Here is a 57671-nt window from a genome sequence, read left to right on the forward strand (position 1 = left end):
AGCGGATGTCGATCTTCTTGCCCGCGTAGGCGTCCAGCGGGTAGGAGAGCTTCTTGTACGCGCCGGAGACGCCGGTCAGGGCCGGCTTGTCGCTGGCGTCGCGCGGGAGGGCCTTGCCGTCGGCCGTGCCGTCGAGCGCGGTCCAGTTGGCACCGCCGTTCTCGGACACCTCGGCGTAGAGGAAGTCGTAGTCCTGCTCGATGTCCCACCAGCCCGCGAGGTCCAGCGACGCCGTGGACCTGCCGGTGAGGTCGACGGAGCGGGACAGGGTGTTGTTCAGGTTGTCACCCATGTCGCTCCACCACTGCTTGGAGCCCTCGGCGGGCTTCGTGACAGCGGTGCTGACGGCCTTGTCCGGCAGCTTGACCAGGAGGGCCTGCTTGTCCTTGGTGTTGTACTCGGACACGCCCAGCTTGTGGACGGAGTTCGTCGCGGCCTTGGCCTCGGCGTAGTCGAGCCAGCCGAGCTGGAGCTTGTCCCAGGCGGTCATGTCGCCGGGCAGGTCACCGATCTCGTTCCTGCCGGTGCCGAGCCAGGAGCCCGCCGACATCAGGGACCAGAAACCGACCGAGTTCTCGGCGGTGTTGGTGGTGTCGTACAGGTCGGGCAGGCCCAGGTCGTGGCCGTACTCGTGGGCGAAGACGCCCAGGCCGCCGTTCTCGGGCTGCGCGGTGTAGTCACCGACCCAGAGGCCGGTGTCGCCGATCTCGGTGCCGCCGGCCTTGTTGAAGGACGGGCCGGTCGCGCCGACGTCGGTGCCGTACGCGTACCAGCGGTGCGCCCAGACGGCGTCCTTGCCCTGCACGCCGCCGCCCGCGGACTCGTCCTCGCCGGCGTGGACGATCTGGAAGTGGTCGATGTAGCCGTCCGGCTCGTTGAAGTCGCCGTCGCCGTCGTAGTCGTAGCGGTCCCACTGGTCGTACTGCGCCAGGTCGGCCTTGATCTGGTCCGCGGTACGGCCCTTGGCCTTCTGGTCGGCGACCCAGGCGTTCACGCCGTCGCGGACCATGTCCCAGACGTTGGCGCAGTTGGACGCGCCGCAGTAGTTGGAACCGTAACGGGCCTCGTTGTACGGGACCTTGACCCAGTCGGAGACCTGGCCGTCGACGGAGTAGCGCCCGGAGGAGGTCTTCTCGTAGTACGTCTTCAGCGAGTTCTTGCCGGCGCCGGTGCCGAAGTACAGGTCCTGGAAGTGCCGCTGGTTGTAATCGGCCTGCCAGGCCGTGCTGTTGTCCTTCTTGCGGTCCGGCTGCGCGATGGAGTTGTGGAGCGGGCCGGGGTCGCCGCCGTACTTCTTGACGGGGGGCTTGGGGCCCTCGCCGTCCGGGTCGTACATGGTCGTGTTGTCGACCTGGTCGCCGAACTCGACGAGGACCGTGAAGATCTTGTCGGTCTTCTCGCGGCCGAGCTCGACGTACTTCTTCTTGTCGAGCTTGACGACCTTGGAGCCGTCCCGCTTCGATATCTTCTTGTCGCCCGACAGGACCTGCTCCAGGGCGGCCTGACGCTGAGCGTCCTGCTGCTCGCTGAACGGCCCCTGGAGGTCGTGTGCGTTGCCCTTCCCCGTTCCCGGGTCACGGCGGTCGACCACGGTGTTCCGGGCCCCTGACGTCTGGTCGTCGGCCTGGGCGGTGGCGAAGGCCGACGCGGTGGCGGCCGTGGCAGCCATGGCCACGACAACCGCTGCGCCGCGCAGCGCCCGTCTCTTCGTACTCACGTGATGCAGTCCTCCCCGGCGTCCGCAGCTGCGGCCTGGGAGTTGGATGAGGGCCGCGCGCGGATACGCGTCACAAGTGACGACATTCGACCGGAGCTGCAAAGAAAAAGACAGATCTTGACTTGCACAGGCCAAGTGCACTATGCAGGAGCCGCTTTCCGATATCCGGACGTTCACCCTGTCCGGAAACGAAGCGTCAGATATGCCCGTCGGGGCACGGAATGACTCCGTGCGCCCCCTGTGCACCGGCGTCGCGCTTCGGGCCGCGCTTAGTACCGGCCCCTCTCGGGCATCCGTCGTCGTAGAGTCGCCAGGGGTTGTCCGACCGTGTCGAGGACGGCCCATCCGATGCCCCGAGGACGGATACCGCCATGCCGCGTATCACTGCCGCACAGTTCTCCTACGGTTCGGTCACCGTCGTCTTCTCGACCCTCGCCATGCTGCTGCTCTCCCGTACGGAATCGGGGATCGGCATCGCCGTCATCGGCACCGCGGCGCTGGCGCTCGGTCTGCTGGTGGCCGTGACGGTAGCCCGTCCCGCCCCGGTGACGGCAGGGAGGTCCGCGCGGGCCGGGGCCGCGGCTCGTACGCACCGGGACGCGGTCTCCGCCGCCGTCGAGACCGAGGGGCTCGCCCTCGACGAACTCCGGACGCCGGCCCCGGAGCCGTCCTCGGCGCCCCACGAGAGCGGACGGGCCGTCACGGCGCGCACGGAGCCCGCGGACCACCACCGGGACGAGCGCTCCCTGCGGCGCTGACCCACCTCGCGGCACACCGGCCCCGGCGGGTCCTGCTCGGGCCCGGCCGAGTCGACCGAGGCGAGAGCCAACAGGACGGAACAGGGCGGAAGCCGGGAGGGCATGACCGCGGTCCCTCTCCCGGCTCCGGGGCGCCGGCAGGCCGAACCGGTCCTCATCGCGTTCACATCGACGTCTCCGCACCGCCTGGCGCGGCAACGACCGCCCGCCGCGACCGCCCGCGGCCCCGGGTGACGGCGAGGGCGGGAAGGAGCCGGCCGGGCGGGGCGTCAGGGACTGTCTTCGCGCACGGCCCGGGTCCCGCCCCCGGTCCGAGGTCCTCAGGTCGTCTGGACGACCACCGTCTTCGCCGCCTTGTCGTGGAGGCTCTGCCGGTACGGCTTGTCCGTGAACATGAACACGATGAGGATCAGCCACCACAGACACGGGCAGCACAGCAGCGCCGGCAACCACAGCACCACCGCGCGCAGGAACGACGTCCCGGTGTCCGGCACCCGGCCGTCGTTGAGCATCGCCACGCGCAGCTTCATCAGCCGCTTGCCGATGGTGCGGCCGTCCTTGTGCGTGAAGTACGTGTCGTAGGCGACGTAGGCCACCAGTCCGATCAGCGACCAGATCATCTGGTGACCGCTGTACGTCTGGCTGAAGAGGTCGCCGACGTCGGCGTTGCCGTTGGTGGTGTTGGCGTTGTTCCTCACCCCGACAGCTCCGCCCCACGGCAGGGAGATCAGATAGAGCGGGATCGAGATGATGAGGAAGTCGACCAGTCGGGCCAGGATCCGTTTGCCCGGTTCGGCGAGCGGCGGCATCCCCGCCAGCGGGTCCACGCCCCCATACGGCCCTCCGCCGCCGTAGGGGCCGGGACCGTACGGCGGCGGAGGGGGTGGCGGCATGCTCCCGTAGGGCGAACCCGACGACGGACCGGGGCCGGGGCCGGGGGGCGGACCGGGCGGCGGCCCCTGGGGCTCCTGCGGCCCAGGGGGCTCCTGCGGTCCGTGCGGCTCTTGCGGGCCCTGAGCCTGCCCCGGTTCGGACGACCACGACTCGGACGGCCGCGGCTCCTGCGGCTTCTTGCGGAACGGGTCGTCCTCGGGCGGCTCTCCGGACGTCGGCTGATCGTTGCTCATGGGGGCAGTGCATCCCGGCCCGGGACCGCCCGCAACGGCTCAGGTGCGTTCGGGGGAACGCCTCGGCCCCCGGCGGCTCACCCGATGGGCCGCCACCCGGAGGAGTGGCCTCCGCAGGGCGACGGCGCGCGCGGGACCCCGCCCGCCGCTCCGCCCCGTGAGACCGTCTCAGCCCGCGACGAAGGTGTGTGCCGCCTTGTCGTGCCAGCACTGGCGCCACGGACGGTCGAACAGGCACCACAGCACGTTGGCCACGCCGATCACCAGGAGTCCCAGTACCCCGTACACCAGCCAGCGGCGCAACGCGGCACCGAAGGACGGGGGCCCGTGCGACTCGATGTCCCGTACTTCGAGTCCGCAGAGCTTCTTGCCGAGCGTACGGCCCCACTTCGCGGTCGGCAGCGCCTCCAGCAGGACACCGAGGACGAGGAACGCTCCGAGCACCGCGCCGAACAGACCGGCCGTGGTGGGGTCCACCAGCCAGACGGTGACCGTCCGGCCGGACGTCCTCGCCACGTCGATCTTCGCGTCGATGTGGTCCAGCGCCCGTGAGACGAGCGGGAACCCGATCGCACCGACGAGAGCGCCCAGCACCACCGTGTCGACGAGCCGGGCGACGAACCGCTTCCCGAGTCCGGCGGGCCGGGCCGACGCCTGGGCCCGCGCCAGTTGCTGGAAGGGGTCGTCGACCGGCGGCTTCCAGGGCGTGACGGGCTGGTCCGGCTGCTGCCCGCCCGCCGCGCCGAGTTGCGGCTGGGGCTGGGGCTGCTGGGCCTGGTGCGGGAGGCGGGGCTGCTGGAGGTGCGACGGAGGCTGGAGCGGCGACTGGGGCTGCTGAGGACGCTGGGGCTGCTGCGCTTGTGGCTGCTGAGGCTGGGGCTGCTGGGGTGCCGCCGGGGCCGGCTGCGCGTTTCCGTGGGCCTGGGCCCAGGGGGTGCCCGCCCCGCCGGGACCCGGGCTCGCGGGCGCGGCGGGACTCGGGGCCGGGGCGGCGGCCGACGCCGGGCCCGGAACCGCCGGGCTCCGGACCGGGTTCGGATTCGGGTTCGCGGGCGCGGCGGGCACGGACACCGGGCCCTGGGCCGGGACGGGTCCGGGACCCGTGCTCGGCGCCGGGGCCGACGCGTCGGCCCCGGGAGAGGGCGGGCGGATCGCCATCGTCCCGTTCTCGGGCGGCTGCCCAGGAGTCCGGGAGGCGGGCGGTCGGTTGCCCTGGTCCACCGCGCGGAGGGTGACGGTGTTCTCTGGTGCCTGACCGTCCCCGCCGCGCATGCCGGGCAGCGCGCCGTCGGCCGGGGCCCGCGAGGCGGGCTGCCGCGGGTCGGCGGGAACGGGATCGACGGGCGCGCGCGAGGCGGGCACCCGGCCGTCCGGCAGCCGGTCGGCCGACGGACCGTCAGCGGGCGTGCGGTCGGCCGGTGCCGGAGCCGCGGACGTACGCGGCTCCCGACCGGCCACCGACCCCGCACCCGCACCCGCACCCGCTCCAAAACCCCCGGAATCCGCGGAAGTCCCGGAACCGGGCAGGGGCATGGGCCCCGGCGGCAGCCCCGAATCGGTCCGGCCATCCGGCTCGCCCTGGCCGGTCGGCAGCGGGGTGGCGCCGGGCTGCGGCTGGGCACCCCAGGAGACCCGTCGGTCGTGTTCGCCGCCGAAGCCGGCCTGGCGGGAGGCGTCGGCCTGCCAGGCGGTGGCCGGTTCCGTGCGGTTGCCCGCCTGCGGCTCCTCGTCGAGGAAGACCGGGCCGGTCTCCTCCATCGGCGTCTCCGCCGACACGACGGCCGGAACGGAGGGGTCCGAGGGGACCGGCGGGACGGACGAGGCGAAGAGGACCGGTGAGTCCGGCTGCTGCGGCCGGTGCTGCCGGCCGGCGGGCGACGCGGGCATCGGCTCGCCCTGCTGCGGGGCCGGGCGACTCGTACCGGGCACCCACGAAGCGCCGTTCCAGTACCGGACGTATCCAGGAATGGAGGGATCGGGGTAGTAGCCCTCACGGGGGCTTTCGTCACCGGGTGCCGGAGTTGGGGCGCTCATCACCGTGGTCCCGTATCTCTTCGAGGCCTCAAATCAACGGGTCCACATCTATCAGACACCCGCCCGCCCCCGGGCCGGTCCAGGGGTTTGGGCCACTTTCCGGCCTTCCTGAAATTTTTTTCCCGAAGTCGCGTAATAGTTGGCGTGGAGTGCGCTCTCTCCAGTGCGGGCCGGTCATGGGACCGGTTCACGGACACCGAGAGGACGCCCTCATGAACACCGTCGTGGAACGCGATCTGGAGCTCAAGCTGGTTCTGTCGCCCGAGCGCAGCATCCCCGTCCCCGCCCGGTTGACGTACCGCGCGAAGGACCCGTACGCCGTGCACATCGACTTCCACATCGGCTCCGAGTTCCCCGTCCACTGGACCTTCGCCCGCGACCTGTTGGTCGAGGGCGTCTTCCGGCCGTGCGGGCACGGGGATGTACGGATCTGGCCGACCAAGATCGAACGGCGCAACGTCGTCTTCGTGGCGCTGTCCTCCCCCGACGGCAACGCTCTTCTGGAGATGCCGTCGGCCGCCGTGGCCGCCTGGATGGAGCGGACCCTGCGCATGGTCCCGCCGGGCACGGAGACCGAGCGGCTGGGTATCGACGAGGCGCTCGCCGAGCTGCTCGCCCCGCTGCCCGCCGACGACCTGTGGGTGAGCGACCCCTGGCTCTCGGACGAGTCGCAGGACGGCGACGCATGAGCGCGCGGAACCGGGGCACGCGGGATCCGGAGCACGACGGGTCCGAGCCCGCGGCGCCCGAGTCCGCGGGGCGCGAGCCCGCGCGACCCGAGCGTGCTGCGACTGAACCGCCCGGAGCGGGCGGCCGATGTCAGAACACCTTGCCCGGGTTGAGCAGCCCCAGCGGGTCGAACGCCTGCTTGATCCCCCGGTGCAGCTCGACGCCCACCTCGCCGAGTTCCCGCGCCAGCCACTCCTTCTTCAGGACGCCGACGCCGTGTTCACCGGTGATCGTGCCGCCGAGTTCCAGGCCGAGCGCCATGATCTCGTCGAAGGACTCGCGTGCCCGTCGGCTCTCGTCGGCGTCGGTGTGGTCGAAGCAGACGACGGGATGGGTGTTGCCGTCCCCCGCGTGCGCGCAGACACCGATGGTGAGGGCGTACTTCTCGGCGATGGCGGCCGTTCCTTCGAGCATCGCGCCGAGCTTCGAACGGGGTACGCACACGTCGTCGATCATCGTGGCCGACGCGACGGTCTCCAGCGCCGTGAGCGACATCCTCCGCGCCCGCAGCAGCAGTTCGGACTCGGCGGCGTCCTCGGCGGGGACCACCTCCGTGGCACCCGCGGCGGTGCACAGCTCGCCGACGGCGGCCAGGTCGGCCGACGGGTCCGGGGTGTCGAAGGCGGCGAGCAGGAGCGCCTCGGTGCTGTCGGGCAGGCCCATGGCGGCCATCCGGTTGACGGCCCGGATGGTCGTACGGTCCATCAGTTCGAGGAGTGATGGGGTGTGACCACGCTCCATGATCCGGCAGATCGCGTCGCAGGCGGTCGCCGCGCTCGGGAACTCGGCGGCCAGCACCAGCTGCCGCGGCGGTCGCGGCTTGAGCGCCAGCACGGCCCTGACGACGATGCCGAGGCTGCCCTCCGAGCCGACGAACAGGCGGGTGAGGTCGTAACCGGCGACGCCCTTCGCGGTGCGGCGCCCGGTGGTGAGCAGGCGTCCGTCGGCCAGGACGACGTCCAGACCGAGTACGTACTCCGCCGTGACCCCGTACTTCACGCAGCACAGGCCGCCGGACGCGGTGCCGATGTTGCCGCCGATGGTGCACATCTCCCAACTGGAGGGATCCGGCGGGTAGAAGAGGCCGACTTCGTCGACCGCCCGGGACAGTACCGCGTTGACGACGCCCGGTTCGACGACGGCGATCCGGTCGACCGGATCGATCTCCAGAATCCGGTCCATCTTCACCAGGGACAGCACGATGCAGCCGTCGGAGGCGTTGGCCGCGCCCGACAGGCCGGTGCGGGCTCCCTGCGGGACGACCGGGACGCGCAACGCCGTCGCGGTGCGCATCACGTGCTGGACCTGCTCGACCGTACGCGGAAGCACGACGACGGCGGGTGTGCCCGCGTCGCAGAAGCTCGCCATGTCCCGGGCGTACGAGGCGGTGACGTCCGGATCGGTGATCAGGGCCTCGGCGGGAAGTCCCGTACGCAGTTGTTCGAGAAGTCCAGTCATGATCCAAGACTGGCACCCGGCCCCATTGGTGTGAACCCGTCGGCGGCGACCTCCGGACAGCGCAGCGTGATCATCTTACCGACGCAGAGTGATCGGCATGGATGCCACGCCGCAGCGGCCTCCGAAGCCGCAGCCACCCCCGAAACCTCAGCCGCCTCCGAAACTCCAATGGCCCCTGAAGCCCCAATGGCCGCTGAAATCCCGATGGCCGCTGAAACTCCAGCTGCCCCGGCGACCCGAGAAGTCGAAGTCGCAGAAGACTCGAAAGCCCCGTGATCCGGCCGCGTCGCTGCGGTGGGCCGCCACGGGCCTGGTGGTGGGTGCGTCGCTGATGGCGGGCGTGACGGTGGTCGCGCCGGACGACGGGGAGGAGTCCGCGCCGCCCGCCCCGGGGCCGGTCGCGCGCGCTCTGAGGGCCTCGGACCTGGGGTACCCGGTCTCGCTTCCGGATCTGGAGGCGCTGATCGAGAACTACCGGCAGCGGCTGGAACGGCATCCCTCCGACGCGCGGTCGTGGGCCGTCCTCGGCACCGCGTACGTGGAACGGGCCAGGCGCTCCGCCGACGCGTCGTACCACGTCCGGGCCGAGCAGGCGCTGAAGCGCTCGCTGCGCGCCGAGCCGGACGAGAAGAGGAACGCCGCCGCCCGGGTGGCGATGGCGCGGCTCGCCGACGCCCGGCGCGACTTCGCCGCGGCGAAGAAGTGGGGCGAGGAGGTGCGGGCGCGGCATCCGGAGGAGTGGGCGGTGTACCCGGCGCTGGCCGAGGCGTACGAAGGTCTCGGGGACCTCGCCTCCTCGCGCGCGGCGGTACGGCGGTTCGCGGAGCTGCGGCCCGGGGTCGAGGCACTGCTGCTGACCGCGCGGACGCAGCAGGGCATGGGCCGGGACGAGGACGCGGTGGCGAGCGCGCGGGACGCGGCGGACCGGGCGGACACGCCCGCGCGGAAGGTGGAGTGCCTGTATCTGCTGGGCGAACTGGCGTGGGAGCGAGGCGAGCCGCAGGAGGCGGTGGCGCAGTACGGCGCGGCGCTGACGGTCGAGCGCGATCACCGTCCGTCGCTCGCGGGCCGGGCCAGGGCGCTGGTGGCGCTCGGCCGGGCGGACGAGGCGCGGCGCGACTACGAGGCCGCGCTGGCCGATCAGCCGAATCCCGCGTTCCTGCTGGAGCTGGGCGAGTTGCACGAGTCGCTGGGCCGGAACGCGAAGGCGCGGGAGCAGTACGAGCGGCTGCGCTCGTCCCTCTCGCGGGACCAGGAGCAGGGCGTGGACAACGCGCTGCTGCGCGGCCGTTTCGAGGCGGTGCACGGGGAGCCGACGGCGGCGGTGGCGCTGCTGACCGCCGAGTGGGCGCGGTCGCACCGCAGTGCCGCGGTGGCGGACGCGCTGGGCTGGGCGCTGCATCTGTCGGGCGACTCGGCGGCGGCGCTGCCGTACGCGGAACGGGCGGTCGCCGCCGGTGCCCGGAACGCCTCGTACGTGTCCCGTCTCGGGGCGATCCAGTGGGCGTTGGAGGACTACGGACCGGCGCGGCGCCATCTGACGGAGGCCCTGCGCATCAATCCGCACTTCTCGCCGCTGGAGGCCCCGGCCGCCCGCCGGGCACTGGACGCCCTGGACGGCCTGCCGACGGTCCTGCCGCGCGGTGTGCTCCCCGCCCCGGCACCGGCGGACGAGTCGGTCCCGCCCACGCCCGCGACCCCCGGGCCGCAGCGGCAGGCCCCCGCCGGGCCCCCGGTACCGCGCGCCGCGAACGGCGGCTGACGCCCGGCGCCGGCGCCCGACGCCCGGTGACCCGAGGCCGACGGGCCGGCCCGAGGGGGCGGTCGCCGCACGCGAGGGGCGGGGCCCCGGATCGCCCGGTGGCCCCGCCCCTCGTCCGTACCGTCGGCTTCGCGACCGCGGCCCGTACGGCTTCCGGCGCAGCGGTCATGCCCTCCGGCTCAGAGGTTGCCGCGCCTCTCCTGCTCGCGCTCGATCGCCTCGAACAGGGCCTTGAAGTTGCCCTTGCCGAAGCCCATCGAGCCGTGGCGCTCGATCATCTCGAAGAAGACGGTCGGCCGGTCCTGGACCGGCTTGGTGAAGATCTGGAGCAGGTAACCGTCCTCGTCGCGGTCCACGAGGATCTTCAGCTCGCGCAGGATCTCGACCGGCACCCGGGTCTCGCCCGCCCACTCGCCGAGGGTGTCGTAGTAGGTGTCGGGGGTGTCCAGGAACTCGACTCCCGCGGCCCGCATCGCGCGCACCGAGGCGACGATGTCGCTGGTGGCCAGCGCGATGTGCTGGACGCCCGCGCCGCCGTAGAACTCCAGGTACTCGTCGATCTGGGACTTCTTCTTGGCGATGGCCGGCTCGTTGATCGGGAACTTGACCTTGAGCGTGCCGTCGGCGACGACCTTGGACATGAGCGCGGAGTACTCGGTGGCGATGTCGTCGCCCACGAACTCCTTCATGTTGGTGAAGCCCATGACCTTGTTGTAGAACCCGACCCACTCGTTCATCCGGCCGAGTTCCACGTTGCCGACGCAGTGGTCGATGGCCTGGAAGGTGCGCTTGGCGGGCGGCTCGACGATCGGGGAGGCGGCGACGTAACCGGGCAGGTACGGACCGTCGTAGCCGGACCGCTCGACGAGGGTGTGGCGGGTCTTGCCGTACGTGGCGATCGCGGCGAGCACGACCGTGCCGTGCTCGTCCTTGACCTCGTAGGGCTCGTCGATGCCGCGGGCGCCGTGCTCGACGGCGTACGCGTAGGCGGCGCGGGCGTCCGGGACCTCGATGGCCAGGTCGACGACGCCGTCGCCGTGCTCCGTCACATGGTCGGCGAGGAAGCGACCGCGGTCGGTGGACGCCTTGATGACGGAGGTGAACACGAAGCGGGCGGAGCCGTTGATCAGCACGTAACTCGCGGTCTCCCGGCTGCCGTTCTCCGGTCCGGAGTAGGCGACCAGCTTCATGCCGAAGGCCGTCGAGTAGTAGTGCGCGGCCTGCTTGGCGTTGCCGACGGCGAAGACGACCGCGTCCATTCCCTTGACCGGGAAGGGGTCGGCCTGCCGGGCAGTGTCGGGGGTGGTGTGCAGAGTCTCAGTCATGTGCGAAGGCTCTCGCCGCTCCGCAAGGTGCGCAACAGTTCGCGGAATCGCTGGGCAATCTGTACAGCGGCTGGGGATGATGGCCGGGCTATCTGTACATGATGACCATCACAGTGACCCCCGGAGGCGGACCATGGCGATCGATCATCTGGACGGCCGGCTCATCGTACTTCTGGCCCGCGAGCCCCGCATCGGCGTGCTGGAGGCGTCGCGGCGGCTGGGCGTGGCACGCGGGACGGTGCAGGCGCGTCTGGACCGGCTTCAGTCGAATGGAGTCATCCGCGGCTTCGGTCCGACCGTCGATCCGGCGGCGCTCGGCTACCCCGTCACCGCGTTCGCGACGCTGGAGATCAAACAGGGTCAAGGGGCCGACGTGCGGGCCCACTTGGCCGGTGTCCCGGAGGTTCTGGAGCTGCACACCACCACCGGGCACGGGGACATGCTCTGCCGGCTCGTCGCGCGTTCCAACGCCGATCTCCAGCGGGTGATCGACCGGGTTGTCGGTTTTGATGGCATCGTCCGGGCCTCCACGGCCATCGTCATGGAGAACCCGGTGCCGTTGCGTGTCATCCCGCTCGTCGAGCAGGCCGCGGGGGACGCCGACTGACGACCGAGCCGAGGCCGAGGAGTGGCGTGTGAGCTTCTGGGAATATCTGGGCAACCGCCACCAACAACTGCTCACGGACGCGTTCCAGCACGTCAGCGCCGTGTTCCAGTGCATGGTCATCGCCACCGTGCTCGGGGTCCTGATCGGCGTCGTCACGTATCGCAGCGGCTGGGCGGGGTCGCTGGCCATCACGTCGACGGCGACGGTGCTCACCATTCCCTCCCTCGCCGCGATCGGTCTGCTCATCCCGCTGGTCGGGCTCGGGGTGGCGCCCACGGTGATCACGCTGACGCTGTACGGACTGCTGCCCATCGTCCGCAACTCCGTCGTGGGGCTGCGCGGCGTCGATCCGGCGCTCGTCGACGCGGCGAAGGGCATCGGGATGTCGCGGCCGGCCCGGCTGCTGCGAGTGGAACTGCCGTTGGCCTGGCCGCCGATCCTCACCGGCATCCGGGTGTCCACACAGATGCTGATGGGCATCGCCGCCATCGCCGCGTACGCGTCCGGCCCCGGCCTGGGCAACGAGATCTTCCGCGGCATCGCCTCACTGGGCAGCGCCAATGCGATCAACCAGGTGCTCGCCGGAACGATCGGCATCGTCGTCCTCGCCCTGCTCTTCGACGCCGCGTACGTCCTGCTCGGGCGGCTCACCATTCCCGGGGGGATCCGTGCCTGAGACCTCCGACGCCCACTCCGCCGGTTCCGGTGGCAACGCCGGCTCCGGTGGCAACGCCGGCTCCGGTGGCAACGCCGGTTCCGGTGGTTCCATCGGTCCCGGTGGTGATGTCCCCACGACCACGGGCTCCGGCAGTACGGCCGCCGACAGCGTCGAACCCCCGAAGCGGGCAGGGGCGGGGACGGCACAAGCCGCTTCGGGTGCCACCATCCACCTGGACAACCTGACCAAGCGGTACCCGGGCAATCCGAACCCGGCCGTGGACAACGTCACGCTGGACATCAGGGCCGGGGAGACGGTGATCTTCGTCGGCCCCTCCGGCTGCGGCAAGTCCACCACCCTGAAGATGATCAACCGGCTGATCGAGCCGACGTCCGGGCGGATCCTGATCGGTGGCGAGGACGTCACGGACATCGATCCGGTACGGCTGCGCCGCAAGATCGGGTACGCGATCCAGTCGTCCGGCCTTTTCCCGCACATGACGGTCGCGGAGAACATCGCCCTCGTACCGAGGATGGTCGGCTGGTCGAAGGCGCGGGTGAGGGACCGGGTCGAGGAGATGCTCGACCTCGTGGGGCTCGACCCCAGGGAGTTCCACGGCCGCTATCCCCGTGCGCTCTCCGGTGGTCAGCAGCAACGGGTGGGCGTGGCAAGGGCGTTGGCGGCCGATCCACCGGTGCTGCTGATGGACGAGCCGTTCGGAGCGGTCGACCCGATCACCCGGGACCACCTCCAGGACGAGCTGATCCGGCTCCAGCACGAACTGCACAAGACGATCGTCTTCGTCACCCACGACTTCGACGAGGCGATCAAGCTGGGCGACCGGATCGCCGTCCTGCGGGAGCGCTCGCACATCGCCCAGTTCGACACCCCGGAGGCGATCCTCACCAACCCGACGGACGACTTCGTCTCCGGGTTCGTCGGTGCCGGGGCCGCGCTGAAGCGGCTCAACCTGACCCGCGTACGCGATGTGGAGGTGGCCCAGTTCCCGACGGTGACGGTCGACGACCCGCTCCAGTCGATCTTCAACAAGCTCCGCATCGGCCCGCACAACGAGATCCTGATGCTGGACCGCAGGAACCGCCCGTACAAGTGGCTGCGGCGCGGCGACCTGATGCGGGCGCGCGGTTCGCTGGCCCGGGCCGGGCAGTTGGTGCACGACACAGTGACGCGGGACGCGACACTGCACGACGCGCTGGAGGCGGTGCTGACCGACAGCGGCGGGCGGGTCGCGGTGACCGGACGGCGCGGCGAGTTCATCGGGGTCGTCAACATGCACACCCTGATGAACTCCGTGCACGAACTGCTGGAGGCCGACCGGCTGGCCGCCATCGAGCACCAGCACGATCTGGAGGTGCTCCGCGCCCACCAGACCGAACAGGAGCTGGAGGGCGGTGCCGGCTCATGACTCCCGATTCCCCGTCGAACCCCGGACCGTCGCGGGCGAACCACGGACCGGCGCAGTCGAACCACGGACCGGCCCGGTCGAACCACGGCCCCGCACGGAACCGGCGTGCCGGCCGCCCCGCGCGCTCCGCCCGCCCCGGGCGTTCCGAACGGCCCGGACCCTCCTCCGACAAGGACCGCCCGCCCGGCGAACACGACGTCAAGGGCCATGCCTTCCGCGACGAGGAGGAGGAGCCCCCGCCCCCGCCGTCGAAACCGCGCCCCCGGCTCACCTGGCGCAAGCTGGTGGTGCCGCCGGCCGTGCTGGCGGCGGTCCTGGCCGTCACCTACCTGTGGATCACGAACGTCCACCTCGACTCGATCGCGCGGAACGCGCTCACCGGTGGCAATGTGCGGCTGCGCTGGTGGCAGCACGTGGAGCTGACCGCCATCTCGACGTTCTGGGTGCTGATCATCGCGATCCCGCTGGGCATCGCGCTGACCCGGCGCGGACTGCGCAGGGGCGCGCCGCTGGTCACCGCGATCGCCAACATCGGGCAGGCGACCCCGGCGATCGGTCTGCTGGCGCTGCTGGTGATCTGGCTGGGCATCGGTCCGTCGACGGCGGTCATCGGCATGGTGATCTACGCCGTGCTGCCGGTGTTCTCCAACACGGTGGCCGGGCTCCGGGCGATCGATCCGAACCTGGTCGAGGCGTCGCGCGGCATCGGCATGTCACCGATGGGGACGCTCACCAAGGTCGAGCTTCCGCTCGCCGTACCGCTGATCCTGGCCGGGGTGCGGACGGCGCTGGTGCTCAACGTGGGTACGGCGACCCTGGCGACGTTCGTCGGCGGCGGCGGGCTGGGCGACCTGATCACCTCGGGCATCCAGACCCAGCGGATGCCGGTGCTGGTGCTGGGGTCGGTGCTGACGGTGGTGCTGGCGCTGCTGGTGGACTGGCTGGCCTCGCTGGCCGAGGTGGCACTGACCCCGCGCGGGCTGGAGGTGGGGTGAGATGGGTCCGCGCGACAGGCGCCGAGGACGCGGGGAACGCGGGATGCACAGGGTGCACGAGGTGCGGGGGCCGCATCCGGTTCGCGGGACGCATCGGGTGGGGACGATGCTCCGGGTGGCCGGGGTACGCCGGGTGGACAGGACGCACCGGATGCGCGGCCGGCTCCTGGCGGCGTTCGCGGCCGTGGTGGCCCTGACATCGGCGCTCTCCGGGTGCGGGCTGAAGAGCGGATCGCCGATGGCGGACGAGGTACGGCCGGGTTCGGTCGGCCGGGGCCGGCCGCTGGAGGGCGCCTCGCTGACCGTCACCTCGAAGAACTTCAGCGAGAACATCATCCTTGGCCAGATGATCGGCCTGGTGCTCAAGGCCGCCGGTGCGGAGGTGCTGGACCGGACGAACCTGCCCGGTTCCATCAGCGCGCGCGAGGCGATCGTCAAGGGCGACGCGGACACCATGTACGAGTACACGGGCACCGGCTGGATCACCTACCTCGGCCACGCCACACCGATCCCCGACCCCGAGAAGCAGTGGCGGGCGGTGCGGGACGAGGACCGGAAGAACGGTGTGACGTGGCTGCCGCAGTCCACGCTCGACAACACCTACGCGCTCGCCGTCAGCAGGAAGAACAACGCCGAGTACCACTTGCGGACGCTCTCCGACGTCGCCGCGCTGGCGAAGCGGAACCCGTCGGCGGTGACGATCTGCGTGGAGAACGAGTTCGCCTCGCGCGACGACGGACTACCGGGCATGCAGAAGGCGTACGGGATGTCCCTCCCGGCCGGCAACATCAAGAAGATGGATGCCGGGATCATCTACACCCAGGTCTCGGAGTCCGACTCCTGCCTGCTCGGCGAGGTGTACACCACGGACGGCCGGGTCAAGGCCATGAACCTGGAAGTCCTCGTGGACGACAAGCACTTCTTCCCCAACTACAACGCCGCGCCCGTCGTCCACACCGAGACGTTCCGGCGGTACCCGCAGATCGCGGAGCTCCTCGACCCGGTCACCAGGAAGCTGACGACCGAGGTCGCCCAGGAACTCAACGCCAAGGTGGACGTGGACGGGCAGGACCCGCACCAGGTGGCGAAGGACTGGCTGATCCGCGAGGGGTTCATCAGGAACGGCTGACGCGGAAGGGCTGGTGGGGGCACCGACACGGAACGAAGCAGAACGACCGAACGGCCGACGGAGAGTTGCAAAGAAGGCGATGCAAAGAAATGCTTGCAAAGCTTTCTTTGCAAGTCTACGGTTGTGACATGCCCGCGAAAAAGGACGGCGACGACCGCCCCGCCGACGAACTGAACATCCACATGGTCGACACCCGCACCCTGCGGGCGCTCGCCCACCCACTGCGCCTGCGCCTGCTGAACGCACTTCGGGAGTTCGGCCCCGCCACCGCCTCCGGCCTGGCGGACCGGCTCGGCGAATCCAGCGGCGCCACCAGCTATCACCTGCGCCAGCTGGCCTCGAACGGCTTCGTCGAGGACGACCCGGAGCGCGGCAAGGGCCGCGAACGCTGGTGGCGCGCCGTCCACGCGGGCACCGCGTTCAACACGGGCCTCTTCGTGAACCACCCGGATCCCGACGTGCGCGGCGCCGTCGGTGTCGTGCTCCACGAGATCGCCGACAACCACGCCCAGGAGCTGAGCACCTGGCTCGGCACGATGCACGAGTGGCCCGAGGAGTGGCATAGAGCCTGGGAGGCCAGCGACTTCAAGCTGCGCCTGACCCCCGACCTCTCCGCCGAGCTGATCACGAAGATGCACGAGCTCATCGAGAGCTACCGGGACCGGGTTCCGGAGGGCACCGAGGGCGCGGTCACCGTCCGCAGCCACCTGCACCTCTTCCCCCGCCCCACCGACTGACGCCCCCACCGGACGACGGCCGCCCGGCCTCGGGGAACGCCGTACCGCCGGCCACCGGCCGCCGACCATCGGACGCCGGACGCCGGACGCCGAGCAGCAAGCAGCAAGCAGCAAGCAGCAAGCAGCAAGCAGCAAGCAGCAAGCACGAACAACCCCACCGACCGGAAGGACACGCCATGCACCCCGAGGCCCACCTGTTGCTGCACCACCAGCGCTCCACCGAACTCCGGCAGCAGGCAACGGAGTTCCTCCTCACCCCGGCCGAACCGGGCACCGGGCTGCGCACCCGACTGGGCTGGTTCCTCGTCGAGTCCGGGCTGCGCATCCTGCCCCGTCGCTCCGGGCACCCGGGCCACGCATCCGCCCTGCCCGGCACGGCATGAGCGGCCTGACGCCCCGGAGTCGTATCCCGCTCGCCGCCGTACTGTCCGCCAACTCCATATCCACAGCCGGGACTTCGCTGACCATGATCGCGGTCCCCTGGTTCGTGCTGGAGACCACGGGCAGTGCGGGACGGGCCGGCGTCGTCGCCTTCTGCGCGACCCTGCCGATCATCGTTTCCGCGCTGATCGGCGGACCCGTCATAGACCGCCTCGGGCGCCGCCGGGTGTCCGTCGCCTCCGACCTGGTGTGCGGCCTCGCCGTCGCGGCCGTACCACTGCTCCACCGGACCGGCCTGCTCACGTTCTGGATGCTGTGCGCGTTGATGGCGGTCAACGGCCTGCTGCACACCCCGGGCAACACGGCACGTTACGTTCTGGTACCGGACCTGGCCGAGCACGCGGGCACCACTCTCGCCCGTGCCGCCAGCCTCTTCGACGCCGTCTCGCGCGGCGCCCGGATGGTCGGGGCGGCACTGGCCGGCGTACTGATCGCCCTCACCGGCGCAGAGACCGTACTGCTGCTGGACGCCGCCACGTTCCTGATGTCCGCGCTGCTGATCGCCCTCGGGGTACGAGGGGTGCGCGCGGCCGAGCCCCGCCGGACCGCGAACCCCGTCTCACTACGTGCGTACGGCGGCGAACTGCGCGAGGGCTACGCCTACTTGACGAGCAATCGGCTGTTGCTCGCGATCGTGCTGACGGTCCTCTTCATGAACGGCACCGATCAGGGCTGGAACGCCGTCCTGCTGCCGGTGCACGCGTCCGCGGAGCTGGGCGGAGCCCGGGACATCGGACTGCTCACCGCGCTGTTCGGCGCGGGCGGGCTGACCGGGGCCCTGTTGTACGGGGCGTTCGGACACCGTTTTTCGCGGTGGGCCGTCTTCACCGTGTGCATGGTGCTGTGCGGCGCGCCCCGGTACGCGGTCGCCGCGCTGACCGGGACGACGGCGCCGCTCGCGGTGACCATGGCGCTGAGCGGCATCGCGGGCGGGGTGCTGAACCCGGTCCTGACGACGGTGATCTACGGAAGCGTGCCCGACGCGCTGCGCAGCCGGGTCTCGGGGGTGCTCACGGCGGGCGGCGAACTCGCCATGCCGGTGGGCGGCCTCGCCGCGGGCCTGCTGGTGGAGGGCGCGGGCGCACGGGGTGCGCTGCTCGCCATGGGCGGTGTGTACCTGCTGGCGACGCTGAGCCCGCTGGTGTTTCCGGTGTGGCGCACGATGGACGGAGCGGCGGCGGGTTCCGTCCCGCCCGGGACGGAACCCGAGCCGGAGCCGACGACTGCCAAGGCGAAGGAATAGAGGAACAGCGGAAGAGGGGGAAGGAGGCCGCAGAGGGAGGGCGGGACTTTCGAAACACGCCCGAGGTCAGCAGCTCGGGACCTTGTGTCCCCGTTCCAACGCCCGGAGCGAGGACACCGCGTCGTTCAGGGTCGTGACCGGGATCAGTCGGAGGCCCTCGGGGAGTTCGGCGCGCGCCTCCGTGCATTCGGCCTTCGGGACGAGGAAGACGCCGGCGCCGTCCCGCCGCGCCGCCTGGGTCTTCAGCGACACCCCGCCGACCGGCCCGACCTTGCCGTTCGGCTGGATCGTGCCCGTGCCCGCGATCGTGCGACCGCCGGTGAGATCGCCTCCGGAGCCGTCGCCGTCGAGCTTGTCGACGATGCCGAGCGCGAAGAACAGCCCCGCGCTGGGGCCGCCCACATCGGCGAGGTGCAGGGTGACGTCGACCGAGCCCTTGGGCTTGCCGAGGTGGTTCAGGGCCGCGTCGACGGCGGAGTTCTGCGACTTCCTCATGTCTTCGAGGTTGTGCTTCTCGATCTCCTTCTCGGAGCCGCCGGTCGGATAGACCGATTCGCGGGGCAGGACCGCGCGGTCCGTCCGGAACCAGCTGTCGACCACGTCGCCGATGCCGACGTCGGCGGTGGGCGCGGTCGCGACGATCGTCGTCATCCTCAGCTCGCCGCTGGTGGTACGGGTGGGCGCGCCCTTGATGCTGATCACGGGGGTGCCGTGGTCGTCCCCGAGCACGTTCGCGGTCGTGCCGGGCTGCGCCAACGTGAACGGCAGGGGTGTGAACGCGGCCACGCCGAAGAGGGCGAGGACGGGCACGGCGCACAAGGCGAGGGCACGGGGGCGCGAGAGACGAGTGAGGCGAATGAGCACCCGCCCAATCTAACCGCCCGCGCGGGGCGCGGGTCGGCTCGGTGATACGGGCGGGCGCTCCCGGGTCCTCTCCGGGTCCTCTCCGCTTCCTCCCCCGGGTGCTATCTCAGCGCCTCCGCCACCTCCCGGGCCGCGTCCACGACCCGGGGTCCGACCCGTTCGGGTATGGAGTCCGAGAGCATCACCACGCCCACGCTCCCCTCGACGCCCGTCACCCCCACCAGCGCGGCCGCCGCACCGCTCGCCCCGGCCTCCAGTTCGCCGTGGGTGAGGGTGAAGGCCGCCCCGCCCGTCGGCTTCTGCCGGGCGGCGAGGATGGCCCGGCCGGCGGCACCCCGGTCCAGCGGGTGACGGAAGCCGGCCCGGTAGGCCACGTGGTAGTCGGTCCAGGTCGGTTCGACGACCGCCACCGCCAGCGCGTCGTTGCCGTCGACCAGCGTGAGGTGGGCGGTGGCCCCGATGTCCTCGGCGAGGGACCGCAACGCGGGCAGCGCCGCCTCCCGTACGAGCGGATGCACCTGACGGCCCAGGCGCAGCACACCCAGGCCGACCCGGGCCCGGCCGCCCAGGTCACGGCGCACCAGGGCGTGTTGTTCCAGGGTGGCAAGCAGACGGTAGACCACTGTTCGGTTGACGCCGAGCTTGTTGGACAACTCGGTGACGGTCAGGCCGTGGTCGGTGTCGGCGAGCAGTTTGAGGACTCTCAGTCCCCGGTCGAGCGTCTGGGAGGTCTCAGCGGTCACGACGCCCTCTCCTCTTGTGGTGAGCGGCGGCGGCTGGTTCCCATGAGCTGTGCGGCCACCGGTCCCGTCGGCGGCGCACGGAGAGGCCGCCTGCCTGGCCAAGACACCGGCTGCGCTCCGCGGCGGCGCTGCCACGGTGCGTTCATTCCGGGGGACAGTAGCGAGCGAGTCCGCTCAGCGGAAGACCTCGTCCAGAATCCGGGCGTGCGCCGGGAGCGAAACCCGGCGCGGAGGCATATGCGCCGGTCAGCGCGGCGGCGGCCGGATCCTGGATGTCTACGCGCGTCCAGGTCGGCCGACGCCTTGAGAACACTCCGCGTACACGATGCGAACGATCGTTAACTCACCGTGAACGAGCGCTGGATAACTTTTCCGTTCACAAGCACCTCGCAGGCTCTGATGGACTTGGTCGCCGGGTCACGGACGGTGAAGTTGAGGGCGAAGGTTCCGTCGAGTCCGACGACCCGGGTGACGTAGGAGTCGGAGGTCTGCTTCCCGTCCGCGGTGCGCCCGGTCACCGAGACCGTGGCGACGGGCGCGAAGCCCCGGCCGGTCACCTGGACCACCGTGCCGACGGGCCCCTCGGGCGGGGAGAGCGCGAACTCCGGCCCGGCGGGGACGGACCCGTCCTGGACGGTGAACGCCGCGGTCTCGGTCCGGGGGTTGACGAGGACCTCCCGGACCCGGATCGCGACGGTGCCGGCGTCCTTGACGGTGAAGGTCTGCGAGAACGCCCCGTCCAGCCCGACCACCTTGGTCCGCACCGCGTCGGACGTCTGCGACCCGTCGGCCCGCAGCCCGACGACGGACACGGTGGCGACGGGCGCGAAACCCTGCCCGAGGACGGTGACGGCGGTTCCCCTCGGACCCGCGGACGGGGTGAGGACGACGAAGGTCGGGGCCACGGCCAGCGGGGTGAGGGCCTGTGCGCCGCCCGCGGTGACCTGGAGCGCGTACGTGGCGCGCGGGGTGGAACCGGCCACCGTGACCGTACCGGTGAGCTTCCCCTCCCCGTCGATCCGCAGGGTCGAACCGCTGATCCCGGCGCTGTCGCAGGCGCTGCCGTCGGCGGCGCACAGCGCGGCGGCGGGCGTGGTCCCCGACGGCCAGTCGCCGCCCGACACGGCGATCGTCCCGCCCGGCTTGACCTTCGCCGCGCCCGCGAAGAGCGTCGCGGCGGCGTCGGTCACGGTGAACGGCGTGGTCAGTACGGTCGCCGGATCGTTGCCCTCGTCGACCTGGATCGCGGCGATGCCCGCGTCGGAGACGGTGAACTCGGCGGTGAACGTGCCGTCGGGGGTGCTCCTGGCGTAGACGGCGGTGTCGTCGAGCGTCGCCCCGTTCGCGTCCAGGCCGACGGTGTTGATCCACCGGTCCTGGTGGTAGTTGTCACCGGTGACCCGGATGACGCTGCCGAGCGGCGCACCGGCGCGGGAGAGCGTGATGGCCCTCGGCCCGCCGGGCACGAACGCCTTGACGGTCAGGGGCGCGGTCGCCTCCTTCGTGCCGTCACCGACCTTCACCAGGTACGAGCCGTCGGGCACCGCGCCCGCGTCGGCGAGCACCGCGCTCCCGGTCAGCTCCCCCGAACCGCTGATCACGAGCGTGCCGGAGACGAACTTGCCGGTGTCGCACCCGCCGCCGTCCGCCGCGCACAGCGACGGCACGGGGGTGGCCCCGGCGGTCCAGAGGCTGCCGGACAGGGCGACCCCGGTGGACGGCCGCACGGCGGTGGCGGGGGCGGTCAGGGTGGCGGGCAGTCCCGCGGTGCCCTCGGCGTCCACGGTGCCGATGGACCCGCCGCCGCTCACCACGGCGCAGGGCGTCTCGTAGGTGGAGCCGAGCACCTTCGTACGCGTCAGGTTGCGTACGGGGGTGAAGGAGATCGGCCCCTTGGCGTCGGCGGGGATGAGGAAGTCGCCTTCGTAGGGCGGTATCTCGATCGGCTTTCCGGCCGGGATGTCGAGGCTGACCTGGGGTCCGGTGACGGTGACCGTGCCGGTCGCACCGCCCGACATGGCGAGGTCGATGCTGGGGGTGGTGGGCACGTCGTTCAGGCTGAGCCCGCTGGTGGCGGGGGACGGTCCCAGGGTGACCTTCGCGTGGACCCTGCCGCCGGGGTCGACGACGGCGGGCGAGAGATCGACGCTCATCTGCTGCGGCCCGGTCGCCTCGCCCTGCCCCGCGGGCAGCGTGCAGTGGACGGTCGGGGTGACCGTACCGGCGTGGGCCGGGGGCGCGAGCGCGACGGTCCCGCCGGTCCAGACGAGGACGGTGCCCGCGGCGAGGGCGACGGCGCGGCGCAGCGCCGTGTCCGGCCTCTTCGGTCCTCTCGGTCCTGCCGATCTCTGTCGGACGGACGATCTCTGTCGGACGGACATACGACTCCTCCGTGGTCGGGGCGTGGCTGGGGTTCTCTTCGCACATGACCGGAGTCACGTGACCGGGGTTCTGCAGGCACGCGACCGGGATTCCGTGGGCGCACAGCCGGGATTCCCTGGGCACGCGACCGGGATTCCGTGGGCGCACGACCGGGGTTCCGTGGGCACGCGACCCGGTGTTCTCCTCGCATGCGAAAGGGCGGCGCCCGCCCGCTCCCTCGCGAAGAGCAGGCGGGCGCCTCCGGGACCTTCCTCCGACAGATCTCGGAGAAGGACGGATCTCAGAGAAGAGTGAGAGTCAGGGTGGCGCTGTAGTCCCCGGGCCTGGTGAATCCGGGGACCGTCAGCGTGAGGTCGGCGTCGGCGTCGAACCGACCGCCGGTGAACGGGCGGGACCCGTCCGGGTTCATCCGGCAGAGGCTCGCCGCCCGGCTCCCGAGCGTGGCGGGCGATCCCGCCACCGGTGTCCCCACGCTGCCGTCCCGGGCCGTGCATCTGGGGGTCCACCGGACGGCGTCCGCCGGGATGGTGCCGCCGTCGGAGCTGGTGAAGCCCGTGAGGGTGGCGGTCAGGGACCAGCCGCTGTCGACACCACGGGCGTCCTCCACCTCGACCCGGTTGAGCCGGGAGCGCTGCACACCGCTGCCGGTGCCCAGGACCGTCGTACCGAAGTCCACCACGTCCCCGTCCTGGACCATGGACAGGGTCCCGGCCCGGACCGAGGCGGTCAGTCTCTGGTCGGCGCTGCCGCCGCCCCCTCCCCCGCCGCCGTCCGTGGAGACGGTGAACGGGACGGTCCGTACGGTCGCCGGGTCGTTGCCCTCGTCGGCCTGGACCGCGGTGATCGCGTCGGAGACCACGGTGAACTCGACGGCGAAGGTGCCGTCCGGGGCGCTCTTGACGTAGACCGCACTGTCGTCGATCCCGGTGCCCGTCGCGTCGAGGCCGATGACGTTGATCCAGCGGTCCGGGTTGTAGTTCCTGCCGCTGACCGTGATCACCGTGCCGACCGGTCCGCTGTCCCGCGAGAGCGAGATCTCCCGGTCGCCGGCCGCGACGGCCTCGACGGTGAGGGGGGCGGTGGCTTCCTTCGTGCCGTCGTTGACCTTCACCTCGTACCGGCCGTCCGGCACCGACCCCGCCGGGGCGAGGGTGGCCGTGCCGTGCAGCGTTCCGTGGGCGTCGATGCCGAGGTCGTTGCCGCTGAACTTCAGCGGATCGCAGCCGCCACCGCCCACCGCGCAGAGCGACGGCACCGGAGTGCCGCCCGGGGTCCAGCCCGAACCGTCCAACGTCACCGGGGTGTTGGGGCGCACCGGGTCGGCGGGGGCGGTCAGGGTGGCGGGCGCGGAACCGGTGCCCTCCACCGTGACGGTGCCGATGGAACCGCCCCCGTCGACCACGTCGCACGGCGTCTCGAAGACGGAACCGAGCACCTTGGTCTGCGTCAACGTGCGGACCGGGGCGAAGGAGACCGCACCGGACGCGCTCGCCGGGACGAGGAAGTCACCTTCGTACGGCGGGAGTTCGATCGGCTTGTCGGCCGGGACGTCCATCGTGAACTCGGCGCCCCGCACCGTGACGGTTCCGGTGGCCCCGCCGGACATCGCCAGGTCGAGGCTGGGGATGGTGGGCACGTCCTCCAGGGCCAGCCGACTGGTCGCGGGGGACGGTCCCAACGTGACCTTCGCGTGCACCTTTCCACCGGGCGCGACGACGGCGGGTGACAGTTCGACGGTCATCTCCTGCGGCCCGGTCGCCTCGCCCTGGGCCGCGGGCAGGACGCAGTGGACGGTCGGGGTGACCGTATCGGCGCCCCGCCCCGCGACCGACGGGCCGTCCGGCCCGGTCTCCCCGGCCCCGGCGGCGGCGGCCGCGACCCCGACACCGCTCAGCAGCAGCACGAAACAGGCGGCGAGCAGCCCGGTCGCACCGGGTCTTCGTCGTCGGATCACCAGACACCCCTCCATGGCCCGTTGATTGCGCACATTGAGGAGGGCACGTGCGGAGAAGTCAAGAGAGAAACGAATGATCCTTGTTCGAAATGCCCGAAAGGCATTTCACGAGGATTTTTCATGCACTGGTCGACATCTCTTGACATCTCTGAAGATCATGGTTTCACTCACCCGACATGCCAGGCCCGGCAGGAACGAGCGAACACTCGGCAGGCCGGCAGGCCGTGAATCCACCTCTTCATGATTCCGAAATCCCGCCATTCCGTGGCTCCGCAACTCCGCAACTCCGCGCACCTTCGAGTCCGTGGATTGCGGATCAGCGGATCTTCGGGTCCTCGAATCCAGCCGAAAGGGGTTCATCCCGTCATGTCGATCATTCCCGTACCGTCGCCCACGCCAGGAACGCCGAGCCGAAGACACGTCCGCGTCCCGCTGGTACTGGCCGCGGCCTGTTCCGCGGCCGCCGCGCTGGCCCTGGCACCGACGGCCCACGCCGTGACCCCGCTCACGGCGACGGCCACGTACGACTGCGGCGCCTGGGGCAGCGGCCTCGCCACCCTGACCGCCGCCGACTCGGGCACGTCCAAGACCATCAAGATCACGTCCACCGCGATCACGATGCCGCCGGGCACCAGCGCGGACCCGAACAGCATCACGACGACGCTCAAGCTGACCAGGACCTCGGGCGGTGCGACCAGTCAGGTGCAGTTCTCGGGCAAGACCAACCCGGGAATGAGCGGCGGCAGCCCGATCGCGCTGGGCCCGCTGAAGCTCACCTCCGGCACGCTGGCGGCCGGTGACCGCACCGATTCCGTGGTGCTGTCCACTCCCCCGAGCGCCACCAACTGGTCTCTGCAGATCGTGGCCTCGTCCCCGACCTCGGCCACCGTTCCGTGCGTGGCCACTTCGGCCCAGTCCACGGCGTTCACCTGGTGAACACCGGCCGGGCGCCCACCGCCCCGGCACCCACCGGTCCGGTCCTCCGCCCCACCGATCCGGCGTCCGCCGGTGCGCGGCCCGCACCCGCTCCGTACCGCGTCCACCCCTGACGCACGCTCCCCATCCGCACCGACGGCAACGGCCCGGGGCGAGGACCACCGTCCCCTCCCCGGGCCGTTGCACCAGCGATCCCGGCCGACGCTCCGGACCGTCCCCGGCACCCCGCCGCTTCGATCGCGTCACTGCGGTCGCGTCACTGCGATTCGATCGCGTCACTGCGGTCGCATCACTGCGGTCACGTCACTTCGGGCAGCCCCTTCAGCGGCCGTCACCTCATACGGGTGGCCCACTCCTGGACCTTCTTGATCCGCTGCTGGATCTGCCCGGCCGTGGCCTCCGCGCTCGGCGGGCCACCGCACGCCCGACGCAGCTCGGTGTGGATCACTCCGTGCGGCTTGCCGCTCTGGTGCGTGTACGCCGACACCATCGTGTTGAGCTGTTTGCGCAGCCCCAGCAACTGCTTGTGCGTGACCACCGGCCGCGCCTCGGCCGGCTTCTCCAGCAGATCCGCCTCGTCGGCCGGTTTCTGCCGGCTGTGCGCGATCTGCCGGGACTGCCGCTTCTGGAGCAGCAGCTGCACCTGGTCCGGCTCCAGCAGCCCCGGAATCCCCAGGTAGTCCTGCTCCTCCTCACTGCCGGGGTGCGCCTGCATCCCGAACTCGGCACCGTCGTACAGCACCCGGTCGAAGACCGCGTCCGACTCCAGCGCCTCGAAGGGCAGCTGGTCCTCGGTCTCCTCGTCCTCCGCCCGCTCGGCGTCGGCGAGGAGCTTGTCCTCCTCCGCGAACGGGTTCTCCTCGTCGCTGCCCTTCTTGGGCTTGTCGAGGACGTGGTCGCGTTCGACCTCCATCTCGTTCGCGAAGTCGAGCAGCATCGGAATGGTGGGCAGGAAGACCGAGGCGGTCTCACCGCGCCTGCGCGAACGCACGAAACGCCCGACGGCCTGCGCGAAGAAGAGCGGCGTGGAGATGGTGGTGGCGTACACGCCCACGGCCAGGCGCGGCACGTCGACGCCCTCCGACACCATGCGGACCGCGACCATCCAGCGCGAGTCGTCCGCGCTGAACTGGTCGATCTTCTTCGACGCGGCCTTCTCGTCGGAGAGGACCACGGTGGGCTTCTCGCCCGTGACCTTCTTCAGGAGCTTGGCGTACTCGCGCGCCGAGTCCTGGTCGGTGGCGATGACCAGTCCGCCCGCGTCCGGGATGCCCTTGCGCACCTCGGTCAGCCGTTTGTCGGCGGCGGCCAGCACATTGGGGATCCAGTCGCCGGTGGGCGAGAGGGCGGTCCGCCACGCCTGCCCGATGGCGTCCTTGGTCATCGGCTCGCCCAGGCGGGCGGCGATCTCGTCGCCGGCCTTGGTGCGCCAGCGCATGTTGCCGCTGTAGCTGAGGAAGATCACCGGTCGGACGACCCCGTCGGCGAGCGCGTTGCCGTAGCCGTACGTGTAGTCGGCCGAGGAACGCCGGATGCCGTCGTTGCCCTCTTCGTACTCGACGAAGGGGATCGGGTTGGTGTCGGACCGGAACGGCGTACCGGTGAGCGCGAGCCGACGCGTCGCCGGGTCGAACGCCTCCAGGCACGCCTCGCCCCAGGACTTGGAGTCACCGGCGTGGTGGATCTCGTCGAGGATCACAAGGGTCTTGCGCTGCTCGCAGCGGTTGCGGTGCAGCATGGGGCGGACGCCGACACCCGCGTAGGTGACCGCGACCCCGTCGTACTCCTTGCTCAGCGGGCCCGCGCTGTAGTCCGGGTCGAGCTTGATGCCCACCCGGCCCGCTGCCTCGGCCCACTGCTTCTTCAGGTGCTCGGTCGGCGCGACGACGGTGACCTGCTGCACGACGTGGTGATGCAGCAGCCATGACGCGAGGGTCAGCGCGAAGGTGGTCTTCCCCGCGCCGGGGGTGGCGACCGCGAGAAAGTCGCGCGGCTGGTCCTGGATGTACTTCTCCATGGCGCCCTGCTGCCAGGCTCGCAGCTTCCCGGCCGTGCCCCAGGGGGCGCGGCCGGGAAAGGCGGGTGAGAGGTGGTGGGAGGCGGTAGTAGTCACGGTCTCCGGTTCGGGTCTCTCGGGTACGTGGGTGCTGTCCGTACGGGCCGGGACGGACCCGCAGGCGATACGACAACCGGGCCACCCTACCGGTGGGCGGGGCGGAACCGCGTACAGACGAACGGCGGTTCGTCCGCGCTGAGACCGCCCTCACAAACGTCACAAAACGACGTCACGCGCGGCAGATGCTGGGAGCCTCTCCGCGATCCTCTGCCTGTCGAGAGCCCCCTTGCACACGTCCAGTACGAACTTCTCGGCCTCGCCGACGTCGAAGCCCGCGCCCAGCCGATGCCCGTTGACATGCGGGAAGACCCGGGTCGCACACCAGGCGACGCGTTGGTGAGCAGTGCCCGGCCGGGCCGAGCGATGCCGGGCCTCGCCGAGCGGTGCCCGGCCGCGCCGGACGATGGCGGGCCAGGCTAAGCCTTGGCCCGCACCCGGGACGCCACCCACGCCCCCACCAGCGCCACCCCCGCCATCGGCAGGAAGACCGCCGCGAACGCCCCCGGATGCGAACCGGACCCGCCCGCCGCCACCGCCTCGTGCACGGCACCCACCGTCCCGCCGCCGAGCGCCGCGAAGGCGGCACCGCCCGCGGCGAGCAGCAGGACGTTGGACAACCCGTCGGAGATCTGGAGGGCGGCGGAGTTCGCCCCGGCCTCCTCCGGCGCCGACAGCTTCAGCAGCAGCACGCTCGTCGACGCGATCACCATGCCCATGCCGAAGCAGCCGAAGGCCCAGGCCACGGCGAGGGTCCAGACCGGCACGGCGTCGATCAGCACGGACGGCGCGGCGGCGATCGCGGCGGCGACCAGCACCATGCCGCCCACCATCAGGCGTTCCCGGTACGGCTCCAGGCGCGGCCGGGACTGCACGAACGAACCGAGAGCCCAGGTCCCGCCCCCGGCCGCGAGCGAGAGCCCGGCCAGCGTCGGGCTCAGCCCACGCTCGGTCACCAGCATCAGCGGTACGAACGACTCGGCGGCGATGAACGAACCGGCCGCCACCCCGCGCAACAGCACCACGGACGGCAGTCCGCGCGCCGCCCGGCCGGTACCCGGCGGCAGCAACCCGCGCACGGCGGGCACGAGCAGGGCGAAGCCCGCGGCGGCCGGCAGCAGCGCGAACCAGTTCCGCTGCTGCCCGGCGTACTGGAGCAGTCCGGCGCCCAGCGAGATGCCGAGCGCGAGCAGGATGCGACGGCGGTCGTACGGTTCGGCGCCCGCCGAGGGGTCGGGCGGCCCAGAGGCCCGGCGCCGGATCGCGGGCAGCGCGAGCGCCAGCGGGAACACCACCAGTACGGGGATGCCGATGAAGACCCACCGCCACCCCAGGTGTTCGGTCACCGTGCCGGAGGCGAGCGGCCCGACGACGGACGGGATCACCCAGCTCGCCGCGAACGCCGCCATGATCGACGGTCGCAGCCGCTCCGGATAGGCCCGGCTGATCACCACGTACAGCGCCACGATCACCAGCCCGCCGCCGAGCCCCTGCACGGCCCGCCCCGCGACGAACAGCCACATGGTCCCCGCGGTCCCGGACAGCAGCAGCCCGACCCCGAACGCGCTGATCCCGGCGGCGAGCGGCCCCAGCGGCCCCCGCCGGTCGGCCCACTGCCCGGACAGCACCATGGCGAACAGGCTGGTCGTGAAGTACGCGGAGAACGCGAACGCGTACAGCGGAATACCGTCCAGCTCCCGCGCGGCCACCGGCATCGCGGTCCCCACGGCGGTCGCCTCGAAGGCGATCAGGAACACGACGGAGACGATGCCGATGCTGAGCGCCCGGTACGACCGCCCGAGCACCCCGCCGGTCTCGGCGAGCGCGGTGGAGGACAGGGCCGAAGCCGGTATGGGCGGTTCGTCGGTGGCGGTGCCGGTATCGGCGTCTCGGGGTTCCAGGGCACTCATGGCCCCAGAGTAAGGGGCATACGTGCAGGTGGGCCCTGTCGGGAGGAGGTCCTCCGCTAGGCCGTTGGTCGTAGGACCGGAACCCCCCGTTCGTGAACGCCGTATGGCAGTCCCGTTGCACCCCGCCCCGCGCCCTTGAGCCGCCCCGGTCCGCGCCTCTACGGTCGAACCACGACGAGGAACACATGACCGTGTGCCCGAGTGGTTCAGGGGCTCGACTGCAACTCGAGTTACACCGGTTCGAATCCGGTCACGGTCTCCATCGGCGGTTCAGGATCCTGGATCCCCCGGCAACGCCCCGCCCATCGAACCCGAGGCGTCAGCCGATCAGGGCCAGGTCAGGACCGCATCAGGACCGGGGCGTCAGCACCGCCTTCTCTGGCAGCCCGCCGTTGTTCTCGCACTGCAACTTCTTGGCCACGGCCAAGGAAGCGGCATGGATGATCGTCATGTTCTCCGCAAAGTGCTCCAGCGTGTTCTGCGCGGTGGCCTTCCCGTGGGTGAAGTTGCCGTAGATGCGCATCGGATGTTCCTTCGACCCCTTGAACTGAGGGCTCACACACTCGAAATAGAGAGAAGCTCCTGCAGGGGCCGCCTCGGACCGCTTCCCCATGGTGTAGTAGTGCCGACCACTCACATACTTGTCGTTCACATCCTGCGGCGGATACATATCAAAATTGATCTTCGCATCGCTCATCATTCCACCTCCTTTCGGGCTCAGCTCGCACAGCCTGCCTCCTGGCGCCCACCTGTGCCCCGACTCGTACCCGGCCTTCAGCCCGTCAACGACTCGTTGCATACCTTTCGAACTGCTCCAGGAAAAGGACGTCGCATCCGTGACGGTCTCAACTGTCCTCTCCAGCGGACCCGCGAACAGCCCTTCACACACCTGCGCTGCCCCGACATGGTCCGGAGGCTCCTCCTCGCCGCAGCCTGCCGCACCCACTCCGAAAGTCGCCACCATCCCGACAGCACACCAAACGCGTCGCGATCGAACCGACCTCATACGCCTCACCCCTCCCGCGCACCTCACCGAACTGGACTCACGTCTGAGGATCATTGCCCTGCTGCTGCGCACGGTCGTTCCCGACCCCATATCCGATCCGCATCGACTCCTTCAAGTCCTGGCGAAAATCGGAGTCGACAGCAGTTGCATGCCTCTCCAGGAAATTTTCCATGGGCGCCTCAGCCATGGACTCGCCACCGCTAAACACCTTGCTCTTCTCTTCCCGAGTGAGTTCCTCAATCTTTTCCTTGTGTTCATCCACGGACTGGTCGGACAGGTCCCCGATGAAATTTCCGATGACGTTTTCCACGAGTCCGCTACCCGCATCAGTCCCCACCTCGATAAGTGTTGCCGCCGCACCTGCGGCTGCAACGGGCGGCAGAAAGGCAACCCCTGCGGCGATGCCTACACCGGCTCCGAACTCGATCCAGCCGGAACGGGCGGCCACGGCCTTCTCGTAATCCTCTTGATCCTTCATCTTCGATGCCACGACCTGATCCGCACGGGCCTGGTCGAGCATGCCCTGCACCTCCGCGCCCGTACCCACCACTGCCCGCGCGCCACCCTCGTTGATCTTGCCGTCCGGACCCACTTGGCGCTCCAGCATGTTGGAACTGTAAATCTGCTCGGCAGTAGAGACTGTCGCATATGCGTCTGGGTGATGCCCCAGGGTGGTGAGGAATCTACGCGTGACGGCTCTTACTTCACCTTCTTCCATGTCGGAGAAGTCGAGACGCCCCTCCGATCCATTGCCTGACGCAAAGAGACTGCCCGGATCGCGCTTTTCCAGGCCCCAGTTGATGTCGTCGATGTACCCGGCAGCCATGACCCCGAGGCTGCCGGACATCGCTTCATGCGTATTGGGCAGGCCGGCATCTGTGCCGTACTTCTCCATGACCATGCGCATGACGTTGGCGTTGTCCGCGTCCCGTGTGACACCCTCATGCGGGCTGTCGTGCGGATAGCCGAGAGTCGCCGCCTCCAATGCGTGCCCCAGTGAGGCCGGCATGTAGTCGAGCGCCTTCTTCTGTTCCTTCGGGTCGAGCGAGTCGACGTCTCCGTAGGACGTCCACTTCTCGTTCCCGAAGAAGTCGAGGTAATTCCCGATGGCCGCATCATCCTCGCCTTTGCCGAGGTTGGCCGTCGCACCCTTGTTGACCGTGCCGTCCTCGTTGTACGCAGTCGGCTCATCGGCGAAGAAGTGTTTCGCCGCATCGGGGCTGTGTCCGAGCGCCTCCAGCATGGACACGGTCGGATCGTAGCCGGAGCCATTGACGCCCGAGGGGTTGAACGGGTTCTTAAACGGGCTGTTCACCACCTTGTTCTGCGCGAAGAGGTAGGGGTCCTTCTGGTGCAGCTGGGCCACATGCTCGGCGATCGGGTTGAGGAACTTCGCGTCATAGTTTCCATACCGCATGATGCCGCCAAGCAACTGGTAGCCGAAGGGGCTGTTGCTGTCGTACTTGGCCAGTGGGACGTGCTGCGTGCCCAGCTTTCGCAGCTCCGGACCCCATTTGTCGCTGAACTCCTTGTCGTGTGACGCGGTGGCCAGGTTGAGCCCCAGATTCTTCTGGAGATCCTGGGCATCCTTGAGCCGCTCCTTGTCGACCTTTCCGTAATCGTACGTGTCCGTCGAGAGCTGCCCAAAGAACGCAAGGGACTTCTCCGGACCGAGCTTCTCGTAGAAGTTCTTCGCGAATTCCGGTGATCTGGCGTTGTCGCGAAGCAGTTCGTTGAGCGCCTGGAGTTCGGTGTGCGTGAGGTCGCGGCCCTTGGCGGCGAGTGCGGCAGCGCGGGCCGCCTCCTCCTGGTCCAGTTTCGTGTACTTCGGCGCGTTGAAGTCCTGACGGTCGGTGACGTTGGCCTCAAGCGCGTTCTTGAACGCGATATCCGTGTCGTTGCAGTTGTCGACGATGAGGCCGATCTTCTTCTGCCACGCCTCGATACTGGCCTTCTCCTTGCGCAGGAGTTCGGAGTAATCGGGGTCGTGCCGTGCGGCCGGAATCTCCGAAACAGGATGCCGGGCCGTGACCTTGCCCTTGGCATCGACATGAACTCCAGCCGCCGGTCCCTCGTCGTCCCGAATGCTAATCAGGTCGTCCTTGGCCTTCTTGATGGCCGTGTGGGCGTCCTCAAGGATCTGTTTGACGCCCTTGGCCTCGGCCGCCGCGTCCCCGAACTCCTTCGCGGTCTTCCCGATGAATCCCCTGGTGACCCCGGCGTTGACGCCCTCCCACTCGGCCTTGCCCGCCTTCGCCTTCATGCCGTTGCGAGCATCCTCGGCCAAACGCTCCAGCTTGGTGACCATCTCGGACCAGTCATCGGCGGCCGTCTTCAGCTTGCCCACGGGCGCGTCGACGACGTCCTCGAACTTCAGCATGTACCCATCCCCCCGATGCACTACTTCAAATACTCGTTCAGCTTGGAGATCGAAATCAGATCACCAGCAATCTGGACGTCGTCCTTCGTATGGGCCGCCTTGCTGTAGTCGAGATGATTCGAGATCTGCGCACAGGCATTCAGAAGCGTCCTCAGTTGTGTGTTCCACCGGTCATGGACCTTCAGCAGCGCCGATCCGCTCGAAAAGTTGCCGTTGGTCAACGCGAGCGACGCCTCGAACGTCGAAGGTCGGGCATGGTCACCGTCCTTGGAAAGCCGAGTATGCAACCCGTATGCCTCATTCCCAATGGCACCCAAGTTGTCCTGATTTACCGCCAGATCGGCCGCACCGGCTCCGCTTGACCCGCCTTTTCCGTCATCAACACCGTTGAGTCTCGTATCGACCCGTTGTGTCGACTCCGCACGAAGCGCTGCCCACTCCTCGTCAAACGTCACGGGTTCTCCACGTTCCCTTCCCCCTGAACATTGCCGCGGCCGCGGTCGCGGGCCCGTCGATGACTCAAGATATCTGGACGATTTTGTCTGCGGGAAGCCGGGACGCGATGCTCCGGCCCATTGACGAGTGGCGCCCCCGTTTTCACCATGACCCTCAACAAGGGTCATGGGCACGGCCGTTGGGATCACCATCTGCGGGACTGAGTAGGCTGCTCGTGTTCCGTGACGTCCGGGGGTCCCTGCATGCAACAGCCACACCGCTCCCCCGCCCGGCGGATCGGCCCCTACACGGTCATCACGAGGCTGGATCCGACCGACCCCGGGGCATCGCCCGTTCCCGAGCAACGTTTCATCGCACGCAGCGCGGACGGCGACCGGACTTCGGTGGTGAGCGTCCCGCTGGACAACGCGACTTCCGCTCGATTCCTCGTCGAGGCACAGGCATCCCGATGCCATCTCGGTCCGTGGTTCGCTCCCGTCACCGAGTGCGCGGACCCCGGCCTGCCCGTGTGGTGCGCGCGCCCGTACCTGCCCGCCGTCCCGTTGCCGACGGCCCTGGCCGTCCACGGGGGTCCGTTCCCCGACGACACGCTACGGGACCTGGGCGCCCGTCTGGCGGGGACGATAGCCATCGCCCATGCCTCCGGACTGGCGTATGCCGGGGTGTCCCCCGCCTCCGTACTGCTGGCAGGGGACGGTCCGCGACTCACCTGCTTCGGTGCGGTCCGGACCGCCGCCGAGGACGGACAACCGCGCTCCGGACTTCCCGGCCTGGAGCCAGGCAGCCTCCCACCCGAACAGGCGGCGGGCGGACGACCTCGGCCACCGGGCGACGTCTATGCGCTGGGCGCCGTGCTCGCGTACGCGGCGACCGGCCACACCGTCCCCGAACGGGATGAACTTCCCGTCATGCTGCGTTCACTCGTGCCGGCCTGCCTCTCCCGGGATCCCGCGGCCCGCCCCCGGGCGATCGACGTACTCCAGGCCCTCTCGCCCGACTCGCCCACCTCACCGGTCGCCACCGTCCTGGACCTGGAACCGGAAGCACACCGTATGCGGCTGCCCGGCCGGGTGATCGCGGCGATCGCCCAGCAGTCCGCGTCGGTTCTCGCAGCAGACGTCCAACGCCATCCGGAAGCTGACGAATGATCAAGCCCCTGCTCCACGAGGACCCGCAGCACATCGGTACCTACCGGCTGGTCGCCCGGCTCGGCAGCGGCGGCATGGGAACGGTCTATCTGGCGCGCTCCCCCGGCGGCCGTACCGTCGCCGTCAAGACCGTGCACGCGCACATCGCCGCCGACGCCGCCTTCCGCACCCGCTTTCGTCTCGAAACCGACGCCGCGCGCATCATCGGGGGCCGGTACGGGGCGCAGGTCATCGGTGCCGACCCGCTCGCCGGGACGCCCTGGCTGGCGACGGAGTACGTGCTCGGTCCGTCCCTGGACGAGGCGGTCTCCCTGTGCGGACCACTGCCAGAACCCAGTGTGCGGGCCCTGGGCGCCGTGCTGTGCGGAGCGCTCGGGCAGCTACACGGATCGGATGTGGTGCACCGCGATCTGAAGCCGTCCAACATCATGATCACGGCGTACGGTCCGAAGGTCATCGACTTCGGTATCGCCCGCGCGATCGGCGACGACCGCCTCACCCGCGTGGGAGCGGCGGCCGGTACACCCGCCTTCATGTCCCCGGAACAGGCGAGCGATCGGGAGCACACATCGGCCGGTGACGTGTTCGCTCTGGCCGGTGTCCTCGTCTTCGCCGCCTCGGGTCACGGCCCGTTCGGCGGCGGGCAGCCGGCCGACCTGCTCTACCGGGTCCGTTACGCCGATCCGGACCTGACCGGCGTACCGGCCGCGCTGGCCCCGCTCCTGGCCCGGTGCCTCACGAAGGACCCGCCCCTGCGGCCGACCACACGTGAGCTGGCTGCCGCACTCCATGACGGGCACGGCCAGTTCGCGGATCATCTGCCCCCCGTCCTTCTCGCGGAGATCGCCCGTCGCGCGACGGAGGTCTGGCAGTTCAGGCCCGAGCGCCTTCCGGCGACACCGCCGGAACAGTCCGTCACAGGGTCCGGAGCATCGGCGCCCGGGCACAAGACGGGGATGTCACGTCGCAAGCTCCTGTCCCTCGCCGGCCTGGCGACGGCCGGGGTCGCCGGAGCCGGGCTGTGGTTCCGGCCGGGCCTGTCCGAGGCGAAGGACGCGAAAACGCCGTCCGCTGCGGGGTCGGGACCCGCCGCTTCGCCGACGGCCCGGGACGTGGAAGGGCCATGGCGCATTGTGTGGAGCACCGATCCGTCCATGGCCGACGACACGCTGCCACCGCTCTTCGCGGGCAGGACCGTCATGGTGGATTACGGGGGCCATCTGCGCGGTCTGGACCCGGCCGACGGCACACACCTCTGGACCTACTCCACGACGTCTTCCGGCTCCTGGGCCGTCGCGGACGGCTCCCGGCTCTATGGGATCGTCGGCTCGACGGAGAAGGAGCATGTGCTCGTATCAGTCGATCCCACCACCGGCTTGAAAGCTCGTTCCCTTGCCGACCAGTCCGATTTCAAACTGCCGTCCTCGGGTGGCTCTGCGGACCTCTTGCACGCGTCCGGCGGGAGCATCTACCTGGCGGCCGGGAGCGACACGCCGAATGAGTACGACTGGCACCTGCACGCCGTGGACAGCTCTTCGGGAAAGGTCCGTTGGCGCGTCCCCCTCAAGGAAGCCAAGAAGGGAGACGGCTACAGCAGGGGCTTCGCCAAGGTCATCGGGAACCGGCTCATCCTGGGAGAAGCGCCGCACGACCTCTTGCTCACCGCGTTCGACACCCGTTCAGGGAAGGTGCTGTGGCAAAACACCCTGCCAGGATGGGCTTCCGAGTCCTCCACGCCTGTGACGACCGGCGAGCAGCTCGCGAGCGATGGTTCACAGGTGTATCTCGGGTCGCGCACACTCCAAGCGGTCAGCCTGACCACCGGCGTGGCGATCTGGGAGTTCGGTCGCGACCGCTATTTCGAAAGGTACGAGAACAGCTACAACCATTACGGGCCCCCTGCCGTACGGGACGGCGTGGTCTACGCCACCGAGAAAGGCCGGGGAATCGTCGCCGTGGACGCGAAACGCGGCGAACTCCTCTGGGAAGTGCCGGTCCCGGACGGCAACGCATCGACCAGAGCCGCACCGCCCGTCCTCGGCAGGACACGTCTTTATTACGGGGAAGCCTCCGGACTGGGGTTGATCGACCTGAGCACCCGGAAGTACGTACGGTCGTTGAAGACGCCGATCCGCAGCTTCGCCCTCGCCACCGACAAGCGCACGCTCGTCGGCAGTGCTCAAGACGGCACGGTGGAAGCCCTGCGCCTGGACGAATGACACCCCACCACCGCGTGCCCTGCGTGAAGCACGCCCGCCCCTCCGGCTCACCTGCCCCGCCTCGCGACAAGGAGACCCATGAAACCGCTCGGCCCAGGAGACCCGCTCCGGCTCGGCCCCTACCGTCTCCACGGTGTACTCGGCGAAGGCGGGATGGGCAAGGTCTACCTCGGGCAGGACCGTGACGGCCGCCGCGCCGCGGTGAAATCACTGCGGCCCGAGCTGTCGCATGATCAGCAACTCGTACAACGCTTCGTACGCGAGGCGCAGACCGCACGAACGGTCACCAGCGGGAGCGTAGCTCGGGTGCTGGACGCGCAGGTCGAGGGCGGGCGCCCGTGGATCGCCAGTGAGTTCCTGCCCGGTCCCGACCTGGAAAAGGCAGTCGCCTCCCACGGCCCGCTGGACGGCCCGACCGTGTGCGTCCTGGCCTCGGCCCTGGCCCGCGCCCTGCGCGATGTCCATGCCGCCGGCATCGTGCACCGCGATCTCAAACCGGCGAACATCGTGCTGACTTCGGACGGACCGCGCGTCATCGACTTCGGCATCGCCCGTCCCGAACACGGTCTCACCCTGACGACCACGGGGCAGATTCCCGTCACCCCCGGATACGGCGCCCCCGAGCAGGTACTCGGCCACCGGGTGGGCCCGGCCGCCGATGTCTTCTCCCTGGGTGCTGTGCTGACGTACGCCGCAGGCGGACAACGCGCCTTCACGGGCGGTCACGTCGCCGCCGTACAGTACGAAGTCGTGCACGGAGAGCCCCGGTTGTCGCACATCCCCGAGCAGCTGCGTGCCCTCATCGCTCCCTGCCTCGCCAAGGAACCCGGACTGCGCCCCGGACCGGAACAGATCGCCCAGGCGTTCGCGCCCCCACGACGAGCCGAGAAGGTCTGGCGACAGAGCAGCCTGATGCCCTTGATCGACCAGTACGAGACCGAGGCGAGGCGGCTGCTCCCCGCAGTCGGCCCGCCTGCGCCGATGAGTCACGCGCGGCGCAGGTTCCTGACAGCGCTCACCGCTGGAGGGGCCGCACTCGCCGTGGGCGGCGGGACGGCCGCGTGGCGGCTCAGGGACGGCTGAGCCGCGCACGGCGCCGGTCGGCCATCAGCAGCGGACCCGCAATGCCGACACAGAGCACGCCGACCGCGCACATCGCGAGAGCGGCCCAGAAGGATGCGCTGTGCCCGCCGTCCGTCACGGACGACATGGGAGCGTCCAACACGGGCGCGGCACCCGCCTTGTCGGCATGCTCCTTCGACGGCGTCGGCGACGGGGAGGACGCGGGCCGGGGTGGGGGCGGCGAAGCGGTGCGGTAGTCGGGGATCGGGTCCTTGTCGGCCGCTCCGGGGTCGCCCGGCGCCTTCAGCGCGACACGGGGACGGACGGCGCCGTATCCGACGTAGTCGTTGCGCACGGCCCCGCTGGTGGGACCGCTGGCCGTGTTCACCATCACGCGCAGAACCTGGTTCGCCGTCCACGTGGGGTGCTCGGCCCAGATCAGCGCAGCGGAAGCGGAGACGAGAGCGGTTGCCACCCCGGTGCCGCGGCTCCTGCACAGCCCGGTCCCGCCGGCGCATGCGCTGATCACGTCCTCGCCAGGGGCACTGAGATCCACGGTGATCCCCACACCGGCCTTCTTGATCGCCTTCAGGTCCTTGCCGATGCCCGTGACACCGACAACTCCGGGCGTCGCAGCCGGGTACCCCACCTGCGGATCGTCGACGCCGAAGTCACCGACGGCCGCGAAAATCAGCTTTCCCTTGCTCCGCGCGTACTCCACGGCATCCCGCACCGGTTGGTCGTCCGTGTACGTGCCGAACGACACACTGATGATCTTGGCCTCGGAGTCGGCCGCATATCGAATGGCCGGAGCCAGCCCTTTGTTGATCTCCTCGCTCTGCGCGGCAGCGTTGCCGACGCCCCGTCCATCGGGGATCACCAGAGGAAGGATCTTGGCCCCCGGAGCGAGCCCGTACGCACTCTCCCGGCCACCGAGCCCCCTGCCGGTACCGGCGATCACGGAAGCCGCCGTGGTGCCGTACTCGTCCAGCTTCGCGGCGTCCGCCCCCGCGAAGCTCTTGACCGGGAGAAGCCGCCCCGCCAACTCGGGAACTTCACGCACGCGGGTATCGATGAGAGCGACCGTGACGCCCTTCCCGGTGCTGGTCCGCCATATCTCTTGGGCCTTCATGGCGTTGAGGTGCCATTGATCGGAAAAGACGGTGTCCGCCTGCGCGGGTGCGGCCACGCCACCGGCCAGCAAAAACGCCAACGCGGCCAACACACACGCTCGTTGAAGCGTCCGCTTCCTCTCACTGCTGCGCATACGCATACGCCCCCCTGCCCCGGTTTCGTCCCCAACTCTGTCACGAGCCCCTCGTACTACGCCCCAGTGCCCCCTCCCGGCAACGTTCGCCTCGTCGCATGACGGCACCAGGCCGTCCGAGCGCTGCCCGATCTGATGCCCATCGCCGTAGGTGCCTTCTGTTTCCTTCTCGCTGCGGCTCTTCGTGGTGTTGTGTCCACCGTCGGTGCCACAAGCCTCCGGACGGGGGACGCGACGTTCCGGCCCCGACGCGATGCCGTTCTCTGGGCAGCCCCGCATCGCACGCATGGCCGACGATGAGCGGACGTCCTGCTGGTGGCCGTACCGGACAACGTCTGCCTCACCACGTGGGCGCGGGCTCAGCCCCTCACCCTCGCTTCCTCCAATCCGCCCAGCACCGCGTCAACCGTCTGGTCCACACTCTGCCCAGTCGTGTCCAGCCAGGGCCCGACCCTCGGCGTCTCCCCCCGCAGCACCCGATCCAGCGCCTCGACCCTCCACCCGGCCCCGTAACCTCTCTTGACTCGCCTGGCCTCTCGTTCGGCCACGGCCCGTGCTTCGGGAGCGAGCACGACCACGTACAGCGGCCGCGTGCGTACGAAGCCGAGGTATGTGTCAACTCCTCGCTCACCACCACGTCCTGGACCACCGCGGTCCAGCCCTCTTCCACATACGTGTCGGCCGTCATCGCGGACAGTCGGTACCGGAGCCGGAGTTGGGCTGCGGCCCGGCACCAACTCGGCCTGCCCCGGCACCACCATCCGCCGGAAGACGTCACCCCGCACGTGCACGGCCCGCGGCAACCGCTCTGCAAAAGCCTGGGCGACGGTGGACTTCCCGGAGGCCATCACACCGGTGATGAGGATGACGACGGGGCCCGGTCCTTCGTGTTGGACGGCCTCTCGGCCGCGTACGGACTTCATCGTGTCCATGCCGTGCGCCATTCGGATGCTTCTTCTGACGTTTCAATGACCGCCTTCGCCAGCCTGCATCGCTCCGAAGGCCGTCGCCGGAACAGGACGGCCGCATCAGAGCCCGGCGTGGTCGAGGCACCGCCCAACGACAGGATCACCGCGCCCGGAAGGACCGCCCGGCATCACTGCCTTCGCCTGGCACTGCCGGGTGGGCCTCCCCCGCGAGCACGGCGATCCACACTCACCTCGGCGGATCGCCCTGGTTCGGTGCTCCGCCGTACGGCGCGTCGGCACCTTGGCCGCCCTGCGGCGAAGGATAGGGCGCGTACGACGGCTGTTGATGTGCCTGCGGCGGCGACTGGTAGCCCTGCGACGGCAGCGGATATCCGTGCGACGGCTGATGTGAAGGGGAAGGCGGAGCCGCGGCCGCGACCCGACGACGGCGGGAGCGGATGGCGACGAAGGTCACCACGCCACCGACGAGAGCAACCGCGAGGACGCCCAAGCCGATCCAAAGCGGCGTGTTGTCGCCGTGATCGTCGGCAGCCGGAGACACAGCAGCGGGCTTGTCGCCTTCCTTAACGCCGTCACCTGCCTTGGATGGCTGAGCGGAAGGAGACGGGGAGGCCACCGCAGCAAGGTCAGGGAGCGGGTAGACATCGGCCGGACCGGGATCGCCCGGATCCTTCAAGGCGATGCGAGGACGGACAGCGCCATACCCCACGTAGTCATTGCGCTTGTCGCCACCGGTAGGGGTGCCAGCGGTGTTCAGCATGACGCGGAGGACCTGGTTGTTGGTCCAGTCAGGGTGCTTGGACCAGATGAGGGCGGCGGAAGCGGAGGCGATGGCCGTGGCGTCGCTGGTTCCGTGGGATTTGCACAGGCCTCCTGGGCCACCACACGCGTGGACCATCTCCTCTCCTGGCGCCGACAGGTCCACCTGCGCCCCGTATTGGGATTCTTCAGTCTTCTTTCCACTTTTATCCAGCGCCCCCACTCCAACAACACCGGGAGTCGCCGCCGGATATTCCAATCCGTTCCCTTTGTTTCCAGAATTTCCAACCGCAGCAAAAATCAGCGCACCCTCTCCAAGGGCATACTTCACCGCGTTCGAAATTTCCTGTGAACCAGCTTCATCACCCTGCGAGATATTGATGATCTTTGCACCATTGTCCACAGCGAAACGGATCCCTTCGGAAACATCCTCGCTGAAGTTCATGCTCCCTGTGGCGCCGTTGACCTTTCCCGCATTATCTCGCAGACGAATGGGAAGGATTTTAGCGCCGGGAGCAAGGCCGAATGCGCCGTCGCCTCCACCCGACTTCCCTGTCCCGGCGATCAAGCCGGCCATCGCCGTTCCATGCGTCCCCTGGTCAACCCGTTCGTCACCGGGCGCTCCCTGCGCCAGGTCCAAGCCCTTGAGAACCTGCCCACCGAGATCGGGGTTCGAGGCATCCACACCGGTGTCGATGACCGCGACTGTGACATTTTTTCCAGTGCTCGACTCCCACATCTGCTCTGCCTTCATGACATCCAGATGCCACTGGTCCGACCGCACTGAATCCGCAGACGCGGGGGCAGTTCCACTCAGCAGCAGCCCCAGAACCGCGGCAGACACTGCGGTTGCGCAACAAACGGCTTTCGCGCGACTGCTACCGGTAAACATCCAATCCCTTTCAGCAAGTTCAAGCTGCTCAGTCGATGACCGGAGGAACTACGCGCCGTCCGTCGTGCTGCCAGGTCTCCTCATCCTCCGTGAGGTAGTCCGGCCTCTCGTTTCCCTCACGACGGTTGTCGGTCTGCCGCTGCGGAGTAAGTGCGCCGGCCCGTCCCATCGGTCCGCCGGCACCGCCGTTCTCGGCCCCGCGCACCAAACCGGTGCCCCCCGGAGTGAAAGGGCGGGCGCTCGTGCGGCCGGATGTCTGTGAGCGGCCACCAACCACTCCACCCGCCTCACCAGCCAGACGTCGACCGCCGGTCATTCCGTTCTGTCCACCGACGACACCGCTGCCCGCCCCCATGCCATGCCCCATTGGCGCACGTCCTGATTGGGTTCCCTCATTACCGATCACGGTGCCGCGGGGAAGGCCAACCGCCGGTCGTCCCGCAGCCTGCGAAGCCGGACGGCCACCTACAATGCCGTCTCCGCCCGGCAGCCGACCGGTGGGCCCGGTAACCGGACCCACCTTGCCCGTAGAAGGAGCCGGAGGCCGTACACCACTCAGCGTCCGGCCGCTATTGGTTGTCGGCGAGACGGGCCCTGTGCGGACAACGGGGGGAGTCCCTCCAAGCACTGGAGTACGGTCGGCCGGGCCTCCACTGGACGGGCTGAGTGGAGGCGCTGACGGTGTCGACGGGGGGTCCGGAAGCACAGCGACGCTGTCTATCTCCATGTCCACCGGTCGCTGGGCCGAATGAACTGTCATTGACGGAACGCTCGCCGTCCTGGGCTGAACGGCCTCCACGGCTTCCGACTCAGGGCCACGAACATTCCTGGTAGCCGCGTCCGTGTATCCCCCTGCGACAGCAGGGGCCACACCCCGTTGGCGATACTGGCCGCTTCCCCCTGCCCGGTCGGCCTTGTCCTTCAGCGCGATCGCCTCCGGAACAGCCGGGAACACCGGCTTGTCCAGCCCCTTCATCTGAGTCGTCGAGTGGGTGTACGCCTGCGACAGCCTCCGCATCTGCGCGGCCGCCGCCTCCCGGTCCGCGTTCAGCGTCTCCGTGGACTGCCTGACCACGTCCTTCGCGTCCGGATCGTTCCGTGCCCCGAGAGCCGCTTCCAGGTTCGCCTTCATGTCCGCGTTCGCGCGGGGAGTCGACGTCTGCGCCAACACAATCGCGTTCGACGCTTCACTGAGCCAGTGCGAAGCGCCCTTGCTGTAATCGCCGAGGCGCAGGGTCGCGTTGGCCAGGTCCGCACTCCACCTACGGAACGCGTCGGCCCCTTCACCCTTCCACTCCACCCACTGCGGGCGGATCTTGAGCTCTGCGGCGATCTTTCGGATCTCGGTAGCCGCACTCAGCAGACGATCCGCCGCAGCCTGGAGTTCGTGGCTGTTGGCGTGATCCAGCCACTGCAGCATCTCTTCGTGAGTCTTGTTGTCGAAGTTCGTACCCATGACGCGTCTCTCTCCCCGTCCCCGTTATGCGCGCCCACGTCGCATCCCCGTCGGCATCAGTAGGAAGTCTCGCCAGGCTTTTTGCCCTTCAGCGCCGTCTGCTCTGCCGCGTAGTGGGCGTTCGTGCGGTTCTGGATCGCGAGCATCCGGTCTCGTACGTCCAGGTCGACGTGCTCGTAGCCCTTGTGGGAAGCAAGCACCGCGATGCTCATGCCCTCGATGGAGTCCGACAGCAGCCTGGACAATTGCTCCAGTTCCTTGATGACCGTGGAGTACACGCCGTGCAGCGCGTTCGCCTCCGCCCACTCACCGCTGTCGCCCCCGAAGTGCGTACGCGCCACGCGGTCCTGGCCGACCTTTCCTGGGCCGGCCGGTGAGCCCTTGAGATCGCGCAGGAGTTCGTCGACGCGGTCACGGAACTTGGTGAACGACGAGAGCTCGGTGACAAGGTCGCCCACCGCGGTCTGGGCGACGGCGCCGATCGGGCTGATGGCGCCCAGGGCTCCGAGACCGCCCATGACGGCCGATGACAATGGCGAAGACTCGACTCCCGGTTCGTTCTGTCCCACAGCAACCCCTCCCCCGTCCGGCAACAGCCGATCACTGCTCAGGTGTTCACCTTAGTCAACCCCCATGACAGCGTGCACCTCCGGGTTGCACCTGCAACCCGGATCTCGCCAACGGTGCAGGGGTCAGGAGTTGGGGGTCACCACCGCCGACTGGGGCCTGATCGGGAGACGGTTGATGGGGCGGCCGGTGGCGGCCCTCACCGCTGCGGCGACGGCGGCGGGAGAGGTCACGACGGGGACCGCGGAGGCCGGCTTGGCGCCGAAGGGGGCGACCACGTCACGTTCTTCGAGGAGTTTGACGATGCGAATGTCGGGCGCGTCCAAGGCGGTCGGGAGCGAGTAGCCGGTGAGGTCGGGGTGACGGACCAGGCCGCGAGTGGTGCGGAGGTTCTCGGTGAGAGCCGCGCCGATGCCCTGGGTGACGCCCGCCTCGATGCGGGCGGCCAGCTGTGACGGGTTGAGGATCCGGCCGACGTCCTGGGCGACCGCCATCTCCACCACGCGTACGGAGCCCAGTTCGATGTCGACGTCCACCACCGCTCGGATCGCGCAGAAGGCGAGGCCGACGAAGGCGTCGCCCTGGCCCGACTCGTCCAGGGGCTCGGTCGGGTGGGGGCGGCACTGGGCGGTGGCCCAGAGTTCCTTGCCGTCCATGGCCTCGGTGACCGTCGTGGACAGCACGCCGTCGTACGACGTGATCTTGCCGTCGTTGATCTGCAACAGTTCCGTGGACATGCCGAACTTGTGGGCCAGCGGCTGGAGAAGCTGCGTACGGACCATCTTGGCGGCGCGTTCCACCGCTCCGGCGGAGACCCAGGTGTGGCGGCCGTGCGTGGCCGGACCGGCCGGGGGCTGATCGGTGTCGACGGGCGCGACATGCACCTCCTCGACGCCCAGGGTCTCGTGGACCACCTGGCGGGCGAGGGTGGAGAAGCCCTGACCCGTCTCGACCGCCGCGCAGATGACCGTGGCGACGCCGCCGTGGACCCTGACCGTGGCCGTGGAGACCTCGTCGGCACCCTCCGCGCCGAGCATGTGGACCATGCCGAGCGCGTAGCCGACGCCCCGTCGCACCGCGCCGGGTTCGCCCGCGCCCTCCGGGCCGCCGGGGAGCAACCAGTCGGCCTCCGGGGTGTCCTTGGGAAGAGTGGGAAGGGGGAAGTCACGGACGGCTTGGAGGAGTTCGGCCACCGGTGCCGGGCAGGTCACCGTCTGACCGGTGGGCAGGATGTCGCCGGTGGCCAGGGCGTTGCGCATGCGCAGTTCGGCCGGATCCATACCGAGCTTGACGGCCAGCTTGTCCATCTGGCCCTCGTACGCCGCGCACACCTGCATCGCACCCTCGCCGCGCACATGGCCGGACGGCGGGTTGTTCGTACGGACGGCCCAGCCCTCGATGAACGCGTGCGGCACGACGTACGGGCCGCAGGCGAACGCGACTGCCGCGGCCAGCGATTCGGACGACGAGTCGGCGTACGCCCCCGCGTCGAGCAGGATCTGGGCCTCGACCTTCACCAGTCGGCCCTCGGTGTCCGCGTGGTGGCGGTAGCGCAGGAGGGTGGGATGGCGGTGGGCGTGACCGAGGAAGGACTCCTCGCGGGTGGCGGTCAGCTTGACCGGGCAGCCGGTGCGCAACGCGAGGAGTCCCAGAGGCAGTTGGAAGCCGGGGTCCTCGCGGTCGCCGGTCGCGCCGGGCACGCCGGTGACGACCACCTTCACCCGGTCCGGTTCGAGGCCGAAGCAGGCGGCGGCGAGGTCGCGGTCGGTGTGCGGGTCGGTGGAGGCGGTGTAGATCTCCACGCCGCCGTCGGGGCGGGGCACGGCCAGTCCGGCCTCGGCGCCGATCGGGGCCGGGTCCTGGCGGCCGATGCGGTACAGGCCCTCGACGACGACGTCCCCGGTGGCCTCCGGGTCGCCGTAGCGCAGCGGGATGTGGCGGATCAGGTTGCCGTCGGGGTGCAGCGGTTCGGCGGCGAACGCCTTCTCCGGGTCGGTGACCGGATCGAGGACCTCGTACTCGACGGCGATGGCCGCGGCGGCGAGGCGGGCCGTGTCGGGGTGGTCGGCGGCGACCGCGGCGATCGGTTCGCCGTGGTGGCGTACGACGTCGGAGGCGAAGACCGGACGGTCGACCACCTTGCGTCCGTACGCGCCCTCCCCCGGTACGTCCGCGTGGGTCACGACGGCCCGTACCCCCGGCATCCGGGCGGCGCCCGAGGTGTCGATGGAGACGATACGGGCGTGCGGATGCGGGGATCGGAGGACGGCCGCCCACAGCAGCCCCTCGGCCCAGAGGTCGGCGGCGTACGGGAAGGTGCCCTCGGTCTTCGCGCGCGCGTCGGCGGGCATGAGGGAGACGCCGAGGCCGAGCGCGGCCGGCTCGGTGTCGGTTCCCTCGGCCTGCGGGGTGGCGATCCGTGTGCTGGTCGCGGTGGCCGCGGTGGCCGCGTCCTTGCTCACGCCATGCCTCCGTCCTGCGGGAGCGGCTGGACACCGGCGGCGCCGGAGGACGCCTGGTGCGGGATGTGGGGCTCGTCGGACTCCGGGGACGTGGAGTCCGACGAAACGGGGGCGGTGGGTGCTTCGCGGCCCGCGATGACCTCGTTCACGGCGTCGAGTACGCCGCGGTAGCCGGAGCAGCGGCAGAGATTGCCGCAGAGCGCCTGGCGCGTCTCCAGTTCGCTGGGGGCGTGGTTGCCCTCCAGCAGGTCGTGGACGGTCATCGCGATGCCCGGGATGCAGAAACCGCACTGGACCGCACCGCACTTGGCGAGGGCGCGCTGGACGTCGGACGGTTCGCCGTTCACGGCCAGGCCCTCGACCGTGCGGACTTCGCTGCCGGCCGTGGTGGCCGCGGGGACCAGGCAGGACGCGACCAGGCGCCCGTCCACCTGGACGTTGCAGGCACCGCACTCGCCCTGCGAGCAGCCGTCCTTGGCGCCGGCGAGGCCGAGACGCTCGCGGAGTACGTAGAGCAGCGACTCGCCGATCCAAGCGTCGGTGACGGGACGGTCGGTGCCATTCACGTGCAGGACGTAGGAGACGGCGGGATGCTCGTCGGGAACGCCCAACGGCTGCGGGTCGGCCTGCTCGGAGTCGGCGGACTCCGTGTCGGTGGGCTGCGGGTCGGTGGGCTGCGGGTCAACCTGCTGCGGGTCGGCCTGCTGCGGGTCGGCCTGCTCGGAGTCGGTGGACCGGGGGGCCGTGGGCTGCGGTTCGGCCGGGTGTGATCCGGTCGGCTCCGGATCGGTCGGCTCCGAGGCGGCGGGCTCCGAGGCAGCGGGCTCGGGATCGGCGGGGTGGAGATCCGCGGGGTGGAGATCACTGGACCGGGGGTCGGCCTGCGGGTGCGGCTCGGCGGAGTCCGCCCGGGTCGCCTCCGCCTCGATCGCCTCCGCCTCGGCGAGGCGGGCCTCCGCGGGCCGCGTGTCCGGCGACGGGGGCTCCGACGGAGAGTTGTCCGGCGGGGTCTCCGGTGACGACGTGTCGGTGGGCGCGCCGGAAGCCCCGTCCGACAGTGGAAGGGCTGCCTCCACGATGCGCTCGGCACCGGCACCGGCACCAGCACCAGCACGGGGCTCGGGGTCGGCATCGTCGTCGGGGGCCGCAGGCTGCGCGGGGGGCGCCCCGGGAACGGGCGCGTCCGCGGAAGCGGGAACGGGAACGGGAACGGGAACGGGAGCCGGATCGGTGACCAACACGGTTCCGGTGGCGGCACCGGGGCCGGAGCCGTCCCCGGCGGACACCTCCGGGGCCGCCTCGGCCGTCCGAGGGGTGTCCTCGTACGCCACGGGCGCCGCATCGGAGTGCACGTCGGTGCTCGCCCGGGGAGAGGTCGCCGAGGGGTCGGCGGCGGTCGGCTCCGTCGCGGGTGCGGCGGCGTTCTCCGGTGTCCGCTCCGGTTCGACAGCCTCACCGGGCGCGCGCGCGCCGGGCATGGGCGCTCCGGGATCGGGCGCGGGGACCGGCTCGGGCTCGGACGCGTGGGCCGACTCGGTCGCGGGGCCGGTCGCGGGCTCGCGCTCGGCGCGGGGATCGGGCTGGACGTCGGTACGGTACTCGGGCTGGACGTCGGTACGGGACTCGGGCTGGTGCGGGGCATGGGTATCGGCCTCGGCTGCGGGGCCCTGCTCGGGCTCCGCCACCGGGTGCTGAGTCGCCCACGGCGCGGGCGCGCCGCCCGGCAGCGTGGCCGGCGGGGTCCGGTCCGCGTACCACTGGGAGGCCAGCGCCGAGGCCGCGAACTCGCCCGACTCCTCCGGCAGATCGCCCTCGGCGACCGGAATCGTCCACTGGCCGGTGTGCCCGGAGCCACCGACATGACCGGTCTGGCCGGTGTGGTCCGTGTGACCGGTGTGGTCGGTGCTGTGGTCGCTGAGGCCCGGCTGGACGCCGGAGTCGGTCTGCCCGCTGCGACCGGGGTGCTCGACGTGCTCGGTGTGGTGAGGGGTGTGGTCGGTGTAGCCGGTGTGGTTGGCGTGATCGTTGTGATCCGCGTGAGTTGCCGGGCCGCCGTGGCCCGCCGGAGTCGCTTGCGCACCCTGACCGGCGGCCCCGCCGTATGCGTCGTAACCGGTGTAGCCCTCGTAGCCGGAAAGGTCCGTGTGCCCGGTGTGACCTGCGTGGTCGACCTGATCAACGTGGTCGACGTGGCCAGTGAGGTCGACATGACCGGTGTGATCGACATGTCCGGCGTACCCGCCGGGCTCGACATGCCCGCCGGGCTCGACATGCCCGCCGGGTCCGGCGTGCCCACCATGCCCGCCAGGCTCGACATGCCCGACGGACCCGGTGTCAGCGGCCTCGTGGAAGTTCCACTGGCCCGTCGCGGCCGGGTCCTCGTACTGCGGCGTCTGCGGGTATCCGTATCCGTACGACGCCTGCTGCTGGTTCGGGTCCGGCCAGTGCACCGCGTCCGGCGCCGTCGGGGCGGGCTGCTCCGTTGACGGGGCCTGCTCCTGATGGCTCTGCGGTTGCGCGACCCAGTTCTGCGTGGTCGTGGGGTCGAACCCGGCGGCGGGGGTCAACGGCACGATCATCGGCGGTACATAGCCGTGGCCGGGCGCGGCCAGCGGGATGTTCGCCAGGTCCTCCGGCGACAGGTGGACGAAGGCGGTCGCCTCGGTGTCGAACTCGCCACCCTGCGGCGTCGGTTGCCAGCCGCCGTGCTGCGAAGCCTGCCGGGGCTGCTCGCCCTGCCCGTACCGCTCGCCCTGCTGGTACTGCTCCCCCTGACCGTACTGCTCGTGCTGCTTGTTGCGGTCCTCGTTGCTCACGACAGTGCCCTCCCCAGCGCGCGCCGGGCCAGTGCGGCGACGGTACGCCGCAGATGCAGTACGGCGGGGGGCAGCGGTGGTGCTTCTCCCCCCTCGACGGGCGGTGCCTGGTCCGGGATGCAGGCGGCGGCGACGTACTCGCCGAAGGCGGCCAACGCCTCGGGGGCCAGGCCCCGGGCTCCGTCCCAGTCGATCAGTGAGGCGATCCAGTGCTCGGCCTCCAGCGGGCGCAGCGGCATCGGCGCGATGGCGCCGACCGCGCAACGCACCCCGCGCCGGGCCGGGTCGAGGACTATCGCGACGGAAGCGGTGGCACGGCCGGGGCCCGTGCGGCCGGTGGCCTTGAGGAAGACCTGGGGGGCGTGCAGCAGCGGTACGCGGACGAAGCCGATCAGCTCGGCCGGTTCGAGCATGTCGCGGCCGGCCAGCAGGTGCGAGACCGGGATCTCCCGACGGGTGCCGTTCGGGCCCGCGATGACGAGGTCGGCCTCCAGGGCGGCGAGGACCGGGAGGGAGTCGCCGGTCGGCGCGGCGGTGGCGATGTTGCCGCCGAGCGTTCCGGCGTTGCGGATCTGGGGCGGGCCCGCGGCGCGCGCGGCGGCGGCCAGGGCGGGAATGAGGGCGGCGAAGTCCGGCCGCCCCATGCGCGCGTGGGTGAGCCCCGCACCGAGCAGGGCGTGGCCGTCCTGGTAGTGCCAGCCGCGCAGCTCGCTGATGCGGCCGAGGCCGACCAGCCCCGAGGGACGCAACAGCCCCTTGTTGACGGCCGACATCAGGTCTGTTCCGCCCGCCACAGGAACGGCGGCAGGCATGGCGCCGAGTGCCGCCACGGCCTCGTCGAGCGAGGCCGGCAACGTCACGGACTGCGTCGCCTGCGGTGCGTGCGTGGTCAACCCAGCTGCCCCTTCCCGGTGTCCCGGCTGTCCGGCTTGTATCGCCGTACGGTACGTGCTCAAAGCCTGGACGTGGCAACTCTGGCACATCTTCCGACCGGGCCGACGCGAGGGTCCACGAAGGGCGTATCCGTCCGTGAGCAGGGGGAATGGTCCCGATTCGCTCCGCTTCGGCGTGGAGGAGGAATTGCCACTGTTCGGCGAATTCCATAGGGCTCGTCCTGTACGTCGTGCCTCTCGTACGGCCGACTTCCGTACGCCGGGCTTCCCGTACGAGCCGGTCCCGCGCGCCGTCCTTCCCGTATGCGGCCCTTCCCGTACGGAACGTCCTGCGGGTGGCCGGGCGCACGACACGGGAACGCTTCCGGCCGTCACGCTCCTTCGGGAGGGGCGTGACGGCCGGAAGCGGGGCGAAGGCGGGGATCACACGTTCGGGGGCGGTCCCTCCAAGGGGCGTCCGAGCACACCCGGGCGCTGCTGCCGGGGCAGCGGGCCGGACGGTGGCCGGTAGTCGACGCCCAGCGCGTCGAGTCGGGCATAGTGCGCGGTCATGCGCCGTTCGAAGGCGGCGAAGTCCCGGTCGGCGGAGGCGGGCAGCGGCGACCAGGCGACCTCGGCGAGCGCGGCGAGGCGGGGGAAGACCTGGTAGTCGACGCGGGCCCGGTTCTGCATGACCTCGGTCCAGACGTTGGCCTGGGTGCCGAGGATGTGACGGGCCGCCTCCTCGGAGAGGCCCGGGGGGACGGGCTCGAAGCGGTAGACGTCCTCCAGGGTGCGGATGAAGCCGATGGGCATCGGCTCGTCGGGGCCGCCGTCCTGACGGTGGTCCAGGTAGACGTGCTGTTCCGGACACATCACGACGTCGTGGCCGGCCTCGGCGGCGGTGACGCCTCCGCCGTAGCCGCGCCAGGACGAGACGGCGGCGCCCGCCGGGAGACCGCCTTCGAGGATCTCGTCCCATCCGATGAGACGGCGTCCGCGCGCGGTGAGCCAGGTGTCGAAGTGCCGGATGATCCAGGACTGGAGTTCGTCCTCGTTGGCCAGGCCGAGTTCCTCGATCCGGGACTGGGCGACCGCGGAGTCCTTCCACTGCTCCTTGCGGCACTCGTCGCCGCCGATGTGGATGAACGGCGAGGTGGCGGCGGGGAAGAGTTCCAGGATCTCTTCGAGGACGCCCTCGAAGAAGCGCAGGGTGTTGTCGGTGGGGGCGAGTACGTTGGCGTTGATGCCCCAGGTGTCCCAGACGGAGAGGGTGGTGGTGTCGATGACGTCGGTGTTGCCCAGTTCCGGGTACGCGGCGATGGCGGCCTGCGAGTGGCCGGGGATGTCGATCTCGGGCACGACCCGGATATGCCGCTCGGCGGCGTACGCGACGATCTCGCGGATGTCGTCCTGCGTGTAGTGGCCGCCGTGCGGGGTCTCGTCCCACAGCTCCGACGCCCGGTGGCCGTGCTTGGTGCGTGACCGCCAGGAGCCGACCTCGGTGAGCCTGGGGTGGCGCTTGATCTCGATGCGCCAGCCCTGGTCGTCGGTGAGGTGGAAGTGGAAGACGTTGAGCTTGTGGGCGGCGAGGAGGTCGAGGTAGCGCAGGACGTCGTCCTTGGGCAGGAAGTGCCGTGCCACGTCGAGCATCATGCCGCGCCAGGGGAAGCGGGGGGAGTCCTCGATCCGCGCGAAGGGGATGACGCGGCGCGTACCGGGGTTGACGGGCGCGCGCCGGAATGCCTCGGGGCCCAGGAGCTGACGCAGCGTCTGCGCGCCCCAGAAGACGCCCGCGGGGCTGCCTCCGGTGATCTCGACGCCGTCGGGGGTGGAGGCCAGCCGGTAGCCCTCGGGCTCCAGGACGGGGTCGAGTCCCAGCCGGATCGTGCGCGCGGCGTCCTCGCCGCCGGGGGCGAGCGGGAGGCCGAAGGCGGCGCCGAGGGTGGAGCGCAGCCAGCGTTCGGTGTTCTCGGTACCGGGGGCGGCCGTGATGGTGGTGGCGGAGTCCAGCGGGAGCCCGCCCGGCGCTCCGTCCCCCGCGCCGTCGGCGCCTGTGGGATCACCGCCGCCGACGGCGCGCACGGGGGCCGGGATGAGGTCCATGTCCATGACGTCAGTCCTTTACCGCCCCGCCCAGTCCCGAGACCAGACGGCGCTGTACGAGTACGAAGAAGACCAGCACGGGAATGGTCATCACCGTCGAGGCGGCCATGATCCCTCCCCAGTCGTTCTCGTCGGGTTTGAAGAAGACCAGCAGCGCCATCGGGAGCGTCGACTGGGAGGTGTCGCTGATGATGAACGACTTCGCGAACAGGAAGTCGTTCCAGGTCGAGATGAACGAGAAGACGCTGGTGGCGACCAGGCCGGGGAAGACCAGCGGGAAGAGGATCTGCCACAGGAAGCGGGTGCGGCTCGCGCCGTCGAGACAGGCGGCCTCCTCCAGGGCCTCCGGCACGGCGCGGACGAAGCCGCGCAGCATCCAGATCGCGAACGGCAGCGAGAAGGCGAGGTGCGGAAGGATCAGCGAGCCGAGCGTGTTCAACTGCCCGAAGTCCCGCATCAGGAAGAACAGCGGGATGGTCAGCGCCTCCACCGGCACCATCTGCGCGACCAGGAACATGATCAGCAGCGTGGTGCGGAACCGGAAGCGGAACCGCGTCACGGCCGTCGCCGCCAGGAAGGCGATCGCCGCGGAGACGAGGACGACCGTGCCGGCGACGATCACGCTGTTGAGGAAGTACCGTCCGAAGTCCTGCTGTTCGAAGACCCGGCGGAACGAGTCCAGGGACGGAGACAGCGTCCACGGGCGCGCTTCGGTGGACTGGATCTCCCCGGCCGGTTTGAAGGCGGAGAGCACCATCCAGTACAGCGGAAAGGCGACCGCGGCGGCGATCAGCAGGGCCGCGGCCTCGGCGGCCAGCCGGCCGGGCCGACGGACGCGCAGCGGGTTCGACCGGCCGGACCCACGGACGCGGAGCGTGTTCGGCGTGCTCACAGTTCCTCCCCCCGGCGCCGCATCAGGCGCAGGTAGACCAGCGTGACGGCCAGCAGGATCAGCAGCATCACGACGCCGATCGCCGAGCCGAGGCTGTACTGCGAGGACGCGAACGCCTTCTGGTACGCGTACACGTTGAGCACCAGGTTCTGGCCGGCGATGCCGCCGCCGTTGGTCATGACGTAGATCTGGGTGAAGACCTTGAAGTCCCAGATGATCGACTGGATGGTGACGACGAGGAGGATCGGCCGCAGCATCGGGGCCATGACCGACCGCCAGATCCGCCACTGCGAGGCCCCGTCCAGCGCCGCCGCTTCGAGGACCTCCGTGGGGATCGCCCGGATGCCCGCGTACACGGTCACCATCACGAACGGGAACGAGCACCACAGGACTTCGAGGAGCACCAGGGCGAAGGCGCTGTAGCGCCCGTACGTCCAGGAGAAGTCCCCGAGCCCCAGCACCCGGTTGACCGGGCCGAAGTCCGGGTCGAAGAGAAACACCCAGACGGTGGAACCGGTGATCGCGGGCGTCGCCCACGCGCCGAGCGCGGCCAGCATCAGCACCAGCCGCGGCACGGCCCGGATGCGGGTCAGCAGGACGGCGAGCGCGCAGCCGACCAGCAGCGTGGCCACGACGCAGGCCGCGGCGAAGACCACGGTCGCCAGGAGGACCTGCCAGAACTGGCCGTCGCCGAAGAGCGTCGCGTAGTTCCCGAACCCCTGGAAGGTGGTCGGCTCGCCGCCGCTCACCTGGGCCTGGGTGTACTCCAGGAACGAGATCAGGCCGAGCTGGTAGATCGGGTAGACGAGCAGCCCGCCGAGGAGGACGAGCGCGGGCAGCAGGTAGAGCCACGGGGTCCAGCCGGAGCGGTGGGCGGGCGAGGCGGGGCGGCGGCGGGGCCGGGGCGGGCGGACGCGGGCCGTGCCGGTCCCGCCGCCCGCTCCGGACGCACCCGGCGTCTTGTCCGCCGTGCCGGTGGCGGTACCGGCCGCCGTGCCGGTCGCGGCGCGCGCGCCGGTGACCGCGCCGTCCGGCCCGTCGCCCGCCGCGCTGCCCGCGGCGTCGTTCGTCGTGTTCGAGGTCATCGTCAGCCCGCGTCGGCGAACGCCGCGTCCATCTTCTTCGCCGCGTCGTCCGAGGCCGCCGCCACGTCCTTACGGCCGCTGACGATCTCCTGGAACATCGTCGGCAGGACCAGCGAGGAGTCGATGGAGCCCCAGCCGGGCGAGGCGGGGACGAACTTTGCGCCCGCGCCGAGCGTCTTGACGAACGGTTCGACGAACGGCTCCTTCTTCGCGACCGTGTCCCGCACGTCCGTGTACGTCGGCAGGAAGCCCATCGCGTCGAACATCTTCTCCTGGGTCCCCTTGCCGGTCAGGGACTTCATCAGGTCCACGGCGAGGGTGCGGTGCGGGCTGCTCTTGAGCACGCCGATGTTGTTGCCGCCCGCGAACGCCGGGGCGACGGAGCCCGCCTCGACTCCGGGCAGCGGCACCACCGCGTACTTGCCCTTCACGGCCCCCGCCTCGACGGCCGCGTGGCTGAAGTCGCCGCCGATCGCCATGGCGGCCTTGCCGGAGGCGAACGCGGTGACGGTCGCGTTGCCGCCCATGGAAGCGCACTTGGCTGCGGGGCAGTTGTCGTCGCCGAAGAGGGAGGTGTACGCCTCGATGCCCTTGCGGGCCTTGTCGCTGTTGATGGCCGCCTTGTACGTGCCGCCGCTCTCCTCGGCCAGTTCGCCACCGTTCGCCCAGATGAACGGCATCGCGCCGTAGGTGTACGCGCCGCCGACCGCCAGCCCGTACAGGTCCGGCTTCTTCTGGTGGATCTTCTTCGCGGTGGAGATCAGCTCGGCCTGGGACTTGGGGGCCTCGATCCCCAACTCCTCGAAGACGTCGGTGCGGTAGTACAGCGCCCGTACGCCGACGAAGAGGGGCGCCCCGTAGACCTTGTCGCCGACGGTGACGGACTGCTTGGCGGTCGGGTCGATGTCCTTGGCCTCGTCCCAGGCGGCGAACTCCTTGCTGACGTCCGCGAGTCCGCCGTCCTTGACGTATCCGGCGGTGTCCGTGTTGCCGTACTCGATGACGTCGGGGGCGCTCTTCGGGTCGTTGAACGCGGCCTTGATGCGCTGGGCGCGGGTGTCGACCGGGATGTACTCGACCTTCACCTTCGCCCCCTTGTGTGCCTTCTCGAACTCGGCGACCGCGGCGTCGACGACCTGTTCCTTGGGCTTGTTGCCGACCTCCTGGAAGAGCCAGACCCGCAGCGTGCCGGTCTTCTCGTCCCCCTTGGCACCGGTGTCGGAGGTCTGCGGCGCGCAGGCGGTGGCGGTGAGCCCCGCCAGCACAAGCGCCGCGGCCGGGGCGGCGATTCGGGCAGAAAGCTTCATCCGTGAACTCCTACCGCCAGGCGTTGCAACATGCGCAACGCGCGTTTCGTTCTGCACAACTGGCAGGAGAGTAGGTGCGCACGCGCGACGCCGACAAGTGGTCTCAACCACTCTGTGACCCAGGGACGCAGCCCGCGCAACGCATGCAGACCGTGCAATGCGTTCAGATCGCGCAATACGCGCAAATCACCTGATGGAGCCCGGACCGCGCGACGGGTGAACGCGATCTGCGCGACGCGGGAGACCCCGCGTTCCCGCGCCTCGACACAACACAAAGGGTCCCCGGGGCGCGCGTCGACGCGCGCCCCGGGGACCCGAAGCCCTGGTGCCCGAACGTTTCCGAACGGTCCCGGAGCATTCCGAACTGCTCCGAACGGTGCGCGGACCGCCCGGCCCCTTCAGGGACCGCTCGAACCCCTCGGGACCACTCGCCCCTCAGGGACCGTTCGAACCCTTCGGGGAGGACCGCTCACGGACCGCCGCGGACTACTTCTTGTCCTTGCCGCCCTTGTCCTTGCCGCCACCGGAGCCCATGGACTCGTAGATCTCCTTGCACAGGGGGCAGACCGGGTACTTCTTGGGGTCGCGCCCCGGTACCCAGACCTTGCCGCACAGTGCGACCACGGGGGTGCCCTCCAGGGCACTCGCCATGATCTTGTCCTTCTGGACGTAATGGGCGAAGCGCTCGTGGTCGCCGTCGCCGTTCGACACCTGGGGCGTCGGCTCTACGAGGGTGCCCGTACCTGCCCCGCGCTCGGGCTCAAGAGTGCTCATAGAGGCCAAGGGTACTGAAAGCCGGGGACTTCAGTTCAGCGACGGGTCGTCGGGATACGTGGCGATCATGGCCAGTTCGCTGCGCTGGCGGCGCAGAACCGCCCGCCAGAGGTGCTCCGGACGCGGCGAGGAGACGTCTCCCGGCTCGGACTCCACGACGTACCAGGCACCGCCGGTCAGCTCCTTCTCCAGCTGCCCGGGGCCCCAGCCGGCGTACCCGGCGAAGATCCGCAGCGAGCCGAGGGCGGCGGCCAGCAGCTCCGGCGGCGCCTCCAGGTCCACCAGACCGATCGCCCCGTACACCCGGCGCCAGCCGAGAGGCCCCTCGTCGCCGGGGATGACGGCCACGCCGAGCGCGGAGTCGAGCGAGACCGGGCCGCCCTGGAAGACGACGCCCGGTTCGCCGGCCAGTCCGGCCCAGGGCGTGAGGATGTCGCCGACGCCCACCGGGGTCGGCCGGTTCAGGACCACGCCGAGCGAGCCCTCCTCGTCGTGGTCGAGGAGCAGCACCACGGCGCGGTCGAAATTGGGATCCGCGAGCGCGGGTGTGGCCACGAGCAGTCGCCCTGTGAGCGAGGACACCTCGGTCATGGCAGAAATGATCCCGCATCCCGGCCCCCGACGGGGAGCGGCCGGGCCCTCCGGTCGCCGAGCCGGCCCCCACGCGCAGCTCAGGGCGCACGGATGCACGAGGAGCGCGCGGGTGAGTGGGCACGGGGAGCCGAACGACGGGCACGACGAAGCGCGTCGGAAGGCTTAACGGACGGTGACCCTCCGCAAGAGCGGGGAAGCAGAGCGTGTTGTGGCGAATTCATGACGTCCGCGCACCCCCGGCTCCCTGCGGGAAGGGGGACGATGGGCCATTACCCTTTCGTTTGGCCCCTGCCCGACCACTCCGGAACGCGAGATTCATGACCGGCACAGACGATGTCCTGCTTGTCCACGGCGGAACCCCGCTGGAGGGCGAGATCCGCGTCAGAGGCGCCAAGAACCTGGTGCCGAAGGCGATGGTCGCCGCGCTGCTCGGCAGCGGGCCCAGCCGACTGCGCAACGTGCCCGACATCCGCGACGTGCGGGTGGTTCGGGGTCTGCTGCAGCTGCACGGCGTGACGGTGCGCCCGGGCGACGAGCCGGGCGAGCTGGTCCTGGACCCGACTCATGTCGAGAGCGCCAACGTCGCCGACATCGACGCCCACGCGGGTTCCTCGCGCATCCCGATCCTCTTCTGCGGCCCCCTGCTGCACCGGCTCGGCCACGCGTTCATCCCCGGGCTCGGCGGATGCGACATCGGCGGCCGGCCGATCGACTTCCACTTCGACGTGCTGCGGCGGTTCGGCGCGACCATCGAGAAGCGCGCGGACGGCCAGTACCTGGAGGCTCCGCAGCGGCTGCGCGGCACGAAGATCCGGCTGCCGTACCCCTCGGTGGGCTCCACCGAGCAGGTGCTGCTGACGGCGGTGCTCGCCGAGGGCGTCACCGAACTGTCCAACGCGGCGGTCGAGCCGGAGATCGAGGACCTCATCTGCGTGCTGCAGAAGATGGGCGCGATCATCTCGATGGACACCGACCGGACGATCCGGATCACCGGTGTCGACCGGCTGGACGGTTACACGCACCGGGCGATCCCGGACCGCCTGGAGGCGGCCTCCTGGGCGTCCGCGGCGCTGGCCACCGAGGGCAACATCTACGTGCGGGGCGCACAGCAGCGCTCGATGATGACGTTCCTGAACACCTTCCGCAAGGTCGGCGGCGCGTTCGAGATCGACGACGAGGGCATCCGCTTCTGGCACCCCGGCGGCGCGCTGAACGCCATCGCCCTGGAGACGGACGTGCACCCCGGTTTCCAGACCGACTGGCAGCAGCCGCTGGTCGTGGCCCTGACGCAGGCGTCGGGCCTGTCCATCGTCCACGAGACGGTGTACGAGTCGCGGCTCGGCTTCACCTCCGCGCTCAACCAGATGGGCGCGCACATCCAGCTCTACCGCGAGTGCCTGGGCGGCTCGGACTGCCGCTTCGGCCAGCGCAACTTCCTGCACTCGGCGGTGGTGTCCGGACCCACGAAGCTCCAGGGCGCGGACCTGGTCATCCCCGACCTGCGCGGAGGCTTCTCGTACCTGATCGCGGCACTGGCGGCGCAGGGCACCTCGCGGGTGCACGGCATCGACCTG

Annotated in this window: 42 protein-coding genes, 1 tRNA gene and 2 pseudogenes (2 of these 45 only partly in view); 17 read left to right on the forward strand and 28 right to left on the reverse strand. The window is 70.2% G+C overall.

All coding sequences use genetic code 11. The features are described from left to right. Positions 1-1717 carry the 5' portion of an immune inhibitor A domain-containing protein gene (locus AMK22_RS09860; RefSeq protein ID WP_079186021.1) on the reverse strand. The gene continues 683 nt to the left of window position 1, outside the view, so only the first 1717 of its 2400 coding nucleotides appear in the window; it begins with the start codon at positions 1715-1717; its stop codon lies off the left edge, out of view. 371 nt (positions 1718-2088) lie between these two features. Between AMK22_RS09860 and AMK22_RS09865 the strand changes: the two genes are divergently transcribed. Then, positions 2089-2475 carry a hypothetical protein gene (locus AMK22_RS09865; RefSeq protein ID WP_073783389.1) on the forward strand — a complete coding sequence of 129 codons (387 nt, stop codon included), beginning with the start codon at positions 2089-2091 and terminating at the stop codon, positions 2473-2475. Between the two features lie 320 nt (positions 2476-2795). Here AMK22_RS09865 and AMK22_RS09870 read toward each other — a convergent pair whose 3' ends face one another. Together AMK22_RS09870 and AMK22_RS09875 are read right to left on the reverse strand one after the other, a co-directional pair. Next, positions 2796-3602 carry an RDD family protein gene (locus AMK22_RS09870; protein ID WP_073783390.1) on the reverse strand — a complete coding sequence of 269 codons (807 nt, stop codon included), beginning with the start codon at positions 3600-3602 and terminating at the stop codon, positions 2796-2798. Between the two features lie 168 nt (positions 3603-3770). Then, positions 3771-5636 (reverse strand): RDD family protein, encoded by a 1866-nt coding sequence (locus tag AMK22_RS09875; protein ID WP_073783392.1) that lies wholly within the window; start codon positions 5634-5636, stop codon positions 3771-3773. A 212-nt stretch (positions 5637-5848) separates the two neighbouring features. Between AMK22_RS09875 and AMK22_RS09880 the strand changes: the two genes are divergently transcribed. Continuing rightward, entirely contained in the window at positions 5849-6325 is a 477-nt protein-coding gene (locus tag AMK22_RS09880; RefSeq protein WP_073783394.1) for an SsgA family sporulation/cell division regulator, read from the forward strand. A 130-nt stretch (positions 6326-6455) separates the two neighbouring features. On the opposite strand, the gene AMK22_RS09885 is transcribed toward AMK22_RS09880, so the two are convergent. Continuing rightward, positions 6456-7823, reverse strand: a complete 1368-nt coding sequence (locus AMK22_RS09885; protein ID WP_073783396.1) for an FAD-binding oxidoreductase — start codon at positions 7821-7823, stop codon at positions 6456-6458. Between the two features lie 97 nt (positions 7824-7920). On the opposite strand from AMK22_RS09885, the gene AMK22_RS09890 reads away from it, so the two are divergent. Next, complete coding sequence (locus tag AMK22_RS09890) at positions 7921-9585, forward strand: tetratricopeptide repeat protein (RefSeq protein ID WP_079186040.1); 1665 nt, start codon at positions 7921-7923, stop codon at positions 9583-9585. Positions 9586-9764: 179 nt separating this feature from the next. Here AMK22_RS09890 and hppD read toward each other — a convergent pair whose 3' ends face one another. After that, positions 9765-10910: a 4-hydroxyphenylpyruvate dioxygenase gene (hppD, locus tag AMK22_RS09895; RefSeq protein ID WP_073783400.1), complete on the reverse strand. Its 1146-nt coding sequence runs from the start codon at positions 10908-10910 to the stop codon at positions 9765-9767. A gap of 133 nt (positions 10911-11043) precedes the next feature. Here hppD and AMK22_RS09900 point away from each other — a divergent pair, with 133 nt between their 5' ends. From AMK22_RS09900 to AMK22_RS09935, 8 genes are all read left to right on the forward strand, one after another. Next, positions 11044-11517 carry an Lrp/AsnC family transcriptional regulator gene (locus AMK22_RS09900; RefSeq protein ID WP_073783402.1) on the forward strand — a complete coding sequence of 158 codons (474 nt, stop codon included), beginning with the start codon at positions 11044-11046 and terminating at the stop codon, positions 11515-11517. Positions 11518-11545: 28 nt separating this feature from the next. Further along, positions 11546-12193 carry an ABC transporter permease gene (locus tag AMK22_RS09905; protein ID WP_073783404.1) on the forward strand — a complete coding sequence of 216 codons (648 nt, stop codon included), beginning with the start codon at positions 11546-11548 and terminating at the stop codon, positions 12191-12193. A 208-nt stretch (positions 12194-12401) separates the two neighbouring features. Further along, complete coding sequence (locus tag AMK22_RS09910) at positions 12402-13601, forward strand: ABC transporter ATP-binding protein (RefSeq protein WP_073783619.1); 1200 nt, start codon at positions 12402-12404, stop codon at positions 13599-13601. Further along, entirely contained in the window at positions 13598-14596 is a 999-nt protein-coding gene (locus AMK22_RS09915) for an ABC transporter permease (RefSeq protein ID WP_079186023.1), read from the forward strand. The genes AMK22_RS09910 and AMK22_RS09915 overlap by 4 nt, the downstream gene beginning before the upstream one ends. A gap of 151 nt (positions 14597-14747) precedes the next feature. Then, on the forward strand, positions 14748-15725 hold the full coding sequence (locus AMK22_RS09920; protein WP_073783406.1) for a glycine betaine ABC transporter substrate-binding protein: 978 nt from the start codon (positions 14748-14750) through the stop codon (positions 15723-15725). A gap of 128 nt (positions 15726-15853) precedes the next feature. After that, entirely contained in the window at positions 15854-16462 is a 609-nt protein-coding gene (locus AMK22_RS09925; RefSeq protein ID WP_073783408.1) for a winged helix-turn-helix domain-containing protein, read from the forward strand. 176 nt (positions 16463-16638) lie between these two features. Then, positions 16639-16845 (forward strand): hypothetical protein, encoded by a 207-nt coding sequence (locus tag AMK22_RS09930; protein ID WP_073783410.1) that lies wholly within the window; start codon positions 16639-16641, stop codon positions 16843-16845. Beyond that, on the forward strand, positions 16842-18146 hold the full coding sequence (locus AMK22_RS09935; protein ID WP_079186024.1) for an MFS transporter: 1305 nt from the start codon (positions 16842-16844) through the stop codon (positions 18144-18146). The genes AMK22_RS09930 and AMK22_RS09935 overlap by 4 nt, the downstream gene beginning before the upstream one ends. Positions 18147-18212: 66 nt before the next feature. Here the strand turns inward: AMK22_RS09935 and AMK22_RS09940 are convergent, their stop codons facing one another. From AMK22_RS09940 to AMK22_RS09955, 4 genes are all read right to left on the reverse strand, one after another. Further along, a complete protein-coding gene (locus AMK22_RS09940; RefSeq protein WP_242433897.1) occupies positions 18213-19010 on the reverse strand; it encodes a S16 family serine protease in 798 nt (265 codons plus the stop codon). A 101-nt stretch (positions 19011-19111) separates the two neighbouring features. Continuing rightward, on the reverse strand, positions 19112-19753 hold the full coding sequence (locus tag AMK22_RS09945; protein ID WP_073783412.1) for an IclR family transcriptional regulator: 642 nt from the start codon (positions 19751-19753) through the stop codon (positions 19112-19114). A 338-nt stretch (positions 19754-20091) separates the two neighbouring features. Further along, the gene (locus AMK22_RS09950) at positions 20092-22134 is read right to left on the reverse strand and encodes a hypothetical protein (RefSeq protein WP_073783414.1); all 2043 of its coding nucleotides are present in this window, start codon (positions 22132-22134) and stop codon (positions 20092-20094) included. 281 nt (positions 22135-22415) lie between these two features. Then, positions 22416-24089: a hypothetical protein gene (locus AMK22_RS09955; protein WP_073783416.1), complete on the reverse strand. Its 1674-nt coding sequence runs from the start codon at positions 24087-24089 to the stop codon at positions 22416-22418. A 366-nt stretch (positions 24090-24455) separates the two neighbouring features. Here AMK22_RS09955 and AMK22_RS09960 point away from each other — a divergent pair, with 366 nt between their 5' ends. Continuing rightward, positions 24456-25025, forward strand: a complete 570-nt coding sequence (locus tag AMK22_RS09960) for a hypothetical protein (RefSeq protein ID WP_242433898.1) — start codon at positions 24456-24458, stop codon at positions 25023-25025. A 331-nt stretch (positions 25026-25356) separates the two neighbouring features. Here AMK22_RS09960 and AMK22_RS09965 read toward each other — a convergent pair whose 3' ends face one another. Both AMK22_RS09965 and AMK22_RS09970 read right to left on the reverse strand, forming a co-directional pair. Next, entirely contained in the window at positions 25357-27138 is a 1782-nt protein-coding gene (locus AMK22_RS09965; protein ID WP_073783418.1) for a DEAD/DEAH box helicase, read from the reverse strand. Positions 27139-27557: 419 nt separating this feature from the next. Beyond that, positions 27558-29048 (reverse strand): MFS transporter, encoded by a 1491-nt coding sequence (locus AMK22_RS09970; RefSeq protein WP_073783420.1) that lies wholly within the window; start codon positions 29046-29048, stop codon positions 27558-27560. 187 nt (positions 29049-29235) lie between these two features. On the opposite strand from AMK22_RS09970, the gene AMK22_RS09975 reads away from it, so the two are divergent. Then, a tRNA-Cys gene (locus AMK22_RS09975) sits at positions 29236-29310 on the forward strand. Positions 29311-29397: 87 nt separating this feature from the next. Here AMK22_RS09975 and AMK22_RS38225 read toward each other — a convergent pair. From AMK22_RS38225 to AMK22_RS09990, 3 genes are all read right to left on the reverse strand, one after another. Then, complete coding sequence (locus AMK22_RS38225; protein WP_143203537.1) at positions 29398-29745, reverse strand: hypothetical protein; 348 nt, start codon at positions 29743-29745, stop codon at positions 29398-29400. Positions 29746-30091: 346 nt separating this feature from the next. Further along, entirely contained in the window at positions 30092-32434 is a 2343-nt protein-coding gene (locus tag AMK22_RS09985; protein ID WP_073783424.1) for a hypothetical protein, read from the reverse strand. A gap of 20 nt (positions 32435-32454) precedes the next feature. Continuing rightward, entirely contained in the window at positions 32455-32889 is a 435-nt protein-coding gene (locus AMK22_RS09990) for a hypothetical protein (protein WP_073783426.1), read from the reverse strand. Between the two features lie 243 nt (positions 32890-33132). On the opposite strand from AMK22_RS09990, the gene AMK22_RS09995 reads away from it, so the two are divergent. From AMK22_RS09995 to AMK22_RS10005, 3 genes and pseudogenes are all read left to right on the forward strand, one after another. Then, the gene (locus AMK22_RS09995) at positions 33133-34038 is read left to right on the forward strand and encodes a serine/threonine protein kinase (RefSeq protein WP_073783428.1); all 906 of its coding nucleotides are present in this window, start codon (positions 33133-33135) and stop codon (positions 34036-34038) included. After that, positions 34035-36257: a protein kinase domain-containing protein gene (locus AMK22_RS10000; protein WP_079186025.1), complete on the forward strand. Its 2223-nt coding sequence runs from the start codon at positions 34035-34037 to the stop codon at positions 36255-36257. Before AMK22_RS09995 ends, AMK22_RS10000 begins: the two co-directional genes overlap by 4 nt. A 78-nt stretch (positions 36258-36335) precedes the next feature. Next, positions 36336-37322 (forward strand): annotated as a pseudogene (locus tag AMK22_RS10005) (serine/threonine-protein kinase); the annotation flags it as partial. Positions 37323-37326: 4 nt separating this feature from the next. On the opposite strand, the gene AMK22_RS10010 reads toward AMK22_RS10005, so the two are convergent. From AMK22_RS10010 to AMK22_RS10075, 14 genes and pseudogenes are all read right to left on the reverse strand, one after another. After that, on the reverse strand, positions 37327-38592 hold the full coding sequence (locus AMK22_RS10010; protein ID WP_073783433.1) for a S8 family serine peptidase: 1266 nt from the start codon (positions 38590-38592) through the stop codon (positions 37327-37329). Between the two features lie 353 nt (positions 38593-38945). After that, a pseudogene (locus AMK22_RS10015) lies at positions 38946-39509 on the reverse strand (AAA family ATPase). 232 nt (positions 39510-39741) lie between these two features. Continuing rightward, on the reverse strand, positions 39742-41028 hold the full coding sequence (gene mycP / locus AMK22_RS10020; protein ID WP_338014146.1) for a type VII secretion-associated serine protease mycosin: 1287 nt from the start codon (positions 41026-41028) through the stop codon (positions 39742-39744). Between the two features lie 166 nt (positions 41029-41194). After that, positions 41195-42622 carry a hypothetical protein gene (locus AMK22_RS39120; protein ID WP_073783437.1) on the reverse strand — a complete coding sequence of 476 codons (1428 nt, stop codon included), beginning with the start codon at positions 42620-42622 and terminating at the stop codon, positions 41195-41197. Between the two features lie 56 nt (positions 42623-42678). Next, positions 42679-43140 carry a hypothetical protein gene (locus tag AMK22_RS10030; RefSeq protein WP_073783439.1) on the reverse strand — a complete coding sequence of 154 codons (462 nt, stop codon included), beginning with the start codon at positions 43138-43140 and terminating at the stop codon, positions 42679-42681. 174 nt (positions 43141-43314) lie between these two features. Further along, on the reverse strand, positions 43315-45651 hold the full coding sequence (locus AMK22_RS10035; protein ID WP_073783441.1) for a xanthine dehydrogenase family protein molybdopterin-binding subunit: 2337 nt from the start codon (positions 45649-45651) through the stop codon (positions 43315-43317). Further along, positions 45648-48467, reverse strand: a complete 2820-nt coding sequence (locus AMK22_RS40685) for a (2Fe-2S)-binding protein (RefSeq protein WP_242433899.1) — start codon at positions 48465-48467, stop codon at positions 45648-45650. The genes AMK22_RS10035 and AMK22_RS40685 overlap by 4 nt, the downstream gene beginning before the upstream one ends. Continuing rightward, the gene (locus AMK22_RS10045) at positions 48464-49360 is read right to left on the reverse strand and encodes an FAD binding domain-containing protein (protein ID WP_073783443.1); all 897 of its coding nucleotides are present in this window, start codon (positions 49358-49360) and stop codon (positions 48464-48466) included. Before AMK22_RS10045 ends, AMK22_RS40685 begins: the two co-directional genes overlap by 4 nt. Positions 49361-49783: 423 nt before the next feature. Beyond that, positions 49784-51451, reverse strand: a complete 1668-nt coding sequence (locus AMK22_RS10050) for a beta-N-acetylhexosaminidase (protein ID WP_073783445.1) — start codon at positions 51449-51451, stop codon at positions 49784-49786. 4 nt (positions 51452-51455) lie between these two features. Beyond that, positions 51456-52337: a carbohydrate ABC transporter permease gene (locus AMK22_RS10055; RefSeq protein WP_073783447.1), complete on the reverse strand. Its 882-nt coding sequence runs from the start codon at positions 52335-52337 to the stop codon at positions 51456-51458. Continuing rightward, positions 52334-53422, reverse strand: coding sequence for a carbohydrate ABC transporter permease (locus tag AMK22_RS10060; protein ID WP_242433900.1), 1089 nt, complete (start codon positions 53420-53422; stop codon positions 52334-52336). The genes AMK22_RS10055 and AMK22_RS10060 overlap by 4 nt, the downstream gene beginning before the upstream one ends. A gap of 2 nt (positions 53423-53424) precedes the next feature. Then, positions 53425-54729 carry an extracellular solute-binding protein gene (locus tag AMK22_RS10065; RefSeq protein ID WP_073783449.1) on the reverse strand — a complete coding sequence of 435 codons (1305 nt, stop codon included), beginning with the start codon at positions 54727-54729 and terminating at the stop codon, positions 53425-53427. 486 nt (positions 54730-55215) lie between these two features. Further along, positions 55216-55503 (reverse strand): DUF3039 domain-containing protein, encoded by a 288-nt coding sequence (locus AMK22_RS10070; RefSeq protein ID WP_073783451.1) that lies wholly within the window; start codon positions 55501-55503, stop codon positions 55216-55218. Between the two features lie 30 nt (positions 55504-55533). Beyond that, positions 55534-56094 (reverse strand): YqgE/AlgH family protein, encoded by a 561-nt coding sequence (locus tag AMK22_RS10075; protein WP_073783453.1) that lies wholly within the window; start codon positions 56092-56094, stop codon positions 55534-55536. A 320-nt stretch (positions 56095-56414) separates the two neighbouring features. On the opposite strand from AMK22_RS10075, the gene murA reads away from it, so the two are divergent. Then, positions 56415-57671, forward strand: the 5' portion of a protein-coding gene (murA, locus tag AMK22_RS10080) for a UDP-N-acetylglucosamine 1-carboxyvinyltransferase (RefSeq protein WP_073783455.1). It continues 84 nt past the right edge of the window; the window shows 1257 of its 1341 coding nt (coding positions 1-1257); it begins with the start codon at positions 56415-56417; the stop codon falls past the right edge of the window.

Source organism: Streptomyces sp. CB01580 (assembly GCF_001905795.1).
In the GTDB taxonomy this organism is placed as follows: domain Bacteria; phylum Actinomycetota; class Actinomycetes; order Streptomycetales; family Streptomycetaceae; genus Streptomyces.

What these genes read in the sequence shown, in the direction of transcription:
- AMK22_RS09985 (WP_073783424.1), bottom strand. Translation starts at nt 32,434, where the DNA reads ATGCTGAAGTTCGAGGACGTCGTCGACGCGCCCGTGGGCAAGCTGAAG.
- AMK22_RS09970 (WP_073783420.1), bottom strand. Translation starts at nt 29,048, where the DNA reads ATGAGTGCCCTGGAACCCCGAGACGCCGATACCGGCACCGCCACCGAC.
- AMK22_RS09935 (WP_079186024.1), top strand. Translation starts at nt 16,842, where the DNA reads ATGAGCGGCCTGACGCCCCGGAGTCGTATCCCGCTCGCCGCCGTACTG.
- AMK22_RS10000 (WP_079186025.1), top strand. Translation starts at nt 34,035, where the DNA reads ATGATCAAGCCCCTGCTCCACGAGGACCCGCAGCACATCGGTACCTAC.
- AMK22_RS09890 (WP_079186040.1), top strand. Translation starts at nt 7,921, where the DNA reads ATGGATGCCACGCCGCAGCGGCCTCCGAAGCCGCAGCCACCCCCGAAA.
- AMK22_RS09880 (WP_073783394.1), top strand. Translation starts at nt 5,849, where the DNA reads ATGAACACCGTCGTGGAACGCGATCTGGAGCTCAAGCTGGTTCTGTCG.
- AMK22_RS09960 (WP_242433898.1), top strand. Translation starts at nt 24,456, where the DNA reads ATGTCGATCATTCCCGTACCGTCGCCCACGCCAGGAACGCCGAGCCGA.
- AMK22_RS10050 (WP_073783445.1), bottom strand. Translation starts at nt 51,451, where the DNA reads ATGGACATGGACCTCATCCCGGCCCCCGTGCGCGCCGTCGGCGGCGGT.
- AMK22_RS09865 (WP_073783389.1), top strand. Translation starts at nt 2,089, where the DNA reads ATGCCGCGTATCACTGCCGCACAGTTCTCCTACGGTTCGGTCACCGTC.
- AMK22_RS09885 (WP_073783396.1), bottom strand. Translation starts at nt 7,823, where the DNA reads ATGACTGGACTTCTCGAACAACTGCGTACGGGACTTCCCGCCGAGGCC.
- AMK22_RS39120 (WP_073783437.1), bottom strand. Translation starts at nt 42,622, where the DNA reads ATGGGTACGAACTTCGACAACAAGACTCACGAAGAGATGCTGCAGTGG.
- mycP (WP_338014146.1), bottom strand. Translation starts at nt 41,028, where the DNA reads ATGAAGGCAGAGCAGATGTGGGAGTCGAGCACTGGAAAAAATGTCACA.
- AMK22_RS09920 (WP_073783406.1), top strand. Translation starts at nt 14,748, where the DNA reads ATGCGCGGCCGGCTCCTGGCGGCGTTCGCGGCCGTGGTGGCCCTGACA.
- AMK22_RS10010 (WP_073783433.1), bottom strand. Translation starts at nt 38,592, where the DNA reads ATGCGTATGCGCAGCAGTGAGAGGAAGCGGACGCTTCAACGAGCGTGT.
- AMK22_RS09870 (WP_073783390.1), bottom strand. Translation starts at nt 3,602, where the DNA reads ATGAGCAACGATCAGCCGACGTCCGGAGAGCCGCCCGAGGACGACCCG.
- AMK22_RS38225 (WP_143203537.1), bottom strand. Translation starts at nt 29,745, where the DNA reads ATGAGCGATGCGAAGATCAATTTTGATATGTATCCGCCGCAGGATGTG.
- AMK22_RS09915 (WP_079186023.1), top strand. Translation starts at nt 13,598, where the DNA reads ATGACTCCCGATTCCCCGTCGAACCCCGGACCGTCGCGGGCGAACCAC.
- hppD (WP_073783400.1), bottom strand. Translation starts at nt 10,910, where the DNA reads ATGACTGAGACTCTGCACACCACCCCCGACACTGCCCGGCAGGCCGAC.
- AMK22_RS10065 (WP_073783449.1), bottom strand. Translation starts at nt 54,729, where the DNA reads ATGAAGCTTTCTGCCCGAATCGCCGCCCCGGCCGCGGCGCTTGTGCTG.
- AMK22_RS09995 (WP_073783428.1), top strand. Translation starts at nt 33,133, where the DNA reads ATGCAACAGCCACACCGCTCCCCCGCCCGGCGGATCGGCCCCTACACG.
- AMK22_RS10060 (WP_242433900.1), bottom strand. Translation starts at nt 53,422, where the DNA reads ATGACCTCGAACACGACGAACGACGCCGCGGGCAGCGCGGCGGGCGAC.
- AMK22_RS09950 (WP_073783414.1), bottom strand. Translation starts at nt 22,134, where the DNA reads ATGTCCGTCCGACAGAGATCGTCCGTCCGACAGAGATCGGCAGGACCG.
- AMK22_RS09875 (WP_073783392.1), bottom strand. Translation starts at nt 5,636, where the DNA reads ATGAGCGCCCCAACTCCGGCACCCGGTGACGAAAGCCCCCGTGAGGGC.
- AMK22_RS10070 (WP_073783451.1), bottom strand. Translation starts at nt 55,503, where the DNA reads ATGAGCACTCTTGAGCCCGAGCGCGGGGCAGGTACGGGCACCCTCGTA.
- AMK22_RS09930 (WP_073783410.1), top strand. Translation starts at nt 16,639, where the DNA reads ATGCACCCCGAGGCCCACCTGTTGCTGCACCACCAGCGCTCCACCGAA.
- AMK22_RS10075 (WP_073783453.1), bottom strand. Translation starts at nt 56,094, where the DNA reads ATGACCGAGGTGTCCTCGCTCACAGGGCGACTGCTCGTGGCCACACCC.
- AMK22_RS10030 (WP_073783439.1), bottom strand. Translation starts at nt 43,140, where the DNA reads ATGGGCGGTCTCGGAGCCCTGGGCGCCATCAGCCCGATCGGCGCCGTC.
- AMK22_RS09925 (WP_073783408.1), top strand. Translation starts at nt 15,854, where the DNA reads ATGCCCGCGAAAAAGGACGGCGACGACCGCCCCGCCGACGAACTGAAC.
- AMK22_RS09900 (WP_073783402.1), top strand. Translation starts at nt 11,044, where the DNA reads ATGGCGATCGATCATCTGGACGGCCGGCTCATCGTACTTCTGGCCCGC.